Raw genomic sequence first — 57,671 nt, 5'->3', positions numbered from 1 at the left:
CGGGTGAAGTCCTCGAGCGAGATGCGCTTGCGGGCCTTGGCCAGCTGGGCATTGCGCTCGGCCGCTTCGCGCTTCTCGGCGATCTGACGGGCGGTGCGGTCTTCTTCGGTGACGATGAAGACGTCGCCGGCGCGGGGCACGGAGTTGAGGCCCTGAACCGAGACGGGACGCGACGGGTAGGCCTCTTCGACCGCTTCGCCGTTCTCGTCCATCATCGCGCGGACGCGGCCGTACGCCGTTCCTGCGACGATCGCGTCGCCGACGCGGAGGGTTCCGGACTGGATGAGCACCGTGGCGACCGAACCGCGACCCTTGTCGAGCTTCGCCTCGATCGCGACACCGCGGGCCGCCTTGTTCGGGTTGGCCGTGAGGTCGAGACCGGCGTCGGCGGTGAGCAGGACCGCATCCAGGAGGGCCTGGATGTTGAGGTTCTGACGAGCCGAGACGTCGACGAACATGACGTCTCCGCCGTACTCCTCGGCGACCAGACCGTACTCGGTGAGCTGCTGGCGCACCTTGGCCGGGTTGGCGTCGGGCTTGTCGACCTTGTTGACCGCGACCACGATCGGCACGTTCGCCGCCTGGGCGTGGTTCAGCGCCTCGACCGTCTGGGGCATGATGCCGTCGTCGGCCGCGACCACGAGGATCGCGATGTCGGTCACCTGCGCACCACGGGCACGCATGGCGGTGAACGCCTCGTGACCCGGGGTGTCGATGAAGGTGATCGCGCGCTCGATGCCCTCGTGCTCGGTCCAGATCTGGTACGCACCGATGTGCTGCGTGATGCCGCCGGCCTCGCCCGCTACCACGTTGGTCTGGCGGATGGCGTCGAGCAGTCGCGTCTTACCGTGGTCGACGTGGCCCATGACGGTGACCACGGGAGGACGGATCTCGAGATCGTCCTCGCTCTCGGCCTCGAGTTCGGCGTCGAGGTCGAGACCGAAGCCCTCGAGGAGCTCCTTGTCTTCGTCCTCGGGCGAGACCATCTGGATCTTGTAGCCGAGCTCGGCTCCGAGCACCTCGAAGGTGGCCTCGTCGAGCGACTCGGTCGCGGTGGCCATCTCGCCCAGGTTGAACAGGATGGTCACGAGCGTGCCGGGCTGCACGGTGTAGCCGCGCAGGGCCTCGAGCTTGTCCGCGAAGTCGGCGATGGAGGCACCGCGACGCAGGCGGATGATCTCGCCGTTGCCCTTCGAGACGTTGACGCCGCCGACGACCGGCGCCGACCGCATCTCGAACTCCTGCCGCTTCGCCCGACGCGACTTACGCTGCTTGGACTTGCCGCCGCCCTTACCGAAGGCACCCGCGGTGCCGCCGCCGGGACCACGGCCACGGCCACCGCCGCCACCGGGACGACCGGCGAAACCACCGGCCGGAGCGCCGCCACCGGGGCGCTGGAAACCGCCACCGGCGCCGCCGGGACGACCGGGACCGCCGGGACGCTGCTGGAACGGAGCGCCGGGACGACCGCCACCGCCGGGACGACCGACACCACCGGGGCGCGGGGCACCGGGACGCGGAGCGCCGGGGCGCGGAGCCTGCGGACGCGGGATGTTGCCGGGGGTCGGGCGCTGGCCCATGCCCTGCGCCGAGGCGAAGGGGTTGTTGCCCGGACGGGGGCCGGCGGGACGCTGACCCATGCCCTGCGAGGACGCGAAGGGGTTGTTGCCCGGACGGGCTCCACCCGGACGCGGGGGCGCGCTGGGGCCGGGCTTGGGGGCACCGGCACCGGGTGCCGCAGCACCGGGGGTCGGCGCGGTCGAGCCGGGGCTCGGCGGCGACGACGGAGTCGACGGCTTCGCCGCAGACGCGGCTGCGGGAGCCGGGGCGGATGCCACGGGCGCAGCCTCGGCCGGAGCCGCTGCGGGAGCAGCGGGGGCCGCGGGCTTCGCAGGTCCGGGCGTGGGACCCGACGGACGGTTGCCGGGGGTCGCGGCCGGACGAGCCGGGCCGGGACGGGCGGCGGGGCGCGCCGCGGAGGCGGCGGGCTTGGCATCCGAAGAGGAAGACGAGCCTTCGGAGGCCAGCGCAGCGCGGAGCTTACGGGCGACCGGGGGTTCGATGGTGGATGAGGGGCTCTTGACGAATTCGCCGAGCTCCTTCAGCTTCGCAAGCGCGACCTTGCTGTCGACGCCGAGCTCGGAAGCGATCTCGTGCACGCGTGGTTTTGCCACAATTCTCCTGTCTGAGGGCCTACCCCGGACAGGGCAGACCGTTAGTTGCGGACGGGTCTCATTTCGAGCCGTTCACTTCGTGTCCATAGCCGTTCAGCCTTTTCGCTGGTGGTGTGATTCGAAGGTCTGCGTGTCAAGCGGGCCTGACACACGCAATGCTCGTACGAAGGCGCGGCGTGCAAGCGCTTTGCTCACACACGCGTCCGTCTCGTGCACCCACGCGCCCCGACCGGGAAGAACCGCTCGCTCGTCTGCGACGAGGACGGATCCGTCCGCGACCACACGCAGAAGCGAGGATCGGGGGGCACGTGCGCGGCATCCGACGCACGTTCGTACGGCTTCCATCCTACACCTCGCGATCGTGGGGACGATCGGACGTTCAGTTGTCTTCGAGGATGCTGTCGGGCTGGATGTCGATCTTCGCGCCGGTCAGCTTGGCGGCCAGACGAGCGTTCTGACCCTCTTTGCCGATCGCCAGCGACAGCTGGTAGTCCGGCACGAGCGCGCGGACGGCCTTGGTCGTGGCATCCAGGACGAACGACGAGGTGACCTTCGCCGGCGATAGGGCGTTCGCGACGAAACGCGGCAGCTCGGCGTCGTAGTCGATGATGTCGATCTTCTCGCCCGAGAGCTCTTCGGTCACAGCTCGCACGCGGCGGCCGAGCTCGCCGATGCAGGCGCCCTTGGCGTTGACCGTCGGGTCGGTCGCCTGGACGGCGATCTTGGAGCGGTGGCCGGCCTCGCGAGCGAGCGAGACGATCTCGACCAGGCCCGCGGCGATCTCGGGGACCTCGAGCGCGAAGAGCTTGCGGACCAGACCCGGATGGGTGCGCGAGACGGTGATCTGCGGACCCTTGTTGCCCTTGGAGACGCTGGTGACGTAGACGCGCAGGCGCGAGCCGTGCGCATAGGTCTCGCCGGGCACCTGCTCCTCGGGCGGGAGGATGGCCTCGACGGTGCCGAGGTCGACGTGCACCATGCGCGGGTTGGGGCCCTGCTGGACGACGCCGGCGACGATGTCGCCCTCTTTGCCGCGGAACTCCCCCAGCACGGCGTCGTCGGCGATGTCTCGCAGACGCTGGCTGATGACCTGCTTGGCGGCGAAGGCGGCGATGCGACCGAAGTCGTCGGGGGCCTGCTCCTCCTCGCCGATGATCGCGCCCTCGTCGTCGGTGACGGGGGTGAAGATGCCGACGTGACCGGTCTTGCGGTCGAGGGTGGCGCGAGCCCCCGCGGGGATCTCACCGGTCGGCGAGATGTGCTTCGCGTAGGCGGTCAGGATCGCCTGCTCGATGATGCGCGCGAGTTCGTCGAAGGGGATCTCCTTCTCGCGTTCGATCGTCTTCAGTAGTGCGAGATCGATGTCCACAAGGCCCTCCGTTGTTCAGCTTTCGTCGGCACGACCGGCGCCGACAACCCTCCTACGATACCCGGGATACCACGCCCGTCGCGACCCGAGCACGACCGGCGACCCACGTCTACAGGCGTTTCCCGGGTGCCGCACGAATCAGCCACACGCAGGGCGCAGCGTCTCCGGGGCGCGGGACCGCGCGAAACTCCGGAGAGATGAGGGCCGGACCGGCCGCGATCCGCGGGAACAGGCCGTCACTCGGGCGGTCGCGCTCGGATTCTCAGGAGTTCGGCTCCGCCGCGACCCGCTCGAGCGGGTGGGCGGCGAGCTTGTCCACCACTCCCCCGTCGACCAGCCGCCGGGCTGTGGTGTCGGGCTTTCGCGCGGCCTGATCCAGGACGCACGCGCCGAACTCGGCCGCGAGCGTCCCGCGCGGATATGCGGCCAGCACCTCGCGCACGAAGTCGGCGGGCAGCGCATCCGGGCGCGCGCCGGTGATGTCGAGCGCCGTCGCCGTCTCGAGCAGGTAGCCTTCGGCATCCAGATCGGGGTCGACGCTCGGCCAGTTGTGCCGCACGATCACGTCGAGGACGCGTTCGCGCCGGTCCCGGGGCCAGCCCGCACCGGCCGTGAGAGCGATGCCCACGTGACCGCCGGCGTGCTCGTACGACAGCGTGTGGTTGTCGAACTCGGTCACGGTGCCGATGTCGTGCAGGACGGCGGCGACGTACAGCAGCTCGTGGTCGACCGCGACGATGCCGTCGACCACCGCGAAGGCCTCGGCCCACAGCCACGAGCGCAGGGCATGCGCGGTGAACGCCGGCGACTGGTACTCCCGCGCCAGGGCGAGGGCGCCGCGCGCGGCGCGGGTGTCGGGCACGGGGAAGTCGGCGAGCTGCATGGGGCCTCCGGGATCGGGTCCCCTCACCCTCGCAGAGTCGTGGTCCGCGGGGCAGCGCCGCGACGGTCATCCGCCGTCGTCTTGCTGCCAGGCGCTTCCGGATGCCGCGACCTCGGCGCGCGCCCGGGTCGCGGCATCCGGAAACCGCGTCAGCTCACCGGGGTGGCGTGCCAGATGCGCTCCAGGTAGTCGCGCATGGCGCGGTCCGACGAGAAGTACCCGCTGCGCGCGACGTTGAGGATGGCCGCGCGTACCCACCCGTCCTGATCCGCGTAGGCGGCGTCGACGCGATCCTGCGCGTCGAGGTACGACGAGAAGTCGGCGAGCGCCATGAACCGGTCTTCGTACAGCAGGTTCGACACGAGCGGTTCGAACACGGTGCGGTCGCCGCCCGAGAAGGCGCCCGCGGCGATGAGGTCGATGGCGCTCCGCAGCCGCTCGTCCCCCTGGTAGAAGTCGGCGGGGCGGTAGCCCTCGGCCCACAGGGCCTCGACCTCGGGCTCGCTCATTCCGAAGAGGAAGAAGTTGTCGTCGCCGACGAGCTTGCGGATCTCGACGTTGGCTCCATCGTCGGTGCCGATCGTGAGCGCGCCGTTCAAGGCGAGCTTCATGTTGCCCGTGCCCGACGCCTCCTTGCCGGCGAGCGAGATCTGCTCCGACAGGTCGGCGGCGGGGATGATGCTCTCGGCGAGCGTGACGTTGTAGTTCGCCGGGTAGAGCACCTTGAGCTTGCCCTGCACGCGCTCGTCGGCGCTCACCACCTCGCCGACGGCGTTGATGAGGTGGATGATGCGCTTGGCCATGCCGTAGCCGGGGGCGGCCTTGGCGCCGAAGAGGAACGTCCGCGCCTGCACATCGGCGATGTCCAGACGACCCGACACGATGCCCTCGTAGGTGCTGACGATATGCAGTACCTTCAGCGTCTGCCGCTTGTACTCGTGCAGGCGCTTGATCATGACGTCGAGCATGTGACCGTCGTCGAGGGCGTCCTCCCCGCGGGCTTCGAGCACGCGGCTCAGGCGACGCTTGTTCGACACCTTCACCGCCGCGAAGCGCTCCCGGAAGTCCGCGTCGTCGGCCAGGGCCTCGAGGCCGCGGAGGCGCTCGAGGTCGACGGTCCACCCGGCGCCCAGGGCCTCGGTGATGAGCGCAGACAGATCGGGGTTCGCCAGGCGCAGGAAGCGGCGGGGCGTGACGCCGTTGGTGACGTTGGTGAACTTGTCCGGCCACATCGCGGCGAAATCCTTGAGCACGTTGTCGCGCAGCAGCTGCGAGTGCAGCTCGGCGACGCCGTTGACCTTGGAACCCGCCACCGTGGCGAGGTAGGCCATGCGCACGGAGCGGTAGGGGTGCTCACCGATGATCGACATGTTGCGGATGAGCATCTCGTCGTCGCCGAAGCGCTCGCGCACCTCGAGCAGGAACTCGTCGTTGATGCGATAGATGATCTCGAGATGGCGAGGGAGCAGGCGGCCGAGCAGGTCGACCGACCAGACCTCCAGCGCCTCGGGCAGCAGCGTGTGGCACGTGTACGCGAAGCACTTCTGGGTGATGGCCCAGGCGGCATCCCACTCGAGCTTCTTCTCGTCGACCAGCACGCGCATGAGCTCGGGCACGCCGATGACCGGGTGGGTGTCGTTGAGCTGGAAGATCACGCGCTCGGGGAGCTGCTCGAGGTCGAAGTCGCCGGGCAGGACGTTCTCGATGAAGTCGGCGATGGATGCCGCGACGAAGAAGTACTGCTGCTGCAGGCGCAGTTCTTTACCCTGGGGCGTGGAGTCCTCGGGATAGAGCACCTTCGAGATGTTCTCGGCGAAGGTCTGCGCGCGCACCGACTGGACGTAATCGCCGGAGTTGAAGGTGTGCAGATCGAACGCGTTGGTGGCGACCGCTCGCCACAGGCGGAGGGTGTTGACGCGGCCGTTGTGGTAGCCGGGGACCATCATGTTGTACGGCACCGCGAGCACGTTCCACTCGGGCACCCAGCGGGTGCGTTCGACGCCGTCGTCGTCGTAGGTCTCGGTGGTGCCGGCGAACGAGATGGTCTGCGCGGCCTCGGGGTGGGCGAAGTCCCACGGCGAGCCCATGCGCAGCCACGCGTCGGGCTGCTCGATCTGCTGACCGTCGGCGAACGCCTGACGGAAGATGCCGTACTCGTAACGGATGCCGTAGCCGATCGTGGGCACGCTCATCGTCGCGAGAGAGTCGATGAAGCAGGCGGCGAGACGCCCGAGCCCGCCGTTGCCGAGACCGGGTTCGATCTCGACCTGACGCAGGTCGTCGATGTCGATGCCGCACTGCGCGAGGGCCTCGGTCGCGATGTCGGTCAGACGCGCCGCGAGCAGGTTGTTGTCGAGCTGTCGGCCCAGCAGATACTCGGCCGAGAGGTAGCAGACGGTCTTCGCCTGCTGCGTCTTCTGCTGCGCCCGGTCGTCGAACCAGCGCGCCATCAGGTAGTCGCGCACCGTGTAGGCGAGGGCGAGGTACTGATCGTTGACGTCGGACGTCGACAGGGTCACGCCCTGGTCGAAGTTGAGGTTCTGCAGGAACTGTTTCGCGAAGCCGTCGACGGATGCCGCGGGGGCGACGACGGGCGCGATGGCGAGCGGGTGCGTGGGGCGCAGCTCAGAGGTGTTCTCGGGCATGTTCCGACCGTAGACAGGTGCGCCCCGCACTGCCAAGGCGGCAACCGCAACGACACAGGATCTTCACCCGTTCGCCGCACGGGATCTTCCGCACGGCGGCGGCGGACGACCGGATGCCGACACCCCCTTGGCGCAGTCGGATTGTCGCCCGTGCGGGAATGGGCATACGGTTCCGGGATGCCGTCCTCCGCCCGCACCGCCGCCCGTGAGGTCGAAGCGAACCCCGCTTTCCGGGTCGCTGCGCGAGCGGGTTATGCCGCCAACGGCATCCTGCACCTGCTCATCGGCGGACTCGTGATCGCGGTCGGCTTCGGCGCGAAGGAGGACAGCGACCAGACGGGGGCGTTCCGAGCGCTCGCCGCGGCGCCGCTCGGAGCAGCGGCGCTCTGGGCCCTCGCGGTCGGGCTCGTCGCGCTGGGCGTGTGGCACCTGCTGCAGGCGTTCGCACCGCGGCGCCTCACGCTGTGGAGCCGCATCGGGCGGGTCGTCACCGAAGCGCCGCAGGGCCTGATCTTCGTCGCGATCGGCCTCGTGTCGGCATCCGTCGCCCTGGGTGCCCGCCCGCGCGCCGAGCAGGCGGCGGAGAGCCTCAGCGAAGGCGTGCTGTCGTGGCCCATCGGCGGGTTCGTGCTCGGGGCGGTCGGCCTCGCGGTCGCCGGTGTCGGGGTCGGGTTCGTCTGGATGGGGCTGCGACGGTCGTTCCACGCGAAGGTGCGCACGCCCGACGGCCCCGGGGGTTTCGCGCTCACCGCACTCGGGGTCGTCGGCTTCGCGGCCAAGGGCGTCGCGCTGGTCATCGTGGGCGTGCTCGTGGTCGTCGCCGCGGTCACCGTCGAACCCGACACGGCGGGCGGTCTCGACGGCGCGACCTCCGCGCTCGTCGCGCTGCCCGCGGGACCGATACTCGCGTCACTGGTCGGGCTGGGTTTCCTCGCCTACGGGGTGTTCACCGTGTTCCGCGCCCGCTACGCCCGTCTCGACGCCTGACCCGCGACTCAGTCGAGGTCGGGGTTCCGACCGGTCCGCTCCCCCGTGTCGAGGGTCGCGATCGCCTCATGGTCGTCGGCGTCGAGCGCGAAGTCGAAGACGTCGCCGTTCTCGCGGATGCGGTCGAGCGACACCGACTTGGGGAACACCACGAGCCCACGATCGAGGTGCCAGCGCACGACGACCTGGGCCGGGGTCTTGCCGTGCTTCTCGGCGATTCGGGCGAGCAGGGGTTCGTCGAGCAGACCTCCACGCGCGAGCGGTGCCCACGACTCGGTGACGATCTCGTGGGCGGCGTGCCAGTCGACGAGCGCGTCCTGCGGGAACCGCGGGTGCAGCTCGACCTGGTTCACGGCGGGGAGGACACCCGTCTCCTCGCGCAGACGCTCGAGGTGCGGCACGGAGAAGTTGCTGACGCCGATCGAGGTGGCGCGCCCCTCCTCCTGCAAGCGCTGCAGGGCCCGCCAGGTGTCGACGTAGCGATCGGCGCTGGGGATGGGCCAGTGGATGAGGTACAGGTCGACGCGGTCGAGGCCGAGCTTCGCCGCACTGGTGTCGAAGGCGCGCAGCGTTTCGTCGAACCCCTGGTCGTCGTTCCAGACCTTGGTGGTGACGAAGACCTCGTCGCGCTCCAGGCCCGAGGCGCGCAGGCCCTCGCCCACCTCGGCTTCGTTGCCGTACAGCGCGGCTGTGTCGATGTGCCGATAGCCGGCGGCGAGGGCTCCGGCGACGAGGTCGGTGGTGACCTCCGCCGGCACCTTGTAGGTGCCGACTCCCAGTTGGGGAATCGTCGAGCCGTCGGACAGGGGCAGGCGGGGAGCCGAGATCATGGCATCCACGCTACCGATGCCAGGGTCGCGCGGGTGCCCTCCAGACGCCGCGAGACGGCATCTCGCTGAGAAGACGACTGCAGGTTGCAACCGACATGTCAGCGAGATGCAGCCTCGCGGTGGGGAGGCGCCGGGGAGGCAGGGGGTCAGCGCGTCAGCGCGGCCACGGCGTCGTCGACCGACACCGTCTCGCGCTCACCCGTGCGGCGGTCCCACAGTTCGACCTGACCCTCGGCCGCTCCGCGGCCGACGATGAGGATGCGCGGGATGCCGACGAGCTCGGCGTCGCCGAACTTCACGCCGGGCGAGACCTTCGGGCGGTCGTCGTACAGCACGTCGAGGCCGGCGGACTCGAGCTGCTCCGAGACGGAGGCCGCGAGCTCGAACGCCACGGCGTCGCGGCCGGTGGCCACCACGTGCACGTCGAACGGAGCGACCGACGAGGGCCAGATGAGCCCCTTGGCGTCGTTGTTGAGCTCGGCGATGATCGCGAGGATGCGGGTGACGCCGATGCCGTACGACCCCATGGTGACGGTGGCGAGCTTGCCGTTCTCGTCGAGCACCTTCAGACCCAGGGCCTCGGCGTACTTGCGACCGAGCTGGAAGACGTGGCCGATCTCCATGCCGCGCGCGAGCTCCACGGGGCCGGAGCCGTCGGGGGCGGGGTCGCCCTCACGCACGGTCGAGACCTCGACGAAGCCGTCGCCGACGAAGTCTCGGCCCGCGACGAGGGAGTGCACGTGCTTCTGGTCGATGTTGGCGCCGGTGATCCACGCGGTGCCGTCGACCACGCGGGGGTCGAGGTAGTACCGGATCTTCGTCGCCGACTCCTCGCCCAGCACCGCACCGGTGGGCGACCAGGGGCCGATGTAGCCCTTGACCAGCAGCGGGTTCTTCGCGAAGTCCGCTTCGGTGGCGGCCTCGACCTCGGCCGGGGCGAAGGCGACCTCGACGCGCTTGTCGTCGACGTCGCGGTCGCCGGGCAGGCCCACGACGACGAGCTCGCGCGTGCCGTCGAGGTGCGTGAGGGCGAGCACGACGTTCTTCAGCGTGTGCGCCGCGGTCCAGGCGGTCGCCTCGGCCGTCGCGGGACCGGCGATGCCGCGGGCCGGGGCGTCGAGGTGCGCGTTCGAGTGATCGACGAGGGTGGCGATCGTGGGCGTGTTCGGCGAGTCGAAGACGACCGGCTCGGACTGGCCTTCGAGGGGGAGCGCATCGGGGACGACCGTGGTGAACGCCTCGACGTTGGCCGCGTAACCGCCGGCCGAGCGCACGAAGGTGTCCTCGCCGATCGGCGTCGGGTGCAGGAACTCCTCCGACTTCGAGCCGCCCATCGCCCCCGCATCGGCGGCCACGATGACGTACTCGAGGCCCAGGCGGGTGAAGATGCGCTCGTACGCGTCGCGCTGAGCCTGGTACGAGGCGTCGAGTCCGGCATCCGTCGCGTCGAACGAGTACGCGTCCTTCATGGTGAACTCGCGTCCGCGCAGGAGGCCCGCGCGGGGACGCGCCTCGTCGCGGTACTTGTCCTGGATCTGGTAGATCGTCAGCGGTAGGTCCTTGTACGACGAGTACAGGTCCTTCACCAGCAGGGTGAACATCTCCTCGTGCGTCGGCGCGAGCAGGTAGTCGGCACCCTTGCGGTCCTGCAGGCGGAACAGCGCGTCGCCGTACTCCTCCCAGCGGCCGGTGACCTCGTAGGGCTCACGCGGCAGCAGCGCCGGGAAGTGCACCTCGAAGGCACCCGCGTTCGCCATCTCTTCGCGGACGATCGCCTCGATCTTGGCCTTGACCCTCAGGCCGAGCGGCAGCCACGCGAAGACGCCCGGGGCGTTGCGACGGATGTAGCCGGCGCGCACGAGCAGGCGGTGGCTCGTGACCTCGGCATCCGAGGGATCTTCGCGAAGCGTGCGGAGGAAATAGTTCGACAGACGGGTGACCACGAGAGACGAGTCTAGGGCGCGGGGGTGGGAGGGGCGGATGCCGGGGTCCTCGCCGCCATGTCGATGGCGAGGCCCCCGGTGATCACAGGAGGGGGAGGACCTTCTGCGCGATGGTCGTCGCGCGGGGCAGGTCGCCACCGGCGGGCAGGAGGTTGAAGGGAACGTCCACGAGGAGCAGGTTCTCACCGTCGCTCACGGCGAGGACCTCGCTCCCGCCCCCGTCGATCCCGTCGTGCCACGAAACCCAGTAGGCCTCCGCCGCCCCGGCGACATCCGTCCTCTGCCCTCCCGCCGCCGCGATGCTCGGAACGTTCACCGCACCGCCCGCGATGACGGACACCGTCGCGCTCCACGACGCGTAGATGTCCTCTGAGGGAGCGGCGACCCGGCACGCCCCGTCGCGCCCAGAGGTCGCGTCGACCTTCTCGACGGTCACATCAGGAAGTGACAAGCTCTCGGCGTCGATGACCTCTGCCACCCGCGCACAGTCCGGCGCAGACCACCAGGTCGGAAGCGCCGTTGCCGCCACGCCGACCGGATACCGGCTGATCCGCGAGAGCACGGCATCGAGCACACGGTCCGCACCCGCCGAGACGACGTCCCCCCGAACGCTACTGATGCGTACCCACGCGTTCATACCGTCGGCGGCGCCCTGCCGGGTGCAGAGCAACCTGCCGTAGTTGTCGCGGCACCCCGGGTCTTGGACCAACGCCGGGTTCGTCGGCTGCTGCCCGTCGGGGAAGACACCCACCTCGACGAAGGCCGCAGAGTACTCCTCGGAGGAGTACCAGAGGCACTCGATGCCACCGCGAACGGTGGCGGCGCTGTCGATCCAGTCCGGCCCGACCCTCCCCATCTTCATGCCGGCGGCAGCGTCGAGGTCGGCTCCGTCGATCACGTTGTCGCACGCCCCATCGAACGGCGCGGACCCCCGCGGGAGCACCACCGGCTCCTGCGTCGGCGTCGCCGTCGGGGTCGGCACAGGCACGGGCGCCGCCGTCACAGTCGGACTCGGCGACGGCGTCGTCGCGATCTCGGGCGCGCTGAGCGTCGAGGTCACCGCCACTCCCCCGGCGATCGCGACCACCATCGCCGCGGCCACGGAGCCCGCGATCCACGCGTTGCGGTGCGCCCCGACGGGCTTGATGCCGTGGGCGCCGCCCACGATGCGGGCGCGCAGGGCCGCGCGCTCGGAGGGCGTCAGTTCGTCGTTCATGCCCGTGCCCCTTCCAGCGCGAGCTCGTCGCGCAATTTCGCTTTGGCGCGGGCGAGCCGCGATTTGACCGTTCCGGCCGGGATGCCGAGGGCTTGAGCGATCTCGCGCTCGGCATATCCCTCGAGCACCGACAGCACCACCACCGCCTGCTCACGTTCGGGCAGACGCTTCAGCGCCGAGAGCACCCCGCTGTCGTCCGGCGCGTCGGTCGACACGTGCTCGGCGACGGGGGCCCGGTCCAGCAGGGCGCGATAGCGCCTGCTCGACCGCTCCAGGTTCCGGGCACTGTGCGCCACCGTCGTCAGCAGCCACGGCAGCGGAGACCCATCGACCAGACGCACCGAGGCGCGTTTGCGCCACAGCTCGAAGAAGGCCACGGTCACGGCATCCTTCGCATCCTCCCGATGGGTCAGCAGCCGAGTCGCATGGCGGAACAGCCGCGTCTCGTGCCGATCGAACAGCGCGGCGAGCGCGAGCTCGTCGCCTTGGCGTACCCGGTCCCACAGCCCGGCGTCGTCTTCATCCACACTCGGTAATGTCCGCGGGGGCGCCATCGGTTCCCTTTCCGGCGACGAGATCGATAACGAAACGGTGACGGTCCACGAGGTTCGTGCCGTACGGCGACGCGACCGTCGTCAGGCTGGGGGCTCAGGCCGCCCGGCGGCCCACGTGCAGCACCGCGCGCACCACGAGCCCCGCGACCAGGGCCCAGAACGCCGCGCTCACCCCGAACACCGCGATCCCGGACGCCGCGACGAGGAACGTGACCACCGCGGGCACCCGCTCGCCGGGGTCGTCGATCGCCTGCTGGATCGCCGAACCGAAGGCGCCGAACAGCGCCACACCCGCGACCGCCGGGATGACGCCCGCCGGCGCCAGCAGCACGATGGCCGCGAACGCCGCCGACAGGGCGCCGAGGACGAGATAGGTGCCCCCGGCCGACACCCCCGCGACCCACCGCTTCTTCGAGTCGGGGTGCGAGTCGGGGCCGGCCGCGATCGCCGCGCTGATCGCGCCGAGGTTCATCGCGTGGCCGCCGAACCCGGCCGCGGCAGCCGAGCCGAGACCGGTGACGAGCATCGCGGGGCGCCACGGGATCGTGTAGCCCAGGCTGCGCATCACCGCGACTCCGGGCACGTTCTGCGATGCCATCGTCACCACGAACAGCGGCACCGCGATGCCCACGACCGCACCGACCGTGAGAGAGGGAGCCGTGAACTCCAGGCGCGGCATCAGGGTCGCGGCATCCGCGTCCACTCCCGTTCGGGCCAGCTCCACCGCGACCACCGCGATCGCCGCGACGAAGGCGAGCGGCACAGCCCAGCGGGGAAGAAACCGGGATGCCACGAGCCACACGAGCAGCACGGGTGCCACACCCCAGGGGTCGTTCACGAGACCGACGAACGGCGCCACACACAGCGGCAGCAGGACACCGGCGAGCATCGCCTGCGCGATCGAGGCCGGGATCCGCGCGATGAGGGCGCCGAGCGGGGGGAACAGCGCCGTGCAGAGGATCAACGCGGCGGAGACGAGGAAGCCGCCGACCACCGCCGGCCACCCGCCGTCGACGGCACCGGTGGCCGCCAGAAGCGCGACGCCGGGGGTCGACCAGGCGACGGTGATCGGAATGCGGTAGCGCCCGGCGAGAACGATGCAGCCGATGCCGACGACGAGGGTGATCGCGAGCAGGCCACTGGCCGCTTGAGCGGGAGTCGCCCCCACGGCACGCAGGCCCGTGAGCACGACGGCGAAGGTGCTGGTGAACCCGACGAGGGCGGTGACGACCCCGGCGACCAGCGGGCGGGCGAGGGAGGGCGGCGAGGTGTCGGCCATAGGCCCCCGAGGCTACCGGATGCCCAGAGGCGCCCCGTGCCCGGCTGGGCCTGCGCGCTGGGGGTCGTCACCCTTCGGGTGTGGGCGTCAGCGCAGCACCACGAGCGTGCCGAGCGGGAGCGCGGCGAGCGCCGCGACCGCGTCGGCGCCGATCCGCACGCAACCGTGCGAGATCGCCCCGTCGCGCTGGTCCGCGTAGTGGATGCCGATGAGTCCCCCGTCGTGACCGCCGAAGGGCTCGTCGGCAGCGGCGGAGTGCAACGACGTCAGGTGGATGGGGTGATCACCGGTCCCCTGCGACGGGTCGACGTATCGCGCCTCGAGGTAGCCGATGACGCCGGTCGGCGTGGGCGTGCCGTCGGCACCGACGGCGGCGGGGAACGTCGCCTGCACGGTGCCGTCGAGGGCGACGATCGACACGGACCGCTGCGCCACCGACACCTCGACGCGCGACGTCGGGCCGGTCGTCTTCGCCAGCGACGACAGCGGGGCCCAGGCCGCGGTCTGCGCCGCCGCGGGCTGACCCGCCGGCGCGGCCGACGGGAGCGTGCGGCGGGCGGGCGTCAGCACGAGCGCCCACGGCCCCTCGGTGCGGACCACGACGACGGGGGTGGCCTCGCCCAAGAAGTCGTGCGCGGCCAGACGCGCGACGGGACCGCCGCTGCCACCCGCGCGTCCCGTGTCGTCGGCGTCGCCGAAGAGGGGCAGATCGGATGCCGTCGAGTACACGTCGGCGTGCGCGGGCAGGGCCGTGTCGGCGACGAGGAGCCCTCCGATCACCGCGTCGTAGCGCGCCTCGGGCAACGCCGACAGCGCGCCGGCGTCGACCGCGGGAACCGGACGGGGCGACGCGGCGGTCGCGGGCGTCGGGGACGACGAGGGCGTGGGATCGGCTGCCGGGACCGCGGGGGCGACGGGAGCCAGCGCCCACGCGGCGATCACCGCGACGACGGCCGCAGCCGCCGTCGCGGTGATCGTGATGAGCGCCAGGCGCCGACGAGCGGGGCTCGTCGTCATCCGCTCACCAGGGGCAGGCGCATGCCGGTGACCGTGACCGCGAGCGGTCCCGCGACGACGGCGCCCGTGGCATCCAGGAGCGTGATCGTGTGCGCACCGGCCGGGGTCGAGGCGGGGATCGTGACGGTCGCGGCGAAAGCGCCGTTCGCATCGGCGGTGACGGTCGCGATCGTCACCGGATCGCTGTGCAGCTGCACCGTGAGCTTCTGACCGGCGGCGAATCCCGAGCCCGCGATCTGCAGCTGGCCGCCGGCGGCGACGGTCGTGCCGTTCGGGGCGGTCAGCGCGGGCGTCGTGCCGGTCGGCGCGGGGAGCACCTGGGCCGTGCCGCCGACGCCGAGCACCGAGACGGTGGAGTCGGCGTTGACCTGCACCTTTGCCGACATCGCGGCGGCGAGGTTGAGACGCTGCCACGATCCGTTGCCGCCGGACGTCTGGTCGAGCGGATAGCCCGAGTCGATCTGGGTCTGCGCGAGGATCGACGTGCGCTGCGCGTCGGTCAGCTGCGGGAACGCGGTCAGCAGCAGGTTCGACGCGCCTGCCGGCACGGCCGCCGGCTGACCGGCGGTGCCTGTGCGGGCGAAGCCGTAGGTGAGGCGTTCGGTGTACACCGACACGGCCGAGGCGCGGTCGGTGACCTTCTGCGCCGTTCCGCCGGGCATGGCCTTCCCGCCGTAGGGGTCGTTCTGGTACGGCGCCTCGGCGGCGATGCACGCGGCGAGGGTGCCTCCGCACTGCTGCTGCAGGTACGTCGTCAGCTCCTGGCGGGCGGGCTGTAGCACGCCGGCGCGGTAGGCGTCGTCCGACCAGCGGGCGGCGAGGGCGGCCTCGCCGTCGATGCGGCCTCCGACGATGTCGAGCGGGTAGTGCACACCGAGAACGATGCGGTTGTTGCCGTTCTCGGACGCCCGCGCGAGCACCTCCGGCCCCAGCTCGGGCACGAGGGTCGCGAGGGTGATGCCGGCCTGGTAGGCCGTGGTCGTGTGGCCGGACGGGAACGAGCCACCCTTGCAGATGCCCGGCTGACCGTACGCGGCGTCGAGGGGCACGTCGCTGGGAGAGAACTGGTGCGTGGTGTCGGTGACCGGTGCGACACGGGTGATGAGCAGGATGCCGTCCGCGTCGGCCCAGGACGTTCCCTGGCGCATGCTCTTCAGCGACGAGGCGTTGTTCACGCTGGGCGCGCACGCGGAGTCGTCGCCCGAGACGGCGGTCGCGTTCGGGTCGGTCTTGACGAAGGGGCGCGCGTAGCTGAACGTGTTCTTGGCCGTGCTCGTGGACACGTAGGCGCCCGACGATCCGTTCGAGCTGTTGATGAGCGCCTGTGTCAGGGGCAGGGCACCCGAGTTGAGACCCTTGACGTAGATCGCGCTGAGCGACGAGCCGAGACCGCCCGAGACGGTGAAGGACTGGTCGTAAGCGGTCTTGGCGCTGTTGTTGTACTCGGAGTCCTGCAGCGCGCGGAACTGCTGCGCGGCGGTGGCGTTGTTGTTGATCCACACCGTCAGCCGGTCGTTGTAGGCCAGCACCGTCGGATTCACCACGGTGCCGCTGAAATCGCCCTTGCCGCTGGGCGTCCAGAAGTCGCGGTAGCCGCTGAGCAGCGTGACGAGATCGGGCTTGGCGCTGTCGCTGGGGTAGCTCGCTGCATTCGCCGAGAGCGGCGCCGCGGCGCCGGTGACGACGAGCGCGCCGGCGATGGCGATGCGCCACGCCGCATGGAGCCTGAGGGTGCGTGATTCCATGAGTGATGTGCCGCGGGGTGCGCGGCGTCTCCTCTCCGACCGTCCGATGGGATCGGCCGCGACGCTCGCCGCGACCGGATCAGACGGTAGGCCTGCTCCGTGAGCACCGGTGATTCGGCCGTCGCCGAGATGTCGAACGGCCGGTGTCACCCAGGTGAACGAATGCTGTGGGGAGGCGATGAGAGCCCGGTAGGCCGGCGACGACGCGCGGGGCTCAGGCCGTGATGACCTGCGCGGTGCCGGTGGCGGCGTCGGGGCCCATTTCGGCGGCGAGGCGGTTGGCCTCGGCGATGAGGGTGGCCACGATCTCGCTCTCGGGCACGGTCTTGACGACCTCTCCCTTGACAAAGATCTGCCCCTTGCCGTTACCGGAAGCCACGCCCAGGTCGGCATCGCGCGCCTCGCCGGGTCCGTTGACGACGCAGCCCATGACGGCGACGCGCAGCGGCACGGTCATGTCCTTCAGGCCCTCGGTGACGTCGTCGGCGAGGGTGTAGACGTCGACCTGCGCGCGGCCGCACGAGGGGCACGAGACGATCTCGAGCTTGCGCTCGCGCAAGTTCAGCGACTGCAGGATCTGATGACCGACCTTGACCTCTTCGGCGGGCGGCGCCGACAGCGAGACGCGGATCGTGTCGCCGATGCCCTCCGAGAGCAGGATGCCGAACGCCGTGGCGCTCTTGATCGTCCCCTGGAACGCGGGGCCCGCCTCGGTGACGCCGAGGTGCAGGGGCCAGTCGCCGCGCTCGGCGAGCAGACGGTAAGCCTTCACCATGACGATCGGGTCGTTGTGCTTGACCGAGATCTTGAAGTCGTGGAAGTCGTGCTCCTCGAACAGCGAGGCCTCCCACACGGCGCTCTCGACGAGCGCTTCGGGGGTGGCCTTGCCGTACTTCTCGAGCAGGCGGCGATCGAGCGATCCGGCGTTGACGCCGATGCGCAGCGAGACGCCGGCGTCTTTCGCGGCCTTGGCGATCGCGCCGACCTGGTCGTCGAACTTGCGGATGTTGCCCGGGTTCACGCGCACCGCGCCGCACCCGGCGTCGATCGCCTGGAAGACGTACTTCGGCTGGAAGTGGATGTCGGCGATGACCGGGATCTGGCTCTTCTTCGCGATGATGTGCAGCACGTCGGCGTCGTCCTGCGACGGCACGGCGACGCGCACGATCTCGCATCCGGATGCCGTGAGCTCGGCGATCTGCTGCAGCGTGGCGTTGATGTTGGTGGTGGGCGTCGTGGTCATCGACTGGACGCTGACGGGAGCGTCGCCACCGACGAGCACCTTGCCGACCCGGATCTGGCGGGTCTTGCGACGGGGCGCGAGGGTCTCCGGCACGCGGGGCATTCCGAGGTTCACAGCAGGCACGGGCTCAGCCTACGCCGCCCTCACCGCACGGCGCCTGAACCGGTGCCGAAAGGCTGCTGTGGTAGGTTCGGCGCCATGCGCGCTCACACATCCTGGTGGCCCACCGTTTAGGCGGTGCGCACGCATGCAACAGACCGCCCTCCCCCTGGGGAATCCGGCGGTCTTCGTGTTTTCGGCGGCCGCGACGGAACCTCGCTCAGCACAGACGGAAAGACATCTCGATGACCGGGCTCGACCCCTCTCCCCTGCTCTCGGACCTCGCCGCAGGTTCCGCCCCCTTCGCCCTCATCGCCCGTGACGGGGCGACCGTCGAGGTCCTCACCGGAGACGTCGTCGACGTCGAGCTCCTCGCCGACATCCCGTTGACGGATGCCGACGGCGTCGCCCGCGAGGTGCTCGCGCTCGTCCCGTACCGACAGGTGCGGGAGCGCGGCTTCGTCTGCCACGACGACGGGGCCCCGCTGCGCTGTCTGGTGATCGGCGACCGCGTGTCCCTGCCGCGGGCCGAGGCCATGGCATCCCTCCCCTCCTCCCCCGTGCCGTTGGCGGACGCCGGCTTCGACATCAGCGACGAGGACTACGCCCGCATCGTGCGCCGCGTGATCGCCGACGAGATCGGCCGCGGCGAGGGGGCGAACTTCGTGATCCGTCGCGACTTCGTCGCCGGCGTCGACGTCGACCCCCGGATCGCCGCTCTGACGTGGTTCCGCGCGCTGCTCGAGCAAGAGAAGGGCGCGTACTGGACGTTCGCTGTCGTCACCGACGATCACATCGCGGTGGGCGCGAGCCCCGAGGCGCACGTCAGCGCGAAGGACGGCGTCGTCACGATGAACCCCATCTCGGGAACCTTCCGGCACCCGGCGGGCGGGGCGACGGCCGAAACGCTCGCCGAGTTCCTGCGCTCGACCAAAGAGACCGAGGAGCTCTTCATGGTCGTCGACGAGGAGCTCAAGATGATGAGCGCAGTCTGCAGCGACGGTGGCCGCATCACCGGCCCCCACCTCAAGGAGATGTCGCGCCTCACCCACACCGAGTACATGCTGCGCGGCTCGAGCGACCTCGACCCGCGCGACATCCTCCGTGAGACGATGTTCGCCCCGACGGTCACCGGCTCCCCCATGCAGAACGCGTGCACCGTGATCGCCCGGCACGAGACCGTTCCGCGTGGCTATTACTCCGGCGTCGCGGCCCTCTTCACCCCGAACGGCTCGGTCGAGGGGCCCACGCACGACCTCGACGCGCCGATCCTCATCCGCACGGCCTACCTCGTCGACGGGCGCCTGCGCGTCCCGGTCGGGGCGACGCTCGTGCGCCATTCCGACCCCGACGGCGAGGTGGGCGAGACCCACGGCAAGGCCGCCGGCGTGCTCGGCGCGATCGGCGCGATTCCGCGCGACGTACCGGTTGCCCCCGAGGGGGCGGATGCCGACGCCCCCGCCGCCCCGCGCCGACCGCTCGCCGAGGATCCCGCGATCGCCGAGCTGCTGGCATCCCGCAACGATCGCTTGGCGCCCTTCTGGATGAACCCGCAGGACCCCGACGGGTCGGGCCCTTTCGCGGGCCGCACGGCGCTCGTGGTGGATGCCGAGGACCGCTTCACGACGATGCTCGCGCACCAGCTGCGGCACCTGGGACTCGACACCCGTATCGTGCACTGGTCGCAGGCGTCGAACGACGAGGTCGATGCCGCCGACCTCGTGATCTCGGGCCCCGGCCCCGGTGACCCGCGCGACGACAGCCCGCGCATGTCCGCGATGCGCCGCGTCGTCTCCCGCCGCCTCTTCCGCCACGCTCCGCTTCTCGCGGTCTGCCTGAGCCACCAGATCCTCGCCGACCAGCTCGGCATCGATCTCGCTCCTCTCGCGCAGCCGCACCAGGGCCTGCAGAAGAGCGTCGACGTCTTCGGCGAGGACGCCTCGATCGGGTTCTACAACACGTTCACGGCGCGCGTGGCGCCGGGGACGACCGAGCGCGGGATCGTGGTCGAGTCGATCACCGCGCGCGGGGAGTCGACGGGGGCTCCCCTCCCCGTCCCGGAGGGTCGCATCGAGATCCCGGCCGAGGTCGCGGCCGACCCCGAGACCGGCGACGTCTACGCCCTCCGCGGCCCCGCGTTCGCGAGCGTGCAGGGGCATCTCGAGTCGATCCTGTCGCGCGACGGCATGCGGACTTTGGAGCGTCTGATCGCGCACGCGCTCTGACCGCGGCGGACTACCTACCGGCTCACGCTTCTCCGCGAAAGGGTCGATCCGCCGGCTCGGCTACAGCAACTGCACCGGGTTGACGATGTCGGCGAGGAACAGAACCCCGCCCGTCGCCACCAGCAGGATCACGACGACGAAAGTGACGGGCACGAGCTTCGTGGCATCCACGGGACGGGCGACCGTGCCACGCAGGCGAGCGATCTGACGCTTGATGCCGTCCCACAGCGCCACGACGACGTGACCACCGTCGAGCGGGAGCAGCGGGATGAGGTTGAAGACGAACAGGGCGATGTTCAGGCCGCCGAGCAACGTGATCATGGTCTGCACGCGGTCGAGGATCGGCGCGTCGACGGCGGCGATGTCGCCGGCGAGACGGCCGGCGCCGACCACGCTCATGGGGCTGTTCGCGTCACGCGGCTGACCGTTGAGGGTGTCGACGACGACGTCGTAGATCCGCACGGGGAACTGCGACACGATCTGCGCGACCGAGCCGATGTACTGCCCCGTCGCCTCGAGGCTCGTGCCGATGGGCTGACGCACGAGCGCGCTCTGCGGGCTGATCCCCGCGAATCCGACGGTCTGATACTCGGTCGCGCCGGAGGCGTCGACCACGGACCGGCCGTTCGCGTCGGTGACGGCGCGGTCGGTGGTCGCGGGCGTGAACTGCACGGTGCGCTGCGCGCCGTCGCGATCGATGACGACCGAGAGCTGCTTCCCGGGCGAACGCTGGATGATCGCGGCGGCCTCGGCGAACGTCGAGACGGGAGTGCCGTCGATCGAGACGAATCTGTCACCGGGCTGGATGCCGGCGGCCGCCGCCGGAGCGACGGGATCGGTGGGGGTGCACTCGGTGCGGCCCTCGCTCGCGGGGATGACGCACTGCGAGACCGACGCGACGGTGGTGGTGCCCTGCTGGATGCCGATACCGCTGAGCGCGATCGTGAAGAGCACCACGGCGAGGACGAGGTTCATGATCGGGCCGCCGAGCATGACGATGATCCGCTTGTAGACCGGCAGCTTGTAGAACACCCGGTCGTCGGCGGCGATCAGCGTCTCCGCGTTCGCGTCGCGGGCGTCTTGGACCATCGTCGCGAAGAAGCGCGAGCGCTTCGTGCCGGGCTTGGCGTCCTCGGGCGCAGGCGGGTACATCCCGGCCATCGAGATGAAGCCGCCGAGCGGCAGCACCTTGAGGCCGTACTCCGTCTCGCCGATGCGCTTCGACCAGAGTGTCGGTCCGAAACCGATCATGTACTGGCCGACGCGCACGCCGAAGAGCTTGGCGGGCAGCAGGTGCCCGACCTCGTGCAGCGCGATCGAGACGGCCAGGCCGAGCACGAGCACGATGACGCCGATGAGGAACGCGATCGCAGTCACCCGCCGACGATACCGCCGCACGCCTTTGAACCGCCCGTGCGGCCCCGATGCGGTGTCTGTGCGACGCCGGATGAGAGAATGGATGCGATGTCCTCCGCCGCCCCCTCGAACCTGCCGCCCGTCCTCCGCCCGGAGAACCCGCCGCGCCGCGACCTCGCCGAACTCGCCCGACGCTACGGCGTCCGCACCGTGGGCGACGTCGACCGGACCACCCTCACCGGCCTCACGCTGGCCACCGCCGATCTGCGGGCCGGCGAGGCCTTCGTCGCCATCCGCGGCGTGAACCGGCACGGGGCGGAATTCGCCGCCACCGCCGCCGAGCGCGGCGCCGTCGCGGTCATCACCGACGACGCGGGCGCCGAGATCGCGGGCCCCGCGGGTCTTCCGATCGTCGTCGTGGACGACCCTCGTGCGCTCCTCGGCGACCTGTCGGCGTGGGTGTACGGCACCGGGCCCGACGACACGCTCCCCCAGCTGTTGGCGACAACGGGCACCAACGGCAAGACGAGCGTCTCGCACCTGCTCGAGGGCATCCTCGGTCAGCTCGGGGTCGTCACCGGCCTGTCGTCGACGGCAGAGCGCCACATCGCGGGCGAGGTCATCGTCTCGCGCCTGACCACCCCCGAGGCTTCCGAGTTCCACGCCCTCCTCGCCCTCATGCGCGAGCGCGGCGTGCAGGCCGTCGCGGTCGAGGTGAGCGCGCAGGCGCTCACCCGTCACCGGGTCGATGGCCTCGTCTTCGACGTCGCGGGCTTCACGAACCTCACCCATGACCACCTCGACGACTATGCCGACATGCGCGAGTACTTCGAGGCGAAGCTGCCCCTCTTCCGCCCCGACCGCGCCCGTCGCGGGGTCGTCTGCCTCGACTCGGCCTCCGGCGCCGAGATCGCCGCACGCGCTGAGATCCCCGTCGTGACCATCGCCACCCCGGCGATCAGCGAGAACGCCGCCGCCGCGGCATCCGCCGACTGGACCGTCGACATCGTCGACGAGCGCCAAGAGGGCACCGAGTTCACCCTCAGCGACGGCAAGGGCCGCTCCCTCACCACCGTCGTCCCCGTGATCGGTCGGCACATGGCCGCGAACGCGGGACTGGCGATCGTCATGCTGCTCGAGACCGGCTACACCTGGGAACACCTCTACAGCACCCTCGACGGCTCGCACATCGAGGCATCGCTGCCCGGTCGGACCCAGCTCGTGTCGGGCGCCGCGGGCCCCGCGGTCTACGTCGACTTCGGCCACTCCCCCGACGCGTTCGAGAAGACTCTCGCCGCGGTCCGGCGCGTGACGCCCGGCAAGGTCGTCATGGTGTTCGGCGCCGACGGCGACCGCGACGCCACGAAGCGTCACGACATGGGCCGCACGGCGGTCGAGGGAAGCGACATCCTCGTCGTCACGGATCACCACCCGCGCCACGAGAACCCCGACACCATCCGCGAGGTGCTGGTCGAGGGCGCACGGCGCGCTCGACCCGACGCCGAGATCCTGGAGTTCACCCCGCCGGAGCGCGCGATCCTCGAGGCCGTGAAGCTCGTCGGAGAGGGCGACGCGATCCTGTGGGCCGGCCCCGGCCACCAGGACTACCGCGACATCCGCGGCGTGCGCACCCCGTATTCGGCGCGCGAACTGTCGCGCCGCGCGCTACGTGCTGCAGGATGGCCCGTACCCGACCCGCAGTGGCCGGTTCCGTACCCCGTCGACAGCACCCCGTCGTCCGACCCGGAGCGCCCGGTCGACTTCCCGGCCTGAACCGGCCGACCGCCCGCTCGGGACTCAGCGCGCCGCGATGATCTCGTCGGCGGTGCGTCGCGCCCAACTCTCGGCTTCGGCGAGCGATTCGCGCGTGAGCTTCCCGGGCGGCTCGTGGCGATCGACGACGCGCTCGATGAGCTCGACGATCTGGAGGAAGCTCAGACGCCCCTCGTGGAACGCGTCGACGGCCTGCTCGTTGGCCGCGTTGAACACGGCGGGGTATGTGGCGCCCGCCCGGCCGACCTTCTTGGCCAGGGCCACGGAGCCGAAGGCCTTCTCGTCGAGGGGCTCGAAGGTCCACTGCGAGGCGCGCGTCCAGTCGAGCGGGGCGCCCACGCCGGAGATGCGGTGCGGCCAGTCGAGACCGAGCGAGATCGGCAGGCGCATATCGGGCGGCGACGCCTGGGCGATGGTCGAGCCGTCGACGAACTCGACCATCGAGTGCACGATCGACTGCGGGTGCACGGTCACCGCGATCCGGTCGTACGGCACGTCGAACAGCAGGTGCGCCTCGATCACCTCGAGGCCCTTGTTCACGAGTGTCGCGGAGTTCGTCGTGACGACGCGGCCCATGTCCCACGTGGGGTGCGCGAGGGCCTCCGCGGGGGTGACGTCCTGCAGCTCGTCGCGCGATCGTCCGCGGAAGGGGCCTCCGGATGCCGTGAGCACGAGCCGGCGCACCTCTCCGGCGTGACCGGAGCGCAGCGCCTGCGCGATCGCGGAGTGCTCGGAGTCGACGGGAACGATCTGCCCCGGTGCCGCGAGTGCGGTGACGAGTTCGCCGCCGACGATCAGCGACTCCTTGTTGGCCAGGGCGAGGGTGCGCCCCGCCTCGAGGGCGGCGATGGTGGGGCCGAGGCCCACCGATCCGGTGATCCCGTTGAGCACCACGTCGGCCTCGACGTCGCGGACGAGCTGCTCCGCCTCGACGGCGCCGAGAGCCGTGTGCTCGACCCCGAAGGCCGAGGCCTGCGCCTCGACACCGGCCCGGTCGGTGCCTGCGGCGAGCCCGACGACCTCGAAGCGGTCGGCGTTGTTCGCGATGACGTCGAGCGCCTGCGTCCCGATCGAACCGGTGGAACCGAGGATGAGGACGCGGCGCATGCCCTCAGCCTACTTAGCCCGCCATGGTGGCGTGCTGGACGCCCAGGATGTCGACGACGAAGAACAGGGTCGAATTGGCCGGGATGTCGCCCTGCGCCTTGTCGCCGTAGCCCGCGGCGGGCGGGATGACGACGACGACCTGCGAGCCGACGGTCTGTCCCTCGAGGGCCTGACGGAAACCGTCGACGACCTGGTCGGTCTGGAACTGCGCGGGGGTGCCGCGCTGCCAGCTCGAGTCGAAGACCTGCCCGCTGTCGTACAGCGCTCCGGTGTACTGCACGATGACCTGGTCACCGGCGTTCACGGTCTCCCCCGCACCCTGGCGGAGGTTCTCGATGCGCACGTCGGTGGGAGCCGGGGCGGTCGGCTGGGGCAGCATCTGCTTGCCGTCGGCGTTCGTCGTGGTCGTGGGGGCGCCGTTGTCGCCGAAGCTCACCGTCGGCATGCCGTCCACGGGAGCGACCTCGGTGCCCTCGGCGCGGGTGGGCAGTTCCGAGATGGCGTCGGCGACGAGCACGAAGGCGGGCGAGCCCTCGCCCAGGGTGCCGGCGGGGAACGACGACACGGTGCGCGAGCCGATGGGCGCGCACTCGAGGGCGGCGCCGAAGATCTGCTGCGAGGAGACGAGCGTGTCCATGCCGGCCGGCTCGGTATCGAGCGTCTGCAGCTGCACGGCGCCCGACGCGGTGTCGATCAGCGTGAAGTTGGCCTTCAGGACGTCGCCCGCCTTGATCTGCTGTCCGGTGCCCTCGACCAGGGTGGTGCGCTGCAGAGCAGAGGGGGTGTAGCCGTCGGGAAGAGTGACGTTGACCTTGCCCTGGAAATCGCCCGAGACGACGAGACCGTCGGGGGCCGGCGCGTCGGCGAGCGCGCTCTGGCACTGGCCGGCGTCGGCCGAGCCGCTCGCGTCGGGCGTCGATGCCTCATCGGGTGAACCGGAGCACCCGGCCAGCAGCAACGCCGCGGCGGCGACGACGGACAGGGAAGCGATCGGGCGGAAGCGCACGGGTGACCTCTCGAGGGAAGACAGGAAGCGTCCATTCTCCCGCATCCGGCTTTGCCGCGGCTGAGAGGCCCGTGTACGGGGGCGCCCGCCGCGTGTTGGCATGTCGACGCGCTTACCATGCGCGCACGAGCATGCGGCGGCGAGTAGCCTCATCGAGTGAGTTCTCACCTGCCCGCCGAGACCCCCGTGACCGTGCCGGAGCAGATGGGCGCGACCTACCGCCTCGGACGTTTCCTCATCGCCCCCCTGGCGCGCGCGGTCTATCGCCCGCGCATCGAGGGACGAGAGAACGTCCCGCGTACCGGGCCGGTGATCTTCGCGAGCAACCATCTGTCGTTCATCGACTCGATCGCCATCCCCGTCGCCGCCCCCCGCCCCGTGCACTTCATGGCGAAGTCGGCGTACTTCGAGAAGTGGGCGTCACGCCAGTTCTTCACCGCGATCGGCGCGATCCCCGTCGAGCGCGGAGCAGGCCAGAAGGCCCTCGACGCCCTCGACCAGCAGCGCACCCTTCTCGAGGATGGCCGGGCCGTGGCGCTCTACCCCGAAGGCACGCGCTCGCTCGACGGCCGCCTCTACAAGGGCCGCACCGGGGTCGCCTTCCTTGCGCTGCAAACGGGCGCCCCGGTCGTTCCCGTGGGGCTCATCGGCACCGACAAGGTCATGCCGGTCGGCGCGAAGATGCCCACGACCGCGGAACGCATCACGGTGCGTTTCGGCGCGCCCCTCGATCTCTCCCCGCACGGCGCCGCCGCCTCGGGACGCGCGCGTCGCGGCGCCACCGACGAGATCATGGCGGCGATCCATGCCCTCAGCGAGCAGGAGCTCGCGAACGCCTACAACGAGGCGCCCGCACAGAACCCGATCGAGCGCATCAAGCAGGTGCTCCCCCACGAGCGCCTCTGACTCTCGACCCTCGCCGGCAGTTCCTCCTTGACGTGACGACGCCCGGCGAGCAGGGTCGAATCCGACGGCCCGAACCGTCGTCGCCACAACGAGGAGGCACCGTGAAGAAGTTCGTCAACGACCCCGCCGACGTCTTGGCGGAGGCCCTCCGCGGCATCCGCGCAGCTCATCCGGACCTCCGAGTGGATGCCGAGAACCGTGTCATCCTGCGGGCAGAGGCGACGCGCACGGGCAAGGTTGCGCTGGTGTCGGGCGGTGGATCCGGGCACGAGCCGATGCACGGCGGTTTTGTCGGCCTCGGCATGCTCGACGCCGCGGCCGCCGGAGAGGTGTTCACCTCCCCCACCCCCGACCAGGTGCTCGCCGCCACGCAGGCGGTCGACTCGGGTGCGGGGGTGCTCCACATCGTGAAGAACTACACCGGCGACGTACTGAACTTCGAGATGGCGGCGGAGCTCGCCGAAGCCGCGGGCGTGCGGGTCGAGTCGGTCGTCGTCGCCGACGACGTCGCCGTGACCGATTCCACCTGGACCGCGGGTCGCCGCGGTACCGGCACAACCGTCATCCTGGAGAAGGTCGTCGGCGCCTTCGCCGAAGAGGGGGCCGACCTCGCCGCGGTCGCCGATCTCGCCCGCCGGGTCGCGGCCGCGGGCCGATCGATGGGAGTGGCCCTCACCAGCTGCACGGTCCCCGCTGCGGGCCGCCCCACCTTCGACCTCCCCGACGACGAGATGGAGGTCGGCGTCGGCATTCACGGCGAGCCCGGCCGCTCGCGCGTGAAGCTGGCCTCCGCTCGAGAGATCGCAGCGCTCATGGTCGATCCGATCGTGCGCGACTTCGCCGAGCCCGTGGGGCCGGCGATCGTGCTGCTGTCGGGCCTCGGCGGTACCCCGCTCATCGAGCAGTACCTGCTGTACGGAGAGATCGCGCCATTGCTCGCCGAGGCCGGGGTAGACGTGCAGCGCGTGCTGATCGGCGATTTCATCACGAGCCTCGACATGGCCGGCGCGTCGCTGACCGTCGTGAAAGCCGACGACGAGATGCTGCGCCTGTGGGACGCCCCCGTCGTGACGCCGGGGATGCGGTGGGGCGCATGAGCGGCTCGGTCTCGACCGCCGACCTGGTGGCGTGGATTCGCGCGTTCCGCGACGCCGTGCAGCAGCACAAGGACGAGCTCACCCGGCTCGATTCCGAGATCGGCGACGCCGACCACGGCTCGAATATGGCCCGCGGTCTCGACGCGGTCGTCGCGAAGCTCGAGCCCGTGCCCGATACCCCCGCCGACCTGTTCAAGACCGTCGGCATGACCCTCGTGTCATCGGTCGGCGGCGCGAGCGGGCCGCTCTACGGAACGCTCTTCCTCCGCATGGGCCCCGCCCTCGCAGCAGGGGGAGAAGTGGATGCCGACGCCCTCGGCACCGCCCTCCGCGCCGGTGTCGACGGGGTCGTGGCTCGTGGGAAAGCCGAGCTCGGCGATAAGACGATGATCGACGCACTCTCTCCCGCCCTCGATGCCTGGGACACCGCCGCCGGCGACGGCCCCGCCGCGGCCGCCCGCGCCGCTGCGGAGGCCGCGGCCCGGGGACGCGACGCGACCGAACCCCTCGTGGCGCGCAAAGGCCGGGCGAGCTATCTGGGCGAGCGCAGTGCGGGCCACCTCGACCCGGGCGCGAGCTCGGCGACCCTGCTGCTCGAGGCTCTGCGCGACACCCTGGCGGCCGACGAGTGATCGGCCTGGTCGCCGTCTCGCACTCTCGCGCGCTTGCGGAGGCCGCGGCGCACCTCGCCCTGCAGATGGGCGGGGATGACCCCCCGACGCTTCGCATCGCAGCCGGCGGCCCCGACGACGATCTGGGAACGGATGCCGTGGCCATCGCCGCCGCGATCGACGACGCTGATTCCGGAGACGGGGTTCTCGTCCTGATGGACCTCGGTTCCGCGATTCTCAGCGCCGAGACGGCCCTGGAGTTCGTCGCGGAGCCCGAACGGGTCCGCCTCAGTCCCGCTCCGTTCGTGGAGGGACTCGTCGCAGCCGTGGTGACCGCCGCGGGCGGCGGCGACCTCGAAGCCGTGGCGGCCGAGTGCGCCACCGCCGGGGACGCGAAGGCGCGGCAGCTGGGCGCAGACGCCGGGGGCCCGGCATCCGGTGCCGTCGCGACGGACGACCCGGCCGACGAGACGCTCTCCTTCGAGGCCGTCGTGACCAACCCCTCCGGGTTGCACGCGCGGCCCGCGGCCACCTTCGTCAAGGCCGCGTCCCGACACGATGCGGAGGTGCGCATCGCCGATCTCGAGACGGGCTCCGCCGAGGTCTCGGGGCGGAGCCTGCTCGCGCTGATGGCGCTGGGGATCCGGCAGGGATCGCGCGTGCGAGTGAGCGCGTCGGGTCCCGGAGCGAGAGCGGCACTGGACGAGCTCGAGTCGCTCATCGCCGACGGGTTCGGCGAGCGCTGAGCGCTCGGCGCGACAGGCGTCAGCGCGTGACGCTGAGCAGGCGCCGCGCGAGCGACTCCTCGACGACCAGCTCGGTCACGAGATCGGCGGCGAGCGCTCCGCGCAGCCCGTCGAGCTTGGACAGGCTCGACACGACGCAGAAGCGACGAGGGATGCGCCGGACCGTGTCGAGGTCGGGGCCGCTGGAGCGGGCGTTGAGCTCGGGGATGTCACTCGACCCGTCGGCGCGGTAGAACACCGTGGCGCAGTCGCCGACGACGCCTTCGCGTTCGATGACGGCGCGGTCGCGCTCGTCGAAGTAGTCGCCGCTGTACACGTGCGAGGGCACGTCTGCGTGCGGAGAGCCGAGCCCGAAGACGAACAGACCGACGCGCTGCTGGATCTCGAGCACGGATCGCACCGAGCGCTCGCGCCACATCGCCTGCTTCGTCTGCGGATCGTCGAAGAGAGCGGGCACCGGGAATTGGTGCACCGACGACGACCAGGCCGCTCCGAGCTTGGACAGGATCTCTCCCGCGTACGGAATGCCGGAGGTGCGGACGTTGGCCGCACCGTTCATCTGGACGATGTGGGTGTCGTGCACGTCTTTCTGCGGCACGTGGCGGGCGACGGCCGAGAGCGTCGACCCCCAGGCGACGCCCACCGTCATCGATGACTCGACGCGCTCGGCGAGGATGCGCGCCGCGGTCAGCGCCGTTCGTTCGAGCCGCTCGGCCTCTGAGGTGCGCGCGGGAGTGGGCACGACGTGGGCGGTGATGCCGAAGCGATCGGCGATCCGCTGGGCCATCTGCCCCCGAGCGTCGTCGGGAGGGCTGATCGAGATCGTGACGAGCCCCACGTCGCGGGCGTGCTGAAGCAGACGCGACACCGACGATCGGGAGACCCGCATCTCGTGAGCGATGGCATCCATCGTCAGGTCTTGCATGTAGTAGAGCTGTGCCGCCCGCAGAGCGTCGCGGGAGCGCTCTTCCGTCTGCGTCACCACCGTTCGGTTACCTTCATGGACACCATTCTGCACGTTTGTTCAAGGGGCTTGCAACAACGTGCAGACAGGCGCATTGTGATCGTCGTACCAACAACGAAAGGTCGCAGTCGACATGTCGTCCCCCGCTACTCCGCTCCGCGCCGACGTCCAGGCGCTCCGCGACGCCGAAGACCTCGACGTCCTCATCATCGGTGGGGGCATCAACGGCCTCGCCACCCTCCGCGACCTCGCCCTCCAGGGCGTCAGCGTCGCACTCGTCGAGCGGGGCGACTTCGTCTCCGGCGCCTCCTCGGCCTCCAGCCACATGGTCCACGGCGGCATCCGCTACCTCGAGAACGGCGAGTTCCGCCTCGTGAAAGAAGCGGTCACCGAGCGCAACGACCTGCTCAAGACGGCCCCCCACTACGTCAAGCCGCTCGAGACGACGATTCCGATCTACAAGACGTTCTCCGGCATCCTGTCGGCACCCTTCCGCCTTCTCGTCACGCACGGTCGCGGCAAGCCCAATGAGCGCGGCGCCCTTCTCATCAAGGTCGGCCTGATCATGTACGACACCTTCTCGCGCGACGGCGGATCCGTCCCCCGCCACAAGTTCCTCGGCAAGAAGAAGTCGCTGTCCGAGCTGCCCAAGCTCAACCCCGACCTCGCCTACACCGCGACCTACTTCGACGCCTCGATGCACGACCCCGAGCGCATCGCCCTCGACGTGCTGCGCGACGGCATCGAGGCCGGCGCGGGCCGCACCCAGGCCGTCAACTACGTCTCGGCCGTCGGTGCCGACGCGAACGGCGTGCGCGTACGCGACGAGGTGTCCGGCGAAGAGTTCAGCGTCAAGGCGAAGGTCGTCCTCAACACGGCCGGACCCTGGACCGACCTCGCGAACAAGGCGATGGGGCTGGACACGACCTTCATGGGCGGCACCAAGGGCTCGCACATCGTGCTCGACAACCCCGAGCTGCTCGCCGCCACCGGCGGTCGCGAGATCTTCTTCGAGCACTCCGACGGCCGCATCGTCCTCATCTACCCGCTGAAGGACCGCGTCCTGGTCGGCACCACCGACATCGACGCCGATCCCTCGAAGCCGGTCGTGTGCACCGACGACGAGATCGAGTACTTCTTCGACCTCATCGGTCACGTCTTCCCGACCATCGGCGTGGACCGCTCGCAGATCGTCTACACGTTCTCGGGCATCCGCCCGCTCCCCCGCCACGATGACACCGCCCCCGGCTTCGTCTCGCGCGACTATCGCATCGTCGAGGACGAGGTCGCGGGCGTCCCCGCCATGAGCCTCGTCGGCGGCAAGTGGACCACCTTCCGAGCCCTCGCCGAGCACCTCAGCATGAAGACCCTGCAGAAGCTGCGCCGCCCCCACCGCGTCAGCACCCAGGGGCTGCCCATCGGCGGCGGCGCGGGCTTCCCCGCCACGCCCGAGCAGCGTCGCCGCTGGATCGCCGCGCGCACGAATGCGCACTCCGCGGAGCTCGTCGAGGCGATGCTGGAGCGCTACGGCACCCGCGCCGACGCGATCCTCGCCGCCCTGCCCGCCGAGCCGACGCCGGTTCCCGATGCGGCGGGCTACTACCGCGAGGAGCTCGCCTTCATCGCGAAGAACGAGCAGGTCGTGCACCTGATCGACGTTCTGCTGCGCCGCACGCATCTCGCATTCGTCGGCGGCATGACCGAGCGCACGCTGCGAGAGGTCGCCGAGGCGGTCGCCGAGCCCCTCGGTTGGGACTCCGCGCACGTCGACGAAGAAGTGGCCCGTACGACTGAGATTCTTCGCTCCGCGCACCGTGTCGATCTGGCACAGGCCGGGGTGGCCCGAATCTGAGAGAACGTGCGGGCGCGCCACCTGTTGCGCGCCCGCACGTGAGCCGTAGGTTCGGAGCACCGAGCCGCACTACCGCCCGAGCCGAAGGTGTCCGGGCGACGAAAGAAAGGTCGATGACGACATGCAAGAAGTGAACCTGGGGCTGTACTTCCTCTCGGAGGTCGTCGGCACCGCGATGCTCATCCTGTTGGGCTGCGGCGTGGTCGCCAACGTGGCCCTCGCCAAGACCAAGGGCAACGCCGGCGGCACCCTGATGGTCAACTGGGGGTGGGGCCTGGCGGTCTTCGCCGGTGTCATCGTCTCCGCCTACTCCGGCGCTCAGCTGAACCCCGCCGTCTCGATCGGCCTCCTGGTCGCCGGCAAGATCTCCTTCGTCCAGTTCCTCGTGGCCGTGGCCGCGCAGATGGTCGGCGCCATCATCGGTGCCGTGCTCGCCTGGGCCTCGTACAAGCAGCACTTCGACGACGAGCCCGACCCGGCCGCCAAGCTCGGCGTGTTCTCTACGGGCCCCGCGATCCGCTCGTACGGCTTCAACTTCCTCACCGAGGTCATCGCCACGTTCGTCCTGGTGTTCGTGATCTTCGGCTTCGCCGACTACGGTGTGGCCAGCGTCGGCGTCCCCGCCGGTATCGGCGGTCTCTCGGCCGTTCCCGTGGCCCTGCTCGTCGTCGGCATCGGCGCCTCCCTCGGTGGCCCGACCGGATACGCCATCAACCCCGCCCGTGACCTCGGACCCCGCATCGCCCACGCGATCCTCCCCATCAAGGGCAAGGGTTCGAGCGACTGGGGCTACGCGTGGGTTCCCGTCGCCGGTCCCCTCGTCGGTGGCCTGCTCGCGGGTCTGCTGGCCCCCGTGCTCCTCGGTCTCGGCAAGTAATCACTCTTCGCGAGGGCGTCGCCCGACGCTCTCGCGCCCTCCTCCCTTCCGCTTCACCCATCACAGACACTGACAAAGGAGTCCATCCATGGCCGACTACGTCCTCGCCATCGACCAGGGCACGACCTCGACGCACGCGATGATCTTCGACAAGTCCGGGAGCGTCGTCTCCGTCGGACAGAAGGAGCACGAGCAGATCTTCCCGCGCGCGGGTTGGGTCGAACACGACCCCGCCGAGATCTGGCGCAACACCCAGGAGGTGATCGGCCTGGCCCTCAGCCGCGCCGACATCACCCGCCACGACATCGCCGCCGTCGGCATCACCAACCAGCGCGAAACCGCGGTGGTGTGGGACAAGAACACCGGAAAGCCGGTGTACAACGCCATCGTGTGGCAGGACACGCGCACGCAGTCGATCGTCGACCGCCTCGCCGACGGCGATCCGGAGCGCTACAAGAGCATCGTCGGCCTGCCGTTGGCGACCTACTTCTCGGGTACCAAGATCGTCTGGATCCTCGAGAACGTCGACGGAGCCCGCGAGAAGGCCGAGGCCGGAGACCTGCTGTTCGGAACCACCGACACCTGGGTGCTGTGGAACCTCACCGGCGGCATCGACGGCGGCGTGCACGCCACCGACGTCACCAACGCCAGCCGCACGTTGTTCATGGACCTCGAGACCCTCTCGTGGCGCGAGGACATCCTCGCCGACTTCGGCGTTCCCGCCTCCATGCTCCCCGAGATCCGCTCCTCCTCCGAGGTCTACGGCACCGTCGAGTCCTCGTCGCTTCTGCGCGAGACCCCGATCGCCGGCATCCTGGGCGACCAGCAGGCCGCGACCTTCGGCCAGGCGGCCTTCGACCCGGGCGAGAGCAAGAACACCTACGGCACGGGCAACTTCCTCATCTTCCAGACCGGTGAAGAGATCGTCCACTCCAAGAACGGCCTGCTGACCACCCTCGGCTACAAGCTGGGCGACCAGCCCGCCCGCTACGCGCTCGAGGGATCGATCGCCGTGACCGGCTCGCTCATCCAGTGGCTGCGCGACCAGCTCGGCATCATCTCCTCGGCCCCCGAGGTCGAGAAGCTCGCCGAGAGCGTCGACGACAACGGCGGCGTGTACTTCGTGCCGGCGTTCTCGGGCCTGTTCGCACCGTACTGGCGTCCTGACGCCCGCGGCGCAATCGTGGGCATGACCCGCTACGTCAACCGCGGTCACATCGCCCGCGCCGCGCTGGAGGCCACGGCCTTCCAGTCGCGTGAGGTGCTCGACGCCGTCAACGCCGACTCCGGCGTCGACCTGGCCGAGCTCAAGGTCGATGGCGGTATGACCGCCAACGACGCGCTCATGCAGTTCCAGGCCGACATCCTCGGCGTGCCGGTCGTGCGTCCGGTCGTCGCGGAGACCACCGCCCTCGGCGCCGCGTACGCGGCGGGCCTCGCGGTCGGTTTCTGGGACAACCTCGACGACCTGCGTGCCAACTGGCAGGAAGACAAGCGCTGGGAGCCCAACATGGACGACGGCGAGCGCGAGCGAGAACTGCGCCTGTGGAAGAAGGCCGTCACCAAGTCGATGGACTGGATCGACGACGACGTGCGCTGATCCCGCCCCTCTCGAACGACGGAACCCCGTCGGCCTCATGCCGGCGGGGTTCCGTCGTTCCCGCGGTTCTCGGGGCCGTGAGGTCCTGAGGCCGTCGCAGAGATCGCTCGCTCCCCCGACACGCCGGGTTCGCGGCACGCGGATGCCACCGACTCAGCGCTGCGGTTTGGGGTATGCGGCGCGTACGGCGTCGGACTGCAGGTAGTCCGAGACGCCGATGAGCAGGATCGCGAAGAGAATCTGCTCACTGACGACCCAGAACGGGTAGAGCCCCGGAATGGCGGCGAGGACGAGGGCGATGACCGGGAAGATGCGGCTGAACAGCTGCAGCCGACGGAACGCCCAGTACCAGCCGACGCGGGCACGCCAGAGGAAGTAGAACAGGGTCGTGGTGATGGCGAGCACCACGAGGCAGCGCATCCAGACGGCGAAGCCGACGTCGTCGCCGTTCATCGTCATGACGAGGGCGACGACGACCGTCGCGACACCGAGCACGAAACCGACCGCAAGCAGGAGCGTGATGGCGCGGAAGGCGCGGTGCACCTTCGGGTCGGTGGAGATGGCGACGCGGTGATCGGCCTGACGGCCCCCGGCGATCCGGTCGAGTCGGCGCAGGGCGGGTTCGAGCTGCATGCGCTCACTGTACGACGCCGCGGCATCCTCCCCGCGACGCTCGGCGCTCAGCCGACCGTGACCTCGGGTTCGTGTCGCACGGGAAAGTTGACGGAGTTGGCGATGAAGCACCATTCGCGCGCCTGCCGGTGGGCGGCGACCGCCGCCTCGATCATGGACTCCTCGGCCACGCGGACGCGGGGGCGCAGAACGACCTCGGTGAACGCTCCCCCGCTGTTGCCGTCCTCCTGCATCGTGCCGGTGGCGTCGTCCTCGTAACCGGTGACGACGACGCCGGTCGTGACGCACGCGTGCAGGTACGACAGCAGATGGCACTCGCTGAGCGCGGCGATCAGGAGTTCTTCGGGATTCCACTTGGCGGGGTCCCCGCGGAAGGGCTTGTCGGCGGATGCCGCGATCGCGGGCTTTCCGTCGACCTCGAGGGTCACGGCACGCTCGTAGTCGCGGTACCCGCTCGTGCCCGTCCCCAGGTCGCCGGTCCAGGTCGATCGCAGGCGGTAGTGATGCTCTCCGTTCATGTCCCCAGTCTGCCCGTCCGCGCCCGCGCGCGGGCCACTGGAGCGCGAAGATCCCCGCCCGGGCGAGCCGGACGGGGATCCTTTCGCGTCATCGTCAGGCGCGGCGGCGAACCCGTCGCAGCACCAGACCGAGCACGGCGAGCATCAGGGCGACGCCCGACAGAGCGGCCAGGATTCCCGAGGCCACACCGGTGGCCGCGAGATCGCCCCGACGCGGGGTCGACGGCTGCCCGCCGGCGCTCGCACCCGTGGTGCCCGCGGTCGCACCGCCACCGGCGCCCGCAGCCGGGTCGACGGTCACGACGGGACGAGCGACGCTCACGCGCGCCCAGCCCACCAGCTCACCCGTCGCGGTGTAGACGGCGAGACGGTGCTCGCCCGCGGGCACGCTCCCGGGAACCGTGAGCGAGATCGCACGGTTCGCCACGGTCGCCGTGCCCAGCCCCGTCGGCTGCGAGAAGAGGAACCCGTAGAGGTCCTTCCCCTCGAGACCGGCGGGCACGCCGACCGTCACCGTGTCTCCGGCGTGGAAGGTGCTCGGGGTGACGGTGACCGTCCCCTCCTTGTCGGTCGCCACCTTCTCGGGATCGGGAGTCCACGCGGCATCCACTCCCATCGTCACCGTCAGCTCGAGCGGCGACCCGACCCGCGTGCCGATGGACTGAGTGAACGACAGGGCGTGCGCGCCGACGCCTGCGACGGGCGTCTTCAGCGGCAACCGCCACGCGCCGTCGGCGCCGACGGCTGTCGAGCCCGCGTCGGCCCCGTCGACGCGGACCGCGACCTGCGCACCCACGACACCGCGCCCCTCGAGGGTCGGCACCGTCGCGGTCGAGGCCAGCACGCCCGACAACGGCGTGGTCACGGCGAAGGCCGAGGCGGTGGCGTCGAGGTCGGCGCGCTGGAAGAGGAACTGCTCGCGGGGCAGGGCGTGATCGACGATGCGGGTCTCACCCACGCACCCGTACCAGCCGTGCTCGGGCTCGGTGTTCCACAGCGACGCACCGATCACCCACGGCATGAGATCGGCGGCCATCATGCCGCCCACTCCCGAGGCGTTGCGCAGGACCGGCACGCCGTCGACGTACATGATCACCGTTCCCGCCGCGGGGTCGTCCACGATCGCGACATGGTGCCAGCTCCCGGGCATGATCTCTCCCGACCAGAGCGTGTACGAGTTCTTCGACGCGGTGTCCGCCGCCGAGAACTGGTACTCGCGCAGGTTCGAGATCCCCAGCCACGCCGCTCCCGCCCCCTCGTCGGACGAGTCGTTGATGCCGATCCAGCTACGCGCGCCGCCGCGGCTGATCGCGGCGCCCCAGCGGTTCGCGGCCTCGGTCCAGTCGGCATCCATCTGCAGGAAGGTCTCGAGGGTGTACCCCGACTGGGCGTTCAGATGCGCAGAGGTCGCCGGAGCGCCGTACTCGGTCGTGAGGAAGGCGAGGTTGTCGGGGCCGCTGGCGTTGCGATGCACGTCGCTGAAGCACACTGCGCCGCGGTCGGCGGAGTAGAACGGAACGTCCTTGTGGGTGACCGCGACGTCGTCGAGCTCGTCGGGGGCGTCGGTCTGTTCCAGCGGCAGACGGTACATCGGGCTCGACCCGGCGATGTCGGGGACGACGGTGTTCTCGTCGACCACACCCTCCTTCACGTCGCCGAAGCGCCAGTGCGCCACGGTCCCGGGCACGGCGAAGTAGTCCGAGGCGTCGCCCGCGGCGGCGAGCTTCTCCCCCGTCGACGATCCGGTCCATCCCCGCGACACGATGTCCTTCGCGGCGGCGGTGAGGTCGGAGCCATCGGCCTGGGCGGCCGAGGGCGCTCCCCACCCGAACCGCGAGCCGAAGTCCATCGCGAGCGAGAACTGCTGCCAGGTGCCGGTGAGCACGGGGGCGTCGGTCGAGGTCCGCGAGTTGGCGTGCTTCTTGCCCACCCACGGCGAGATGGTCGACACGTCGATGCTCCCGCCCGACAGGTCGAACTCGAACAGCGTCATGATGCCGTTCCCGCCGTCCGCGGCCATTTGGTAGTCGGTGAGCACCTCGTGCACGGGGTGCCCGAAGTCGTTCGTCAGCGTGCGCATGGTCGCGCCGTGGAAGTGCCCGTTCAGCGTCAGCACGATCTGGTCGTTCTTGCGGATGAGCTTGTCCCACAGCAGGTCGCCGTACCACCAGCTGGTCGGCGACACCTGGTCCTGGTCGATGCCGATGATCGCGTGCGACGACAGGATCACGGGCACGCCCTTGTTGGCATCCAGGATCCCCTGGGCCCAGGCGAAGGTGTCGTCCGAGGCGTTCCATCCCAGCGACAGCACGACCCAGTCGTGACCCTCGGCCGAGAAACGGTAGGCCGAGGAGTAACCGTTCTGGAAGGTTCCGAGCAGGGTCGAGCCGCCCTGGCGCTGCAGCGTCGAGGCGCCGAAGTTCGCGAGGTAGTTCGCGGCGTTGCCCTCCGAGGAGCGCGCCCCCTGGTCGGCCACGTCGTGGTTGCCGGGGATCACCGAGTACGGCACCTTGCCGTCTTCGAGGATCTTCATCGCCTTGGCCGCGGCGCTCCACTGGTCGCTCTTGCCCTGCTGGTCGACGACGTCACCCAGCTGCATCGCGAACGGGATGTTGAGGGTCTTCTTGTTGTCGACGACCCACTGGGTCTGCACCTCGAAGGGGTTGGTGCCGTACTGCGGCACGAACTGCGAGGCGCTGTAGCGCGAGTAGAACTGCGTGTCCGGCAGCACCGGCAGCAGGAAGCTCGAGCGTCCCGCCGACGAGGACGTCCCGGATGCCGAGACCGCCGCCGCCGTGGAGCCGGACGCCGCCGAGGTGCCCGGGGTCGACGCGGTCGCCGGTCCCGCCGCCGAGGAGGCGGCGGGCGCGCCGGGGGTCGAGGTCGAGGTCGTGGTGGAGGCGGCGAGCGCGACCGAGGCACCGCCGAAGGCGAGGCTCGAGACGGCGAGCGCGCCGACGACCATTCCGGCCGAGATGCCGCGTACCGAGCGGCGCAGACGAGGGAACATATCTCTTCTCATGTCGGGGGTGTCGTTCAGGAGACGGGGGTGAGCTGAGGACCGTAGGCCTCGATCTCGGACAGGGTCATCCAGGTGGACGAGGTCTTGTTCTTCACGAGCACGCGGAGCCCGGTCGCCAGGACCGGTCGGGACGCGGTGACCTCGAGACGCAGATCGGTCGAGGTGTTCGCGGCCGGCCAGGTCGTCGCGGACGGCAGGTTCGCCCACCCCCCGCGCGTGGTGCGGTACTGCACCGTGACCGAGCCGATGTTCTGCTTGCCGCCGATGTCGTACACGTTCACGCCGGTGATCTGTCGCGGCTGATCGAGGTAGAAGGTCACGCGGTTGGGGTTCACGCGGTTCGCGGCCCCGCCCGAGCGCCAGTCGGCGAAGCCCGTGGCGGTGCGGTTGCCGTCGGTCAGCGCGAAGGTCGTGGAGTCCTTGAACGACCAGTCCGGGTGCACTCCCGACTGGCGCAGGACGTTCACCTGTTGAGCCGCGGCGACCGTGACGACAAGGGTGGCCGAGAAGCCGAGTCCCGATACCGCGGGGACCCTGACGGTCCCCGGCGTCGAGAACGCGGCATCCGTCACCTTCGAGAAGTCCCACCGCACGGCAGCGGTCACGCTCTGCCCGGTGTCGCCGATGCGACGCTGGACCGTGCTCGGGGCGCGCATGGCGACCTCGGCCACCGTCGCGCCGGCGTAGGTGGTGAGCGAGGAGTCGGCGGCATCCGAGAGCGCGCCGACGGCGACGGATGCCGAGAGCGCGACGTCCTCACCGAAGAGGCCCTTCGCGGAGCCGGCGACCGACACCACTCCGGGGGTCAGCCACGTCGTCGCGGCGGGCATCGCCCACGTGATGGGCGACAGCGTGATCGTGCGGCCCCAGCCGTAGCGCCCGGTGAGGCTGCTCGGCAGCGCGGGGAGCACGCCCGGGGTCGTCACGACCGCGGGCGAGGTCACGGTCGGGGTGAGGGGGTGCACGCGCCACTGCTGCACCGCGGCGGAGGCGTTGAGGGTGTAGGTCTGCACCTCGGATCCGTCGGCGGTCTTCCAGTTGTAGAGGTCGAGAGCCGACTCCTTGCCGTCGCGATCGCGCTGCACGTTCACGAGGTTCACCGTGCCGTTGCCCGCGTCGCGCAGCTCCCACTGGGCGTAGGGGTCGGTGGCGGAGTCGGCGACGTCGGCCGTCTGCAGGTAGCGGAACGTCTCCTGATCGTTGCGCGAGCGGATGAGGACCCGGTCCTTCTGGTCGGCGATCAGGAAGGTGCGGGCCGAGCCGACGACAGGGTACAGACGCAGAGCCTGGGCGGAGAGCGTCCGGGGGTCGGCCTGCGCCATCGACGAGATCGAGGCGACGGCGGGGACGGTCGCTCCCGGTGCGCTCGAGACCTGCGCGTCGCCGGCCCCGATCTGGAGCACCTTGCCGCTCGCGTGGACGCTTTCGACGAGGACGAGTTGCGCGGCCCCGACGGCGTTGGCCGGGGCCGTGGCCGCAACAGCGGGGGGAGCGGATGCCAGCAGGCTCGCGGCGGCCACGAGGGTCGCGGCCGCGCGGAGCAGTCGCGATCGGGTGGGGGTCATGGGTGACGGGTCCTTCCGGGTGCGTACGCTCCCCCGCGGCGCGCGGACGGGTGCCGCGGAGAGTCGGCGCTCGTGGGCGGCGGGAGCAGACGACTCGAAGCTGTGGGGAGCGGCCCGCGGAAGCGGGCGACCCGACTGTAGGCAGCGCCCCCTCCGGACGCGGGTCCGAATCGGGTCGCTCCGATGAACGAGACCCGTCCTGTTCTGGTCGCGATCCCGGTCGGTTCTCCCCTCGCCGAGGTCCTCTCACGCGCCGTCGCGCGCCCGGGGGCGGAGGGGGCCCGGGGATACGATGGGGGGATGCCCGCAACGCCTCCCGCCTCCGTCGAGCTCGCCGTCGTGGACCGCAACGGCTTCGTCGAATCCCGTCACTACGGCGTCGCCGTGGTCCTCGCCCCCGACGGATCCGAGAAGCTCACCCTCGGCGAGGCGAGCGCCCTCTTCCTCCCCCGCTCGAGCATGAAGCCGCTCCAGGCCCTGGCGTGCCTCTCGGCCGGGGCCGATCTGGCCGGCGAACGTCTCGCGATCTCGATGGCGAGCCACGCGGGCACCGAGCGCCACGCCGAGGTGGCCCGCGGCATCCTGCAGTCCTCCGGCCTCACCGAGGACGACCTGGGCTGCCCCGCCGCGTGGCCGACCGACACCGCCTCGCGCGACGACATGGTGCGCGACCACGCCTCCCCCTCGCCGCTGCGCATGAACTGTTCGGGCAAGCACGCCGCGATGCTCGCGACCTGCGTGGCCAACGGCTGGAGCACGAGCGACTACCTCGACCCCCAGCATCCGCTCCAGGCCCACATCCGCGAGGTCGTCGAGCGTCTTGTCGGCGAGCGCACGACCACCACCGCCATCGACGGCTGCGGCGCGCCCGTCTACGCCATGAGCCTCGTCGGGCTCGCACGGGCCATCCAGCGCATCGCGACCTCGTCGGAACGCTCCCCCTTCGCCCTGCACCGGAGCGCCGGCACACTCGTGCGCGCGGTGAAGGAGAACCCCTGGACCATCGACGGGCCCGGGCGACCCGACACGGTCGTCATCGAGCGACTCGGCGTCTTCTCGAAGATGGGCGCCGAGGGCGTGCAGGTCATGACCGCTCCCGACGGCACGACGGTCGCCCTCAAGATGCTCGACGGCTCCAACCGTGCCGGCCACGTCGTCGCCCTGCGTCTGCTCGAGCGGGTCGGAGCCCTGAGCGCGCAGGAGGTCGACGACACTGTCGCGCAGCTCTCGCTGTCGGTGCTCGGCGGCGGTCGCGAGGTCGGGTCCATCCGCTCCGCGGTCTGACGCCTCGAGAACGGCTCTCCCGGCTGATCCGAGACCGTCTCCGCTCAGATACCCCCGTCGACCGAGCGCGGGTGCGCGATCGGCTCGTCCGGCACGAGCACCTCGGTCTCGCGATTGAGGCTCTCGCCCCGGAAGAACGGCTGGGAGCCGGGGAACAGGAACCACAGCACCATCAGCACGACACCGATCGCGAGCGATCCGATGCCGACCACGAACGTGCCGCCGATCCCCAGCAGGACGGTGTTGCCGTACTCCGGGTCGTACATGTCGATCGCCGACTGCACGAAGGCGAACGTCAGCATGAGCGCACCGAGCAGGGGCAGGATGCCGCGGTACACGAGGTTCTTCGCCGACGAGAACAGCTGCCGACGGTAGTACCAGACGCAGGCGTACCCGGTCATGGAGTAGTAGAAGGCGATCGCGAGCCCGAGAGACAGGATCGAATCCTGCAGGATGTTGTCGCTGATGATCGTCATGCCCACGTAGTAGACGCTCGCGACGATGCCCATGACGAGGGTCGAGAACGACGGCGTGCGGTAGCGCGGGTGCACCGTCTGGAAGCGGCGCGGCAGCGCCTTGTACGCCGCCATCGCGAGCGTTCCCCGCGCGGTGGGCAGGATGGTCGTCTGCGTCGACGAGACCGCCGAGATGAGCACGGCGACGATGAGCACCCACCCGAACGGACCGAACAGTCCGTCCTTGAGCGCGAGGAACACGTCGTCGGCGTTCGCGGGGTTCGCCAGGCCCGCGCCGTCCTCGCCGACGCCGGCGTACATCATCGCCGCGACCGTCACCGTCACGTACGTACCGAGCAGGATCACAGTCGTCAGCAGCGCCGCACGGCCCGGAATGCGCTTCGGGTCCTTCGTCTCCTCGTTCAGGGCCAGACAGGTGTCCCACCCCCAGTAGATGAACAGCGCCAACAGGACCGCCTCGGTGAAGCCGCTCCAGTCGGTGAAGCCGAAGGGGTTGAACCACGCGAGGTCGAACGGGGTGGGGTTGGGGGCGGTCCCGTCGAAGAACTTCCACAGCGCCAGGACCACGAAGAGCGCGAGCACGAGGTACTGCGCCGCGAGAAGGATGTTCTGGATGCGCTCGCCGATCTCCACCCCGCGGTAGCTGACGTAGGTCATCGCCGCGATGAAGGCGACGCCCGTCGCGGTGACGAGCGGGACGTTCTCGGCGAGGGAGCCGTCGCCGATGAGCGACCACAGGTAGATGCCCGCGATCTGGGAGAGATTGGCGAGCACGACCATTCCGGCCACCGCGACGCCCCAGCCGCCCATCCACCCGACCCACGGCCCGAAGGCCTTCGTACCCCAGGTGAACGTCGTGCCGCAGTCGGGCACCTCGTTGTTGAGCTCGCGATAAGCGAAGGCGATGAAGAGCATCGGGACGAACGCCAGGACGAAGGCGATCGGCGCCGAGGCTCCCACGGCGAGAACCACGAAGCCGAGGGTGGCCACGAGGGAATACACCGGGGCGGTGGATGCCAGACCGATCACGGTCGAGCCCCAGAGGCCCAGGGTGCCGGTGGCCAGGCCCTTGCCGGCCGTCCGTTCGGGTGCGGAGGTCATATGCCGAACGTAGAATCCGCGGGTCTCCGCGGTCAAGATGAATTTAGGCGGACCGACGGATGACGTCGAGCACGACGATCGAGATGTTGTCTCGTCCACCGTTTTCGAGCGCGGCGGCCATCATCGCCTCGACGGCGGCGGCCGGATTCGCGTTCGCCTCGAGGAAGTGGCGAATGCCGAAGTCGGTGAGCTCTTTGGTCAGACCGTCGGAGCAGATCACGAAGCGGTCGCCGTCGAGCACGTCGAGGCGCAGGTAATCGGGCTTGACGCTGTCGCTCGGACCGACGGCGCGCGTGATGACGTTCCCGTAGGGGTGATTCTCCGCCTCTTCGGGACTCAGGCGGCCTGCCGCGATCAGCTCCTGAACGACCGAGTGATCGGTCGTCACCTGGACGATCTCGCCGTCGCGAAGGAGGTACACGCGCGAGTCGCCGATGTTGAGCGTCACCCAGTGGGGCTCGTCCGTCTGGGTCTCGAGATAGACGCCCGTGAGCGTGGTCCCCGTGCCCTCGTCGGTCGTCTCGGGGTGGGCCACGATGTCTTTGACCGCGCGGGACAGGGCCTTTTCGATGTTCTTGGTCGAGACGGGGCCGGTCGCGACGACCGCGCGAAGGCGTTCGACGGTACTGGCGCTGGCGATCTCACCGCCGAGGTGTCCGCCCATGCCGTCTGCGACGACGAACAGCGGGTAGTCGGCGAGGACGGCATCCTGATTCACCTCGCGGCGACGTCCGACCTCGGTGCTCGCCGCCCACGACAGTTCGAGAACGGTCTCGCCGAGCGGGACGGTACGCGTGTGGGTGGTCACCTCGGGCACGAACAATCCTCCGGTTGGCCGACAGCGCCGGCGGATCCGCACGGCCCTGTCATCTTAGTCGACGCTCGCCGCCGATCCGCGTACGCGCCGCACGTGCACATGACATCCATGTCGTCACCCCGCGGCAGGATCGGCGGGCAACGGCAGGATGCCGTCGATCTCGGCGAGGTCCTCCGCGCTGGGCGTCCAGGCGGTCGCCGCCGCGGCGTTGGCGCGGATCTGCTCGGGGCTCGTCGCCCCGGCGATCACACTCGCGACGACGGGGTTGGCCAGGAACCAGCCGAAAGTCGCTTCGAGCATGGTGATGCCGCGCGCGTCGCAGAAAGCCTGGTAGATCTCGAGCGCGTCCCAGGGAGCCTCACGCCACAGGTGCGGCCTCTGGCGCATGATGCGGCTCCCCTCGGGTCCGCCGTCACGCGTGAACTTCCCGGTGAGCAATCCGTTGTGCAGGGGGAAGAAGGGCAGAAGCCCCAAGCCGTAGCGCTCGGACGCGGGGAGGATCTCCCGCTCCGCGGCCCGCGCGAGCAAGCTGTACTGGTTCTGCGCCGACACGAATCGCACTCCCGTCGCCGCGTGCTCGGCCTCGGCGATCTGCCATCCCGCGAAGTTCGAGTGTCCGACGTAGCGGACCTTGCCCTCGCGCACGAGGTCGCTCAGCGCGTCGAGCGTCTCCTCGATGGGCGTCCCCGGGTCGGGTGTGTGCAGTTGGTAGAGGTCGATCCAGTCCGTCCGAAGGCGACGGAGCGAGTCTTCGACGGCGCGCCGCACGTGCGCCCTCGAGCCCTTCGCCCCTCCCGGGACCGCGGGAGCGAAGTCGGCGTGCCCGAACTTCGTCGCGAGGACGACCTGGTCGCGGCGCCCCTTCAACGCCTCGCCCATCAGGCGCTCCGACAGGCCGAACTCTCTCCCGTACATGTCGGCGGTGTCGAGGAAGGTCACTCCCGCGTCGATGGCGGCGTCAAGCACCGCCCGCGTGCCCTGGATCGTTTCGGTCGCCGTGCCGGCGCGCCCGAAGTTGTTGCATCCGAGACCCACCGCGGAGACACGGAGTCCGGAACGGCCGACGGCACGAAGAGGAAGCGCAGGGGACGTCATCCCTCCACGCTATCGCCGGGAACGACGAAGGGCTCCCCGCGGTGGCGGAGAGCCCTTCGATGAGGTCAGAGCTGGGGGCCGGTCGGCGGCGCCGGGGGCGGCGGAGTCGTACCCGTCGCGGGAGGCGGCGGGGTCGTGCCGGTCGCCGGCGGGCTGTACGGCTGCTGCGCCGGGGGCGCTCCGTAGCCGGGGCCGGCGTAGCCGCCACCGTTACCGGCGACGGGCTGGCTCGGCTGGACCGGGATGCCGTTCCACACCGTCTTGTCGGCGAGGAAAGAGTTGGCCCACGGGGCGGGAGCGATCGCGGGGTTCCAGCGGTTGTTGCTGAACGCGATGACGGCAAGCCAGATGAGTGCACCGATACCGGGGATCAGCCACAGCAGCAGCAGCGGCCAGTCCTTGCCGAGCTTCAGACCGATGCGGTAGGAGTACATCACAGCGACCGCGAGGATCGCGAGGCTGAAGATCGGGCCGATGACCGGGATGTTCGACAGCACGCTCGAGGCGACCGCGACGATCAGGACCACCCACGGCGAGACATCGCCGAGCTTCGCGGCCACGAGGCCGTTGTACACCGGAACCCAGGCGCGCCACTTGCCCTGCACGCCCGCCTTCTCGAAGATCTTCATGTAGAGGAACGACGAGATCACGTACGCCGCGACGGCGAGGATGAAGAGGATCGGGATCAGGACGAGCAAGACTGCGGCGAGAGCGGCGGCGCCGCTTCCGTCGTCGTAGTAATAGGAGTCACTCATGCGAGTTCCTTTCCAAGCGAGTGCGCGAGGAGCATCCGTGCGCCCCCCGCGTGTCACATGCTAGCGAACCTGAGTCTTTCCTGACAGGGGCACTCGGATGTCATACAATCAGCGCCACCTCGCCAGGGCCGCCGGCGCGGAGCGTCCACCCCGCGCCCTGCGCCCAGGCGTGGAGATCGTCAAGAGACCCGATCCGCGCGGCCTGCGACGCCAGCGCCCGTACGAGCTCGCCCTTCGCGTGCTTGTTGAAATGGTTCAGCGCGCGAGCCTCACCCCCCGAGTCCTCGCTCATGACGCGGACGTACGCTGAGGGGACCCCGGCGGGCAGAGGACCGAGGGCGGCGTACGCCTCCGAGCGCAGGTCGACGACGAAATCCGGCCGGAGCTCCTCCCACGCCTCGCTCACGGCACCTGCCCAGATGCGTCGCAGCGACGGGATGCCGGGCACGGACGTGCCCGCCGCAAGGCGGTAGGCCGGGATGCCATCCAGCGCCGCGACGGGCCCGAGGGGCGCGGAGTGGATCATGACGTGATCGCCGAGCCAGGAGCGTGCCGGGGCCTCCAGGCTTCCCGCGTCGAGAGCGTCGAAGAGGACACCGGTGTAGCGATCGATCGCCGGCAGGGTCGGCGAGGTCCGGAGGGCCGCGTTGTCAGCGACCTCGTGCCGGCGCTTCGCGCTGATCTTGAGCACCCGCGCGGCTTCCTCCTCATCGGAGGAGAGAGCGATGAGCGCATCGACGACCGACTCGCGCGCAGAGCGCAGCGACGGCAGGGCGAGCCCGTCGAAGTCGAGGGGAGCACCTTCGCCGCCGGGACGCTTGGTCTCGGAGGGAGGAAGCAGGACGAGCATGGATTCTCCGTGGGAAAGACGATGCGCGCCGCCCGGAGACCGGGCGGCGCGCATCGAATGAAGAGAAGACGTCAGGAGACGAGTGCGGCGTTTCCGGCGACGATCGTGAGTTCATCGTTCGCCATCGACAGGAAGCCGTCCTCGGCGTTGGCGAGGATCTTCGAGCCGTCGGTGCGGGTGATGCGCACCTCGCCCTGGGCGAGGATCGCGAGCACGGGCTCATGCCCCTGCATGAAGCCGATCTCACCCTCGACGGTCTTGGCCACGACGAGCGAGGCCTCCCCCGTCCACACCTCGGCGTCGGCCGACACCAGGCTCACGCGCAACGACATGTCAGCCGTTCTCCTTCTGGATCTGCGCCCACTTGGCCTCGACGTCGGAGATGCCGCCGACGTTGAAGAACGCCTGCTCGGCGACGTGGTCGAAGTCGCCCTTGACGATCGCGTCGAACGACTCGATGGTCTCCTTGATCGGGACCGTGGAGCCCTCGACACCGGTGAACTTCTTGGCCATGTAGGTGTTCTGCGAGAGGAACTGCTGAATACGGCGTGCGCGCGACACGACGATCTTGTCCTCTTCCGAGAGCTCGTCGACACCGAGGATCGCGATGATCTCCTGCAGTTCCTTGTTCTTCTGCAGAATCTGCTTCACGCTGGTGGCCACGCGGTAGTGGTCGGCACCGATGTAGCGCGGGTCGAGGATGCGGCTCGTCGACGTCAGCGGGTCGATGGCGGGGTACAGACCCTTCGACGCGATCTCGCGCGAGAGCTCGGTGGTCGCGTCGAGGTGCGCGAACGTGGTCGCCGGAGCCGGGTCGGTGTAGTCGTCGGCGGGGACGTAGATCGCCTGCAGCGAGGTGATCGAGTGACCACGCGTCGAGGTGATGCGCTCCTGGAGCACGCCCATCTCGTCGGCGAGGTTCGGCTGGTAGCCCACGGCGGAGGGCATACGGCCGAGCAGCGTCGAGACCTCGGAACCCGCCTGCGTGAAGCGGAAGATGTTGTCGATGAACAACAGCACGTCCTGCTTCTGGACATCGCGGAAGTACTCCGCCATCGTCAGGGCCGACAGCGCGACGCGCAGACGCGTTCCCGGCGGCTCGTCCATCTGACCGAAGACGAGGGCGGTCTTGTCGAAGACGCCCGCCTCTTCCATCTCACCGATGAGGTCGTTGCCCTCACGGGTGCGCTCGCCGACACCGGCGAACACCGAGACACCACCGTGGTCCTGCGCGACGCGCTGGATCATCTCCTGGATGAGGACGGTCTTGCCGACGCCGGCACCACCGAAGAGGCCGATCTTTCCACCCTGGACGTACGGGGTGAGGAGGTCGATCGACTTGATGCCGGTCTCGAACATCTCGGTCTTGGACTCGAGCTGGTCGAAGCTCGGCGCCTTGCGGTGGATGCCCCAACGCTCGGTGATCTCGACCTGCTCACCGGGAGCGGCGTTGAGCACCTCACCGGTGACGTCGAAGACCTTGCCCTTGGTGACATCGCCGACGGGCACCGAGATGGGGCCGCCGGTGTTGCGCACTTCCTGGCCGCGGACGATGCCGTCGGTGGGCTTGAGGGCGATCGCGCGGACAAGGTCGTCACCCAGGTGCTGAGCGACCTCGAGGGTGATCTCGGTCGACTCGTCACCGATGGTGATCGTGGTCTTCAGCGCGTTGTAGATCTCGGGGATCGCGTCATGCGGGAACTCGATGTCGACGACCGGGCCGGTGACTCGCGCGACGCGTCCGACGACGGCCGCGTCGGTCTTCTCGGCGGTGAGGCTCATGGCTTCTTCTCTCCTTGGGAACTTACTTGCCGGATGACAGAGCATCGGCGCCGCCGACGATCTCGGCGATCTGCTGCGTGATCTCCGCCTGACGCGCGTTGTTGCGCAGGCGGGTGTAGTCGGTGATGAGCTTGTCGGCATTGTCGCTGGCCGACTTCATGGCCTTCTGGGTCGCGGCGTGCTTGGCAGCCGACGACTGGAGAAGGGCGTTGAAGATACGGCTCTGGACATAGACCGGCAGGAGCGCATCGAGCACGGTCTCAGCGTCCGGCTCGAATTCGTAGAGCGGGTAGATCTCGGCCTGGCCCGGGGCCTCGTCGGCCTCGAGCACCTCGAGCGGAAGCAGACGCACCGATTCGGGCGACTGCGTCATCATGCTGACGAAGCGGTTGTACACGAGGTGGATCTCGTCGACACCCTCGTTCTCGCCACCGGCGCGGTACGCCTCGAGAACGGCATCCGAGATCTCCTCCGCGGTGGAGAACTGCGGAGTGTCGGTGTCACCGACCCACTGCGCGGCGCTCGCCATGCGACGGAACTGGAAGTAGCCGACGGCCTTGCGACCGACGAGGTAGAACACCACGTCCTTGCCCTGCGACCGCAGGAGCTCGGCCAGCTCGAGAGCCTCGCGGAGGATCTGCGAGTTGAACGCGCCGGCCAGGCCTCGGTCGGAGGTGAACACGACCAGTGCCGAGCGGCGGATGTTCTCTCGCTCCGTCGTCAGCGGGTGGTCGACGGAGGAGTGCGTGGCCACCGCGGAGACGGCGCTCGTGACGGCCCGCGCGAAGGGCGACGCCGCGCGCACACGCGCCATCGCCTTCTGGATGCGCGAAGCCGCGATGAGCTCCATCGCCTTCGTGATCTTCTTGGTCGTCTGAGCAGAAGAGATCTTCTGCTTGTAGACCCGCAGTTGTGCGCCCATGATTCCGTTCTCGTGTCGTCGCTATCAGCGACGGCCCTTGACGATCCGCTCCTGGTTGACGTCTTCCGCCTCGGCAGCGTCGACCTTCTCTGCCCCGACGACGCCCTGATCCTTGCCGGGCTGGAATTCCTTCGCAAACGCGTCGATCTTCTGCTCCAGCTCCGCGAGCGTGTCGTCGCCGAGCACGTTCGTCTCGCGCAGCGTGTCGAGCACAGTCGAGTTGCGGCGGAGGTAGTCCAACAGCTCGCGCTCGAAGCGAAGGACATCGGACACCTCGACGGTGTCGAGCTTGCCGTTCGTGCCGGCCCAGATCGAGACGACCTGCTCCTCGACCGGGTACGGCGAGTACTGCGGCTGCTTGAGGAGCTCGGTCAGACGGGCACCACGGGCGAGCTGACGGCGCGACGCCGCGTCGAGGTCGCTCGCGAACATCGCGAAAGCCTCGAGCGAGCGGTACTGCGCGAGCTCCAGCTTCAGCGTTCCGGAGACCTTCTTGATCGACTTGACCTGAGCGTCACCGCCCACGCGCGAGACCGAGATACCCACGTCGACCGCGGGACGCTGGTTGGCGTTGAAGAGGTCGGACTGCAGGAAGATCTGGCCGTCGGTGATCGAGATCACGTTGGTCGGGATGTACGCCGAGACGTCGTTGGCCTTGGTCTCGATGATGGGCAGACCCGTCATCGAACCGGCCCCGAGCTCGTCGGACAGCTTCGCGCAACGCTCGAGCAGACGCGAGTGCAGGTAGAAGACGTCACCGGGGTACGCCTCGCGGCCCGGCGGACGGCGCAGCAGCAGCGAAACAGCACGGTAGGCCTCGGCCTGCTTCGAGAGGTCGTCGAAGATGATGAGGACGTGCTTGCCGCCGTACATCCAGTGCTGACCGATGGCCGAGCCGGTGTAGGGGGCGAGGTACTTGAATCCGGCGGGGTCGGAGGCCGGGGCTGCGACGATGGTGGTGTACTCCATCGCGCCGGCCTCCTCGAGGGCGCCCTTCACCGAAGCGATGGTCGAGCCCTTCTGGCCGATCGCGACGTAGATGCAGCGCACCTGCTTGTTGACGTCGCCGGACTCCCAGTTGGCCCGCTGGTTGATGATCGTGTCGATCGCGATGGCCGTCTTACCGGTCTGGCGGTCGCCGATGATGAGCTGGCGCTGGCCGCGTCCGACCGGGATCATCGCGTCGATCGCCTTGATGCCGGTCTGCAGGGGCTCGTGAACGCTCTTGCGCTGCATGACGCCGGGCGCCTGGAGCTCGAGCGCGCGACGGCCCTCGGTCGCGATCTCGCCGAGACCGTCGATCGGGTTGCCGAGCGGGTCGACGACGCGACCCAGGTAGCCGTCACCGACGCCGACCGAGAGGACCTCACCGGTGCGGGTGACGCTCTGGCCTTCTTCGATGCCGGCGAAGTCGCCGAGGACGACCACACCGATCTCGTTCTCGTCGAGGTTCTGAGCGAGGCCGAGCGTGCCGTCCGCGAAGCGGATGAGCTCGTTGGCCATGACGCCCGGAAGGCCCTCGACGTGTGCGATGCCGTCGGCCGCGTCGACGACGGCGCCGACCTCGGTCGCCGCAGCGCCGGTGGGCTCGTAGGCGTTGACGAAGTCCTTCAGCGCGTCACGAATGACGTCGGGGCTGATAGAGAGATCTGCCATTGTCTTCCTTCGTTCGTGGGGCACTCGGCCCCCAGATCCACGCCCACTCGGGCGGAAAGTCTTTAGCCTGCGATCCGCTGGCGGAGGTCAGCGAGACGTGCGGACACGCTCGCGTCGATGACGTCGTCCGCGACCTGCACACGCAGACCGCCGACCACCGTCGGGTCGATCACGGTGTTCAGCGTGACCGCCGAACCGTAACGTGCGCTGAGAGAGTTCTGCAGACGGGTCTGCTGCTCGGCGCTCAGAGGTGCCGCGGCGTACACGGTCGCGACGATGCGCGCGCGCTGGTCGGCGACGATGCGCTCGGCACGGCGCAGCAGAGCGCGCACACGGCGACCGCGGGCGTTCTGCACCAGCGACGACACGATGAGTGCAGTGCCCGCGCTCGCGCGACCGTCGAGAAGGGTCGAGACGAGCGACCCCTTCGCCGAGGCGCCGCCGAGGCGCCCACCGAGAGCGAGCTCGAGCCCGCCGTTGCTCGCGACGGTGCGCGAGAAGGCGAACAGCTCCGACTCGATGTCCGCCGACTCGGCGACCGAGGTCGCCTGGATCGCCAGCTCTTCGAGACCCTCCACGAACTGCCCGTCGTTCGACCAGCGCTGCTGGGCGGCGCTGGAGAGCAGGGCGACGGTGGCGGGACGGTAGGTGGAGCCGAAGACGGCCGAGACCAGCCCCGCGCGAGCGGGGGCCGGCACCGACGAGTCGGACAGCGCGCCGCTCAACTGCGACGATCCGCTCACGGCACCGACGGCCGCGAACAGCTCGCGCGCGACGTCGAGATCGACGCCCGACGTGGAGGCCAGCGCCTCCGTCGTCGCGGTCCGCGCCTGAGTGGTCGCGCTGCCCATTACTTGGCCGCCTTCTCGGACGCCTCGAGCTCGGCGAGGAAGCGGTCGACCACGGCGTTCGCACGCGCGTCGTCGGACAGGGTCTCACCGATCACATTGCCGGCGAGGTCGACCGCGAGGGTACCGACCTCGGAGCGCAGCTGCACGAGGGTGGCCTGACGCTCGGCCTCGATCTGGGCGTGCGCGGACGCGGTGATGCGAGCGGCATCGGCGGCCGCGGTCTCGCGCGCCTCGGCGACGATCTTGCGACCGTCCTGCGTGGCGGACTCGCGGATCTCACCGGCTTCGCGGCGCGCCTCGGCGAGCTGAGCCGTGTACTGCTCGAGGGCGGCCTCGGCCTGACGCTGGGCCTCGTCGGCCTTCGCGATGTTGCCCTCGATGGCAGCACTGCGCTCGTCGAGCAGCTTCGCCATGCGCGGCAGAGCGACGCGCCACACCACGAAGATGATGACGACGAAGCACACCGCCGACCAGATGATGTCGTAGACCGCAGGAAGCAGCGGGTTGTGCGCTTCCCCCGCGGGCTCCGCGGCGAGAGTGACAAGAGCGTTCAGCATCCTGTCTCCTTACAGTGAATCGAGAGCGGCCGGGATCAAGTGAAGATGAAGCCGGTCGCGATACCGATGAAGGCGAGCGCCTCGGTGAAGGCGATACCGATGAACATCAGGACCTGCAGGCGGCCCGCGAGCTCGGGCTGACGGGCGACGCCCTCGATCGTCTTGCCGACGACGATGCCCACGCCGATGGCGGGGCCGATGGCGGCGAGACCGTAGCCGATCGTGGCGACGTTACCGGTGACCTGGGCGAGAACCGTAGTTGCGTCCACGGGTTTTTTCCTTTCGTTGGGTGGCTCGGCGTGCGCCGGGCCGCTCAGTGCTCTTCTGCGACCGCGAGCTGGATGTAGACCGCGGTGAGGATCGCGAAGACGTACGCCTGGAGGAAGGCGACGAAGATTTCGAACAGGGTGAAGGCGAAGCCGAAGGCCAGCGAACCGGCGCCGAGAGCCGTCCACCATCCGCTGAGCCCGACGACGAAGAACTGCGTCGCCGAGAAGAACAGCACCAGCATGAGGTGACCGACGACCATGTTCATCAGCAGACGCAGCGTCAGGGTGACGGGCCGGATGATGAACGTGGAGAGGAACTCGAGCGGGACGATGATGATGTACAGCGGCCACGGGACGCCCGAGGGCAGCAGCGCGTTCTTGAAGAAGCCGGCGGGGCTCTTCTTGATGCCTGCGTAAATGAAGGTGACGTAGGCCACGATCGCGAGCAGCATCGGAACGGCGATGACGCTGGTGCCGGCGATGTTCAGGAACGGGATGACACCCGTGATGTTCATGAACAGCACCATGAAGAAGATGGTGGTGAGGATCGGCAGGAAGCGCTTGCCGTCCTTGCGGCCGAGGATGTCCTCGGCGATGTTGACCCGGACGAAGTCGAGGCCCATCTCGGCGACGCTCTGGAAGCGGCCGGGGACGATCTTCATGCGGCGAGTGCCGAGCACGAGGAAGAGAACGAGGGCCAGCGTCGCCAGCATCTGCGTGAGGTTGATACGCGTGATCGCGAAGATCGTGCCCTCGAACAGCACCGCATCCGGGAAGAACTCCGAAATGGACGGCGGGTGGAACTCGGCACCCGCGGACGCGAAGTTCGTGATCAGGGTCGCAGCTTGAGTAGTCAGCGCTGGCTCCAGCTTCGGGGCATCGGTGTGAACCGTTGCGACGATGGTCGGTGATTGTTACCCGAAGTGCGAGCCTGGAGAAGAGTTCCAATCGCGGGTGGGTACTAGGGCAACCCTATCAAACTCCCGGCGGATCCATGAGTCCGGCTGCAGCGATCGTCTCGCCGGCGGACTAGTGGGCCTCGACGTGCCGCCTCATGGGATACGGGGGCCTAGGATCGGCGTTCGCCCGCGTCGGGGTCGGTGGGCAGGGTCACATCGCTCACGCTCGGGATGCGCATGCGCAGGAGCACCACCACGTCGACGGCGAGCGAGGCGATCACGCTGACGACGAGCGCCACGTAGAACACGACCGGGTCGACCCAGCCCTGTCCGCGCAGCACGACGATCGCCACGATGAACAGGATGAGCTTGAGCAGCCAGCCGCCCAGGACGATCCCGAAGAAGATCGGAACGTAGAGGGGATCGCCGAACCAGCGGTTCGCCACGAGGATGCTGATGGCCGTCACCGCGAGGAAGATCGCGCTGACGGCGACGCCCGACAGCGCGCTGCCGAGGCCTCCCCCACCTCCGACGAGGAAGCCGAGCGCGGCACCGAGAACGAGGAGCACCGCCGTCACGATGCCGCCCCAGACCAGGGCGGTGCGCAGCACCGGGGTACTGGAGAGAGGGCGGCGAGGGGCGGGGGGAACACTGCTCATGAGGGGGACTCCGGTCGGGTGGGTCGGGGGCGGCGGGTCAGCCGCAGACGGTGTTGGGAGGGCAGGAGCGTGAGGACGGCGCACGCGGCGACGCCGGTCACGCCGAAGGCGATGCCGATCGCATAGTCGCCGGGCCAGCCCTGCTGGGTGCCGATGTACATCAGCAGGAACGCGAGGCTCACCACGGCGGTCCAGCTGTAGAAGATGAGGACCGCGTCACGGTCGGTGTGCCCCATATCGAGCATGCGGTGGTGAAGGTGCTTGCGATCCGGGGAGAAGGGCGACCGGCCCGCCCACTGCCGCCGCACCACCGCGAGACCGAAATCGAGCAGGGGGAGCAGCACGATGACCACGGGCAGCAGGATGGGGATGAACGCCCCGAGCAGCTGGGAACGGCCGATCTTCTCCGGGTCGAGAACGGCGGGGTCGAGCTGACCGGTGATCGCGACGGCGGAGCTCGCCATGAGCAGCCCGAGCATGAGCGCCCCGGCATCGCCCATGAACAGCTTGGCCGGAGTCCAGTTCATCGGCAGGAACCCCAGGCACGCGCCCACGAGCACCGCCGCGATGAAGGAGGCGAGGTTGAAGTAGGTGCTCGCTCCCGTGTCGCGCACGAGAAGGTACGAGTACGCGAAGAAGACGCCGTTCGCGATCAGACAGACGCCCGCCACCAGGCCGTTCAAACCGTCGATGAAGTTCACGGCGTTCATGACCACCACCATCGCGAACACGGTCAGCAGGAAGCTCACCCAGCTCGATCCCACCGTGAGAGCGCCGATCGGAAGCGACAGGATCTGCAGTTGACCGAACCAGGCGATGACGCCGGCCGCCACGAACTGCGCCCCGAGCTTGATCATCCAGTCGAGATCCCACAGATCGTCGGCGACGCCGACGAGCACGATGAGCAGCACCGCGCCGAGGAGCGAGAGCACCGGCACGGGGTCGATCCAGAAGATCGCGAAGTACGGGTTTTTGCTCGAGAGCGCGAAGGCCGCCACCACGCCGAGGAACATGGCGACGCCGCCGAGCCGCGGGGTCGGAGTCTTGTGCACGTCGCGGTCACGGATGCCGGGGTACAGCTTGAACCGCAGGGCGAGCTTCCACACCACCCACGACAGCGCGAGCGTGACCGCCGCCGTGAACAGGATGGTGAGGAGGTATTGGGTCACGGACCCGGCGCCTCGGCATCCGGGGTCGTCGCGGACGGCGCCGCCAACGGATCGGCGACGTCGTCGACGGGATCGGGCTCGAGGAGGTCGCCCACCACCGCGCGCAGACGGTCGCGCGAGATCGCCCCCTCGCGCAAGACGCGGATCCGGGGTTCTGCTCCCCCGACGAGCGTCGTCGCGTCGATGATCGTCGAGGCGATGCCCGTCTCGCTGACGCCGGCGTCGAGGTAGACGGCCACGCTGTCGCCGAGCATGTCGCGGGCGGAGTCGATGTCGACCGCCGCGGCGCGACCCGTGAGGTTCGCGCTCGACACAGCGAGCGGCCCGGTCTCTTCGAGGAGCTCGAGCGTCATCTTCTGCGCGGGCATGCGGACCGCGACCGTGCCGTGGGTGTCACCGAGGTCCCACGAGAGCGAGGGCTGCGCGGGGAGCACGATCGTCAGTCCACCCGGCCAGAACTCGCGGACGAGGTCGTCGACGGCGGGAGGGATCTCTGCGACGAGGGCCCGCAGCGTTCCGACACCGGGAACGAGGACCGGCGGCGGCTGCTGTCGCCCGCGCCCCTTCGCCTCGAGCAGGCCCGCGACGGCGCGCGCGTTGAACGCGTCTGCGGCGATTCCGTAGACGGTGTCGGTGGGGAGCACGACGAGTTCGCCGCGGCCGATCGCTTGACGCGCGTGGCGCATCCCGGACAGCAGCTGCGATTCGTCACGGCAGTCGTAGACGGGTGACATAACGCGCGTCAGTCTAGTCGCGCGCCGCCACCCGCGTGGTCACGGGCGGGTGGCGGTCGTGGCGCGGTCCCTGCTCGTCAGATCGGGGTGGGTCGCAGCCGAGCGCCAGCCGTCGGCGGTGAGGATGTCGCGAATCGCCGCCCCCTGCCACTCGCCGTGCTCGATGACGAGAGTCGCACCGGAGTGGCCGAGGCGGAGTCCGACGCGGCTGAGGTGGCGCACGGCATCCAGGCCGTCCGGTCCTCCGTACAGCGCCGCCGGCGGGTCGTAGAGGCGCACCTCGGGATCGCGCGGGATCGCGTCATCCGGGACGTAGGGAGGGTTGGATGCCACGACCGAGACGGTTCCGTCGAGTTCGGGGAACGCGTCGGCGAGATCGACGAAGGCGAGCGTGACGTTTTCGGCGCGGAGTCGGGCCACGTTCTGCTTCGTCCAGACGAACGCGTCGACCGAGTTCTCCGCTGCGAACACGCGCGAATGCGGCACCTCCGTGGCCATCGCGAGCGCGATGGCTCCGGAGCCGGTGCCGAGATCGACCGCGATCGGAGCCTCGGATGCCGCGGAGCGCAACGCGTCGATCGCGAGCTGGGCCACCATCTCGGTCTCGGGGCGCGGGACGAAGACGCCCGGGCCCACGGCGAGCTCCATCGAGCGGAACGGGGCGAGACCGGTGAGGTGCTGCAGCGGCTCGCGAGCCGCGCGGCGGTCGATCAGAGGGGCGAGCGCCCGCGCGGCCGGCTCCGGCATCCGGTCCCCTCGGACCGCGGCCGCTTGAACGCCACCGCGGGAGGAGCCGAGGACATGGGCCGTAAGCAACTCGGCGTCGACCTGGGGGTCGGGCACTCCCGCTGCGTGCAGTCGCTGCGCGGCGGAGCGCACGGCATCCGCGACGGAAACGGCGACGGGGGCAGGGGGCGGGACGGTCTCTGGCATGACGGGAGCCCAGCCTAGTCGCGCGGCGTCACACGGGCCGGCGGTGTCGGAAGGCTCGCCTAAAATGATCGCGTCCCGACCGACGGCGAAAGGCGAGCCATGCCCGGCATCCACTCCGACATCACCTCTGCATTCGGCGACACGCCGCTCGTGCGGCTCAACCGCGTCGCCGAGGGCGCCGGCGGCCAGATCCTCGCCAAGCTCGAGTTCTACAACCCCGCGTCGAGCGTCAAGGACCGCCTGGGCATCGCGATCGTCGACGCGGCCGAGGCCTCGGGCGAGCTCAAGCCCGGCGGCACGCTCGTCGAGTCGACGAGCGGCAACACCGGCATCGCCCTCGCCATGGTGGGCGCCGCCCGCGGCTACAAGGTCATTCTCACGATGCCGGCGTCGATGTCGAAGGAGCGCCGCATCCTCCTCAAAGCCTTCGGGGCGGAGCTCGTCCTCACCGACCCGACCAAGGGCATGTCGCACGCCGTCGACGAGGCCAAGCGCATCGTCGCCGAGACGCCGGGCGCGGTCTGGGCCCGCCAGTTCGAGAACGAGGCGAACCCCGCGATCCACCGCAAGACCACGGCGGAAGAGATCCTGCGCGACACCGACGGCAAGGTCGATTACTTCGTCGCCGGCATCGGCACCGGCGGCACCATCACCGGCGTCGGCCAGGTGCTCAAGGAGCGCGTACCCGGAGTGAAGGTCGTGGCCGTCGAGCCCGCCGACTCCCCCGTGCTCACGAAGGGCCACCCCGGACCCCACAAGATCCAGGGCATCGGCCCCAACTTCGTGCCCGCGATCCTCGACCGCGACATCATCGACGAGGTGATCGACGTCGAGTTCGACGACGCGATCCGCCTCGCCCGCGAGACCGCGGCCAAGGACGGCATCCTCGTCGGCATGTCGTCGGGTGCGGCGATCTGGGCGGCCCTCGAGGTCGCGCGCCGCCCCGAGGCGGCCGGCAAGAACATCGTCGTCATCATCCCCTCGTACGGCGAGCGGTACCTCTCGACCGCGCTCTACGAG

50 protein-coding genes (2 of these 50 running past the window's edge) are annotated in these 57,671 nt (G+C 69.8%); 12 read left to right on the top strand and 38 right to left on the bottom strand.

The features are described from left to right. The 5 genes from infB to MTE01_RS02705 form a co-directional block, all read right to left on the bottom strand. Nucleotides 1-2,174 carry the 5' portion of a translation initiation factor IF-2 gene (gene infB / locus MTE01_RS02725; RefSeq protein WP_174799630.1) on the bottom strand. The gene continues 637 nt to the left of window position 1, outside the view, so only the first 2,174 of its 2,811 coding nucleotides appear in the window; the start codon lies at nt 2,172-2,174; the stop codon falls past the left edge of the window. 93 nt (nt 2,175-2,267) lie between these two features. Beyond that, nucleotides 2,268-2,519, bottom strand: a complete 252-nt coding sequence (locus tag MTE01_RS02720) for a YlxR family protein (protein WP_103210325.1) — start codon at nt 2,517-2,519, stop codon at nt 2,268-2,270. 34 nt (nt 2,520-2,553) lie between these two features. Beyond that, nucleotides 2,554-3,543, bottom strand: a complete 990-nt coding sequence (nusA, locus tag MTE01_RS02715) for a transcription termination factor NusA (protein WP_103210323.1) — start codon at nt 3,541-3,543, stop codon at nt 2,554-2,556. A 262-nt stretch (nt 3,544-3,805) separates the two neighbouring features. Beyond that, nucleotides 3,806-4,426, bottom strand: a complete 621-nt coding sequence (locus tag MTE01_RS02710) for an HD domain-containing protein (RefSeq protein WP_103210321.1) — start codon at nt 4,424-4,426, stop codon at nt 3,806-3,808. Between the two features lie 149 nt (nt 4,427-4,575). Further along, nucleotides 4,576-7,071, bottom strand: a complete 2,496-nt coding sequence (locus tag MTE01_RS02705; RefSeq protein ID WP_103210319.1) for a glycogen/starch/alpha-glucan phosphorylase — start codon at nt 7,069-7,071, stop codon at nt 4,576-4,578. A 177-nt stretch (nt 7,072-7,248) separates the two neighbouring features. Between MTE01_RS02705 and MTE01_RS02700 the strand changes: the two genes are divergently transcribed. Continuing rightward, on the top strand, nt 7,249-8,058 hold the full coding sequence (locus MTE01_RS02700) for a DUF1206 domain-containing protein (protein ID WP_141375570.1): 810 nt from the start codon (nt 7,249-7,251) through the stop codon (nt 8,056-8,058). Between the two features lie 8 nt (nt 8,059-8,066). Here MTE01_RS02700 and MTE01_RS02695 read toward each other — a convergent pair whose 3' ends face one another. The 8 genes from MTE01_RS02695 to ispG form a co-directional block, all read right to left on the bottom strand. After that, the gene (locus tag MTE01_RS02695) at nt 8,067-8,888 is read right to left on the bottom strand and encodes an aldo/keto reductase (protein ID WP_141375568.1); all 822 of its coding nucleotides are present in this window, start codon (nt 8,886-8,888) and stop codon (nt 8,067-8,069) included. A 146-nt stretch (nt 8,889-9,034) separates the two neighbouring features. After that, nucleotides 9,035-10,831, bottom strand: a complete 1,797-nt coding sequence (locus MTE01_RS02690) for a proline--tRNA ligase (protein WP_141375567.1) — start codon at nt 10,829-10,831, stop codon at nt 9,035-9,037. Nucleotides 10,832-10,913: 82 nt separating this feature from the next. Next, nucleotides 10,914-12,047, bottom strand: coding sequence for a hypothetical protein (locus MTE01_RS02685; protein WP_141375565.1), 1,134 nt, complete (start codon nt 12,045-12,047; stop codon nt 10,914-10,916). Then, nucleotides 12,044-12,574: an RNA polymerase sigma factor gene (locus tag MTE01_RS02680; RefSeq protein ID WP_170210594.1), complete on the bottom strand. Its 531-nt coding sequence runs from the start codon at nt 12,572-12,574 to the stop codon at nt 12,044-12,046. Before MTE01_RS02680 ends, MTE01_RS02685 begins: the two co-directional genes overlap by 4 nt. 121 nt (nt 12,575-12,695) lie before the next feature. Continuing rightward, nucleotides 12,696-13,880: a benzoate/H(+) symporter BenE family transporter gene (locus tag MTE01_RS02675; RefSeq protein WP_141375563.1), complete on the bottom strand. Its 1,185-nt coding sequence runs from the start codon at nt 13,878-13,880 to the stop codon at nt 12,696-12,698. Nucleotides 13,881-13,967: 87 nt separating this feature from the next. Further along, nucleotides 13,968-14,897 (bottom strand): L,D-transpeptidase, encoded by a 930-nt coding sequence (locus MTE01_RS02670; RefSeq protein ID WP_141375561.1) that lies wholly within the window; start codon nt 14,895-14,897, stop codon nt 13,968-13,970. Further along, nucleotides 14,894-16,642, bottom strand: a complete 1,749-nt coding sequence (locus MTE01_RS02665; RefSeq protein ID WP_218026313.1) for a phosphatase PAP2 family protein — start codon at nt 16,640-16,642, stop codon at nt 14,894-14,896. The genes MTE01_RS02670 and MTE01_RS02665 overlap by 4 nt, the downstream gene beginning before the upstream one ends. Before the next feature lie 214 nt (nt 16,643-16,856). Next, nucleotides 16,857-17,987, bottom strand: coding sequence for a flavodoxin-dependent (E)-4-hydroxy-3-methylbut-2-enyl-diphosphate synthase (gene ispG / locus MTE01_RS02660; RefSeq protein ID WP_056228466.1), 1,131 nt, complete (start codon nt 17,985-17,987; stop codon nt 16,857-16,859). Between the two features lie 242 nt (nt 17,988-18,229). Between ispG and MTE01_RS02655 the strand changes: the two genes are divergently transcribed. Next, entirely contained in the window at nt 18,230-20,209 is a 1,980-nt protein-coding gene (locus MTE01_RS02655) for a chorismate-binding protein (RefSeq protein ID WP_141375559.1), read from the top strand. 60 nt (nt 20,210-20,269) lie between these two features. Here MTE01_RS02655 and MTE01_RS02650 read toward each other — a convergent pair whose 3' ends face one another. Beyond that, complete coding sequence (locus MTE01_RS02650; protein ID WP_141375557.1) at nt 20,270-21,586, bottom strand: M50 family metallopeptidase; 1,317 nt, start codon at nt 21,584-21,586, stop codon at nt 20,270-20,272. Between the two features lie 87 nt (nt 21,587-21,673). Here MTE01_RS02650 and MTE01_RS02645 point away from each other — a divergent pair, with 87 nt between their 5' ends. After that, nucleotides 21,674-23,338, top strand: coding sequence for a Mur ligase family protein (locus tag MTE01_RS02645; protein WP_116238872.1), 1,665 nt, complete (start codon nt 21,674-21,676; stop codon nt 23,336-23,338). Between the two features lie 24 nt (nt 23,339-23,362). Here MTE01_RS02645 and dxr read toward each other — a convergent pair whose 3' ends face one another. Together dxr and MTE01_RS02635 are read right to left on the bottom strand one after the other, a co-directional pair. Next, entirely contained in the window at nt 23,363-24,445 is a 1,083-nt protein-coding gene (gene dxr, locus MTE01_RS02640; RefSeq protein WP_141375554.1) for a 1-deoxy-D-xylulose-5-phosphate reductoisomerase, read from the bottom strand. 13 nt (nt 24,446-24,458) lie between these two features. Continuing rightward, a complete protein-coding gene (locus tag MTE01_RS02635) occupies nt 24,459-25,451 on the bottom strand; it encodes an FKBP-type peptidyl-prolyl cis-trans isomerase (protein ID WP_170210593.1) in 993 nt (330 codons plus the stop codon). 204 nt (nt 25,452-25,655) lie between these two features. Here MTE01_RS02635 and MTE01_RS02630 point away from each other — a divergent pair, with 204 nt between their 5' ends. The 4 genes from MTE01_RS02630 (at nt 25,656) to dhaM (ending at nt 28,811) form a co-directional block, all read left to right on the top strand. Further along, nucleotides 25,656-26,357, top strand: a complete 702-nt coding sequence (locus tag MTE01_RS02630) for a lysophospholipid acyltransferase family protein (protein ID WP_246077969.1) — start codon at nt 25,656-25,658, stop codon at nt 26,355-26,357. Nucleotides 26,358-26,458: 101 nt separating this feature from the next. Next, on the top strand, nt 26,459-27,454 hold the full coding sequence (gene dhaK / locus MTE01_RS02625) for a dihydroxyacetone kinase subunit DhaK (RefSeq protein ID WP_103210293.1): 996 nt from the start codon (nt 26,459-26,461) through the stop codon (nt 27,452-27,454). Further along, the gene (dhaL, locus tag MTE01_RS02620; RefSeq protein ID WP_103210848.1) at nt 27,451-28,086 is read left to right on the top strand and encodes a dihydroxyacetone kinase subunit DhaL; all 636 of its coding nucleotides are present in this window, start codon (nt 27,451-27,453) and stop codon (nt 28,084-28,086) included. The genes dhaK and dhaL overlap by 4 nt, the downstream gene beginning before the upstream one ends. Next, entirely contained in the window at nt 28,083-28,811 is a 729-nt protein-coding gene (gene dhaM / locus MTE01_RS02615) for a dihydroxyacetone kinase phosphoryl donor subunit DhaM (protein ID WP_141375548.1), read from the top strand. Before dhaL ends, dhaM begins: the two co-directional genes overlap by 4 nt. A 19-nt stretch (nt 28,812-28,830) precedes the next feature. Here the strand turns inward: dhaM and MTE01_RS02610 are convergent, their stop codons facing one another. Then, the gene (locus MTE01_RS02610) at nt 28,831-29,796 is read right to left on the bottom strand and encodes a sugar-binding transcriptional regulator (RefSeq protein WP_116238424.1); all 966 of its coding nucleotides are present in this window, start codon (nt 29,794-29,796) and stop codon (nt 28,831-28,833) included. 112 nt (nt 29,797-29,908) lie between these two features. On the opposite strand from MTE01_RS02610, the gene MTE01_RS02605 reads away from it, so the two are divergent. From MTE01_RS02605 to glpK, 3 genes are all read left to right on the top strand, one after another. After that, on the top strand, nt 29,909-31,627 hold the full coding sequence (locus tag MTE01_RS02605) for a glycerol-3-phosphate dehydrogenase/oxidase (RefSeq protein ID WP_103210287.1): 1,719 nt from the start codon (nt 29,909-29,911) through the stop codon (nt 31,625-31,627). Between the two features lie 121 nt (nt 31,628-31,748). After that, nucleotides 31,749-32,504 (top strand): MIP/aquaporin family protein, encoded by a 756-nt coding sequence (locus tag MTE01_RS02600; protein ID WP_103210285.1) that lies wholly within the window; start codon nt 31,749-31,751, stop codon nt 32,502-32,504. Nucleotides 32,505-32,592: 88 nt separating this feature from the next. After that, nucleotides 32,593-34,104 (top strand): glycerol kinase GlpK, encoded by a 1,512-nt coding sequence (gene glpK, locus MTE01_RS02595; protein ID WP_141375546.1) that lies wholly within the window; start codon nt 32,593-32,595, stop codon nt 34,102-34,104. Between the two features lie 153 nt (nt 34,105-34,257). On the opposite strand, the gene MTE01_RS02590 is transcribed toward glpK, so the two are convergent. The 4 genes from MTE01_RS02590 to MTE01_RS02575 form a co-directional block, all read right to left on the bottom strand. Continuing rightward, complete coding sequence (locus MTE01_RS02590) at nt 34,258-34,737, bottom strand: hypothetical protein (RefSeq protein ID WP_141375544.1); 480 nt, start codon at nt 34,735-34,737, stop codon at nt 34,258-34,260. A gap of 47 nt (nt 34,738-34,784) precedes the next feature. Beyond that, nucleotides 34,785-35,255: an OsmC family protein gene (locus tag MTE01_RS02585; protein WP_103210280.1), complete on the bottom strand. Its 471-nt coding sequence runs from the start codon at nt 35,253-35,255 to the stop codon at nt 34,785-34,787. Between the two features lie 94 nt (nt 35,256-35,349). Beyond that, nucleotides 35,350-38,265 carry a LamG-like jellyroll fold domain-containing protein gene (locus MTE01_RS02580; RefSeq protein ID WP_141375542.1) on the bottom strand — a complete coding sequence of 972 codons (2,916 nt, stop codon included), beginning with the start codon at nt 38,263-38,265 and terminating at the stop codon, nt 35,350-35,352. A gap of 26 nt (nt 38,266-38,291) precedes the next feature. Then, nucleotides 38,292-39,842 carry an RICIN domain-containing protein gene (locus tag MTE01_RS02575; protein WP_141375540.1) on the bottom strand — a complete coding sequence of 517 codons (1,551 nt, stop codon included), beginning with the start codon at nt 39,840-39,842 and terminating at the stop codon, nt 38,292-38,294. A 300-nt stretch (nt 39,843-40,142) separates the two neighbouring features. Between MTE01_RS02575 and MTE01_RS02570 the strand changes: the two genes are divergently transcribed. Next, nucleotides 40,143-41,126 carry an asparaginase gene (locus MTE01_RS02570; RefSeq protein ID WP_174799629.1) on the top strand — a complete coding sequence of 328 codons (984 nt, stop codon included), beginning with the start codon at nt 40,143-40,145 and terminating at the stop codon, nt 41,124-41,126. A gap of 44 nt (nt 41,127-41,170) precedes the next feature. Here MTE01_RS02570 and MTE01_RS02565 read toward each other — a convergent pair whose 3' ends face one another. The 17 genes from MTE01_RS02565 to prmC all read right to left on the bottom strand — a co-directional run bounded on the left by MTE01_RS02565 (nt 41,171) and on the right by prmC (nt 56,651). Continuing rightward, nucleotides 41,171-42,703 carry an APC family permease gene (locus MTE01_RS02565; protein WP_141375536.1) on the bottom strand — a complete coding sequence of 511 codons (1,533 nt, stop codon included), beginning with the start codon at nt 42,701-42,703 and terminating at the stop codon, nt 41,171-41,173. A 43-nt stretch (nt 42,704-42,746) separates the two neighbouring features. Next, the gene (locus tag MTE01_RS02560) at nt 42,747-43,520 is read right to left on the bottom strand and encodes a PP2C family protein-serine/threonine phosphatase (RefSeq protein ID WP_116238874.1); all 774 of its coding nucleotides are present in this window, start codon (nt 43,518-43,520) and stop codon (nt 42,747-42,749) included. Between the two features lie 114 nt (nt 43,521-43,634). Then, a complete protein-coding gene (locus MTE01_RS02555) occupies nt 43,635-44,615 on the bottom strand; it encodes an aldo/keto reductase (protein WP_141375534.1) in 981 nt (326 codons plus the stop codon). A 65-nt stretch (nt 44,616-44,680) separates the two neighbouring features. Next, on the bottom strand, nt 44,681-45,370 hold the full coding sequence (locus MTE01_RS02550; protein WP_116238430.1) for a large exoprotein: 690 nt from the start codon (nt 45,368-45,370) through the stop codon (nt 44,681-44,683). A gap of 100 nt (nt 45,371-45,470) precedes the next feature. Next, entirely contained in the window at nt 45,471-46,220 is a 750-nt protein-coding gene (locus MTE01_RS02545) for a YaaA family protein (protein ID WP_141375532.1), read from the bottom strand. Nucleotides 46,221-46,291: 71 nt separating this feature from the next. Continuing rightward, a complete protein-coding gene (locus MTE01_RS02540) occupies nt 46,292-46,552 on the bottom strand; it encodes a F0F1 ATP synthase subunit epsilon (protein ID WP_058597269.1) in 261 nt (86 codons plus the stop codon). A gap of 1 nt (nt 46,553) precedes the next feature. Continuing rightward, nucleotides 46,554-48,002: a F0F1 ATP synthase subunit beta gene (gene atpD / locus MTE01_RS02535; protein ID WP_103210262.1), complete on the bottom strand. Its 1,449-nt coding sequence runs from the start codon at nt 48,000-48,002 to the stop codon at nt 46,554-46,556. 22 nt (nt 48,003-48,024) lie between these two features. Further along, nucleotides 48,025-48,924: a F0F1 ATP synthase subunit gamma gene (locus MTE01_RS02530; protein WP_103210259.1), complete on the bottom strand. Its 900-nt coding sequence runs from the start codon at nt 48,922-48,924 to the stop codon at nt 48,025-48,027. Nucleotides 48,925-48,948: 24 nt separating this feature from the next. Next, nucleotides 48,949-50,580: a F0F1 ATP synthase subunit alpha gene (atpA, locus tag MTE01_RS02525; RefSeq protein ID WP_103210257.1), complete on the bottom strand. Its 1,632-nt coding sequence runs from the start codon at nt 50,578-50,580 to the stop codon at nt 48,949-48,951. Nucleotides 50,581-50,642: 62 nt separating this feature from the next. Continuing rightward, nucleotides 50,643-51,431, bottom strand: coding sequence for a F0F1 ATP synthase subunit delta (locus tag MTE01_RS02520; protein WP_141375530.1), 789 nt, complete (start codon nt 51,429-51,431; stop codon nt 50,643-50,645). Then, complete coding sequence (locus MTE01_RS02515) at nt 51,431-51,988, bottom strand: F0F1 ATP synthase subunit B (RefSeq protein ID WP_103210253.1); 558 nt, start codon at nt 51,986-51,988, stop codon at nt 51,431-51,433. The genes MTE01_RS02520 and MTE01_RS02515 overlap by 1 nt, the downstream gene beginning before the upstream one ends. A 35-nt stretch (nt 51,989-52,023) precedes the next feature. Then, on the bottom strand, nt 52,024-52,257 hold the full coding sequence (atpE, locus tag MTE01_RS02510; protein WP_043360904.1) for a F0F1 ATP synthase subunit C: 234 nt from the start codon (nt 52,255-52,257) through the stop codon (nt 52,024-52,026). Between the two features lie 44 nt (nt 52,258-52,301). Then, a complete protein-coding gene (gene atpB / locus MTE01_RS02505; protein ID WP_103210251.1) occupies nt 52,302-53,114 on the bottom strand; it encodes a F0F1 ATP synthase subunit A in 813 nt (270 codons plus the stop codon). A 212-nt stretch (nt 53,115-53,326) separates the two neighbouring features. Beyond that, nucleotides 53,327-53,815, bottom strand: coding sequence for a Cg1360 family ATP-synthase-associated protein (locus MTE01_RS02500; protein WP_141375528.1), 489 nt, complete (start codon nt 53,813-53,815; stop codon nt 53,327-53,329). Then, complete coding sequence (locus MTE01_RS02495) at nt 53,812-54,984, bottom strand: MraY family glycosyltransferase (RefSeq protein ID WP_103210246.1); 1,173 nt, start codon at nt 54,982-54,984, stop codon at nt 53,812-53,814. Before MTE01_RS02495 ends, MTE01_RS02500 begins: the two co-directional genes overlap by 4 nt. Beyond that, nucleotides 54,981-55,718, bottom strand: coding sequence for an L-threonylcarbamoyladenylate synthase (locus MTE01_RS02490; RefSeq protein WP_141375526.1), 738 nt, complete (start codon nt 55,716-55,718; stop codon nt 54,981-54,983). Before MTE01_RS02490 ends, MTE01_RS02495 begins: the two co-directional genes overlap by 4 nt. Before the next feature lie 39 nt (nt 55,719-55,757). Further along, complete coding sequence (gene prmC / locus MTE01_RS02485; RefSeq protein ID WP_141375524.1) at nt 55,758-56,651, bottom strand: peptide chain release factor N(5)-glutamine methyltransferase; 894 nt, start codon at nt 56,649-56,651, stop codon at nt 55,758-55,760. Nucleotides 56,652-56,750: 99 nt separating this feature from the next. Here prmC and cysK point away from each other — a divergent pair, with 99 nt between their 5' ends. After that, nucleotides 56,751-57,671: the 5' portion of a cysteine synthase A gene (cysK, locus tag MTE01_RS02480; RefSeq protein WP_141375522.1), read on the top strand. 18 nt of this gene lie beyond the right edge of the window; only the first 921 of its 939 coding nucleotides appear in the window; its start codon is at nt 56,751-56,753; the stop codon falls past the right edge of the window.

The organism is Microbacterium testaceum, from assembly GCF_006539145.1.
Lineage (GTDB): Bacteria > Actinomycetota > Actinomycetes > Actinomycetales > Microbacteriaceae > Microbacterium > Microbacterium testaceum.
Note: the sequence above shows the minus strand (reverse complement) of the source record. Positions and strands in the feature narration are given on the sequence as shown.

Coding starts and splice junctions, on each gene's coding strand:
- MTE01_RS02670 (WP_141375561.1), bottom strand. CDS start 14,897: ATGACGACGAGCCCCGCTCGTCGGCGCCTGGCGCTCATCACGATCACC.
- MTE01_RS02570 (WP_174799629.1), top strand. CDS start 40,143: ATGCCCGCAACGCCTCCCGCCTCCGTCGAGCTCGCCGTCGTGGACCGC.
- MTE01_RS02575 (WP_141375540.1), bottom strand. CDS start 39,842: ATGACCCCCACCCGATCGCGACTGCTCCGCGCGGCCGCGACCCTCGTG.
- MTE01_RS02665 (WP_218026313.1), bottom strand. CDS start 16,642: ATGGAATCACGCACCCTCAGGCTCCATGCGGCGTGGCGCATCGCCATC.
- MTE01_RS02490 (WP_141375526.1), bottom strand. CDS start 55,718: ATGTCACCCGTCTACGACTGCCGTGACGAATCGCAGCTGCTGTCCGGG.
- MTE01_RS02530 (WP_103210259.1), bottom strand. CDS start 48,924: ATGGGCGCACAACTGCGGGTCTACAAGCAGAAGATCTCTTCTGCTCAG.
- MTE01_RS02655 (WP_141375559.1), top strand. CDS start 18,230: ATGACCGGGCTCGACCCCTCTCCCCTGCTCTCGGACCTCGCCGCAGGT.
- atpA (WP_103210257.1), bottom strand. CDS start 50,580: ATGGCAGATCTCTCTATCAGCCCCGACGTCATTCGTGACGCGCTGAAG.
- MTE01_RS02540 (WP_058597269.1), bottom strand. CDS start 46,552: ATGTCGTTGCGCGTGAGCCTGGTGTCGGCCGACGCCGAGGTGTGGACG.
- MTE01_RS02695 (WP_141375568.1), bottom strand. CDS start 8,888: ATGATCTCGGCTCCCCGCCTGCCCCTGTCCGACGGCTCGACGATTCCC.
- prmC (WP_141375524.1), bottom strand. CDS start 56,651: ATGCCAGAGACCGTCCCGCCCCCTGCCCCCGTCGCCGTTTCCGTCGCG.
- MTE01_RS02520 (WP_141375530.1), bottom strand. CDS start 51,431: ATGGGCAGCGCGACCACTCAGGCGCGGACCGCGACGACGGAGGCGCTG.
- MTE01_RS02645 (WP_116238872.1), top strand. CDS start 21,674: ATGTCCTCCGCCGCCCCCTCGAACCTGCCGCCCGTCCTCCGCCCGGAG.
- MTE01_RS02630 (WP_246077969.1), top strand. CDS start 25,656: ATGGGCGCGACCTACCGCCTCGGACGTTTCCTCATCGCCCCCCTGGCG.
- MTE01_RS02710 (WP_103210321.1), bottom strand. CDS start 4,426: ATGCAGCTCGCCGACTTCCCCGTGCCCGACACCCGCGCCGCGCGCGGC.
- MTE01_RS02685 (WP_141375565.1), bottom strand. CDS start 12,047: ATGAACGACGAACTGACGCCCTCCGAGCGCGCGGCCCTGCGCGCCCGC.
- MTE01_RS02515 (WP_103210253.1), bottom strand. CDS start 51,988: ATGCTGAACGCTCTTGTCACTCTCGCCGCGGAGCCCGCGGGGGAAGCG.
- atpD (WP_103210262.1), bottom strand. CDS start 48,002: ATGAGCCTCACCGCCGAGAAGACCGACGCGGCCGTCGTCGGACGCGTC.
- MTE01_RS02500 (WP_141375528.1), bottom strand. CDS start 53,815: ATGAGCAGTGTTCCCCCCGCCCCTCGCCGCCCTCTCTCCAGTACCCCG.
- MTE01_RS02550 (WP_116238430.1), bottom strand. CDS start 45,370: ATGAGTGACTCCTATTACTACGACGACGGAAGCGGCGCCGCCGCTCTC.
- MTE01_RS02605 (WP_103210287.1), top strand. CDS start 29,909: ATGTCGTCCCCCGCTACTCCGCTCCGCGCCGACGTCCAGGCGCTCCGC.
- MTE01_RS02705 (WP_103210319.1), bottom strand. CDS start 7,071: ATGCCCGAGAACACCTCTGAGCTGCGCCCCACGCACCCGCTCGCCATC.
- MTE01_RS02585 (WP_103210280.1), bottom strand. CDS start 35,255: ATGAACGGAGAGCATCACTACCGCCTGCGATCGACCTGGACCGGCGAC.
- MTE01_RS02590 (WP_141375544.1), bottom strand. CDS start 34,737: ATGCAGCTCGAACCCGCCCTGCGCCGACTCGACCGGATCGCCGGGGGC.
- glpK (WP_141375546.1), top strand. CDS start 32,593: ATGGCCGACTACGTCCTCGCCATCGACCAGGGCACGACCTCGACGCAC.
- MTE01_RS02555 (WP_141375534.1), bottom strand. CDS start 44,615: ATGACGTCCCCTGCGCTTCCTCTTCGTGCCGTCGGCCGTTCCGGACTC.
- MTE01_RS02545 (WP_141375532.1), bottom strand. CDS start 46,220: ATGCTCGTCCTGCTTCCTCCCTCCGAGACCAAGCGTCCCGGCGGCGAA.
- MTE01_RS02720 (WP_103210325.1), bottom strand. CDS start 2,519: ATGGAAGCCGTACGAACGTGCGTCGGATGCCGCGCACGTGCCCCCCGA.
- MTE01_RS02700 (WP_141375570.1), top strand. CDS start 7,249: ATGCCGTCCTCCGCCCGCACCGCCGCCCGTGAGGTCGAAGCGAACCCC.
- ispG (WP_056228466.1), bottom strand. CDS start 17,987: ATGCCCCGCGTGCCGGAGACCCTCGCGCCCCGTCGCAAGACCCGCCAG.
- dxr (WP_141375554.1), bottom strand. CDS start 24,445: ATGCGCCGCGTCCTCATCCTCGGTTCCACCGGTTCGATCGGGACGCAG.
- dhaL (WP_103210848.1), top strand. CDS start 27,451: ATGAGCGGCTCGGTCTCGACCGCCGACCTGGTGGCGTGGATTCGCGCG.
- MTE01_RS02580 (WP_141375542.1), bottom strand. CDS start 38,265: ATGTTCCCTCGTCTGCGCCGCTCGGTACGCGGCATCTCGGCCGGAATG.
- MTE01_RS02565 (WP_141375536.1), bottom strand. CDS start 42,703: ATGACCTCCGCACCCGAACGGACGGCCGGCAAGGGCCTGGCCACCGGC.
- MTE01_RS02675 (WP_141375563.1), bottom strand. CDS start 13,880: ATGGCCGACACCTCGCCGCCCTCCCTCGCCCGCCCGCTGGTCGCCGGG.
- MTE01_RS02600 (WP_103210285.1), top strand. CDS start 31,749: ATGCAAGAAGTGAACCTGGGGCTGTACTTCCTCTCGGAGGTCGTCGGC.